Source organism: Streptomyces sp. NPDC049541 (assembly GCF_044465725.1).
Taxonomy (GTDB): Bacteria; Actinomycetota; Actinomycetes; order Streptomycetales; family Streptomycetaceae; genus Streptomyces.
Genome location: NZ_JBITLY010000011.1, coordinates 228,097 through 281,837 on the forward strand (window position 1 = coordinate 228,097; position 53,741 = coordinate 281,837).

Below are 53,741 nucleotides of genomic sequence, written 5' to 3' on the forward strand. Positions count from 1 at the left end.
ACGCCGTCGTGCCGGGGTTCCTGAAGGTCGGTCAGGGCACGGACTTCGCCGTCGTCGCCAGCGACGTGATCTACCCGGTGGGCAGCGCGGACGACTACGCCACCAAGTTCTTCCGCCCCTACCAGGACTACCAGGCGCCGATCTACGCGGTACCCGGCAACCACGACTGGTACGAGGACCTCGGCGCCTTCATGCGCGTCTTCTGCGGGGACGCCCCGCCCCTCGTCCCCGAGCCGGCACCGCGCCCCCTGAGCCGGGCCTGGATACGCTCGCTCCTGTGGCACCGGCCGCGCCCCACCGACGGTCAAAACCTGGACGAGGCCCGCCAGTTGCGCTCCGCGCAGGCCCAGCAGGCCGTTCAGCCGGGCCCGTACTGGGCCATCGATGCCGGACCCCTGCGGATCATAGGCATCGACACCGGCCTCCTCGGCACGATCGACGCCGAACAGGGCGCCTGGCTGCGCGAGGTCTCCCAGGGCCCCCGCCCCAAGATCCTCATCACCGGATCGCCCCTGTACGTCGACGGTGAGCACCATCCCTGCACCATCGAGGGCGGCAACGGCACCGTCGACGACATCGTCCGCGATCCCGAGCACCACTATGTGGCGGCGATCGGCGGCGACATCCACAACTACCAGCGCTACCCGGTCCAGGTGGACGGCCGCACCATCCAGTACGTGGTCTCGGGCGGCGGCGGGGCGTTCATGCACGCCACGCACACCATCCCCCGCATCGGCATCGCGGACGTCACCGAGAAGGACTTCCGCTGTTATCCGCTGCGCGGTGATTCCCTCGCGTTCTACAGCAGGCTCTACGGGCGGCGGCTGCACCTGCGCCGCTTCTTCACGCTCACCGAGGACGAGGCGATGGCCGTGATCGCCGAGCGGCTCGGCATCCCGCCGACCCGTACCCCGGGCGGAGCGGTGCGCGTCACCCGCCGCATCCGCATCGTGGCCAGTCTGCTCGGGGCCGGCGGCCGCCCCGACCGCACGTCACGCTTCCGCCTGCCGGTGCGCAAGATCTACACGCAGTTGTTCTCACCGAGTTCGGCGACGTACAGCCCGCCGTTCTTCAAGCAGTTCCTGCGTCTGGACGTCACCCCGGAGGCGATCCACCTGCGCTGCTACGCGGCCACCGGCAACCGCGCGCAGGAGATCGAACCGCCCGTCGAGGACGAGGTCACCATTCCGCTGACCTGAGATGACCTGATCTTGACCCGAGCAGGGGGAACAGTTCCCGCGCCCGCCTGGTTGGCACCGCCGTAATACTTGATACATCAAACAACCATGGAGGAGCCCGTGCCGCCGACCTCACGCCCCCTGCGCAAGCTGGGTTTCCTGACCATCGGCCTGTTCGACGAGGCGGATCCGCGCCGCGGCCACGAGTCCACGCTGGAGATCATCGAGCTGGGCGAGCGGCTCGGCTTCGACAGCGCCTGGCTGCGCCACCGGCACCTCCAGTACGGCATCTCGTCCCCCGTCGCCGTCATGGCGGCGGCCTCGCAGCGCACCACCCGTATCGAGCTCGGCACCGCGGTCATCCCGCTGGGCTGGGAGAACCCGCTGCGGCTGGCCGAGGACCTGGCGACGGTCGACATCCTGTCCGGGGGCCGCATCAACCCCGGTGTGAGCGTCGGCCCGCCGATGCACTACGACCAGGTCAAGGAGGCGCTGTATCCCGACACGGCGGAGGCCGAGGACTTCTCCTACGAGCGGGTGCGGCGGCTGCTGGACTTCGTGCGCGGCAAGAGCGCCACGGACTTCAGCGGGGTCGAGGGGTTCGAGGTGTTCAGCGACCGGGTGCAGCCGCACTCCCCCGGCCTGGGCAAGCGGCTGTGGTACGGCGGCGGGAGCCTGAGTTCGGCGCGCTGGGCCGGTGAGCACGGCATGAACTTCCTGACCAGCAGTGTCGTAAAGGCCGAGGGAGCGGACGGTGGGTCGGACCTCGACTTCGCGGAGATCCAGCTCTCCCACATCCGCGCCTTCCGCGCCCATCACCCCGACGGCGACGACGCCCGCGTCTCACAGGGCCTGGTCGTCATCCCCACCGACTCCGCCTCGCCCGAACAGCGCGCGAAGTACGAGGAGTTCGCGGCCAAGCGCACCCCTCGCACGGCCTCGCCGCAGGGCCCGGCCCGACTGCTGTTCGCGCCGGACATCGTCGGCAGTTCCGAGGAGATCGCCGAACGCCTCCACGCCCATGCCGCGTTCCGCGAGGTGGACGAGGTGGCGTTCGCGCTGCCGTTCACCTTCGAGCACGAGGACTATGTGCAGATCCTCACCGACATGGCCACGAAGCTCGGGCCGGCGCTCGGCTGGCAGCCCGCCGCCTGAGGTCCTGCGTCACCAGCGGCCGGGTTCGGTCCCGACGAGCGGCTGCGACGGCCGGCCGTCCACGCCGACCGGTACGTCGCCGGTGAGCATCACCCGGTGCATGATCCGGGGGAAGCCCAGGTGGGCGTTGTCGCTGGGAGCGAGGTGGATGGTGGCCCGGTTGTCCCAGAAGGCCACGCTGCCCGGCTCCCAGCGGAACCGCACCGTGTACTCGGGCCGCACCGCCTGCTCCAGCAGCATGTCCAGCAGCGCCCGGCTCTCCGGACGGGAGACGTCAGTGATGTGCTCGAGGTAGTAGCCGTTGACGAACAGCACGCGCTCCCCCGTCTCCGGGTGGACCCGCACGAGGGGGTGCACGGAGGCGACCTGATGGTCCAGCAGGTGCCGCAGGTAGGCGTCGTCGCCGGGCCTCGGCTGGTAGCCGACGCCGAGCCGGTGCTCGGCCCGCAGCCCGTCCACGAACTCCCGTACCGGGCCGGACAGTCCGGCGTACGCGGCCGCCAGGTTCGACCACGTCGTGTCGCCTCCGTACGGCGGGACGGTCTCGGCGCGCAGGATCGTGGCGGCCGGCGGGTCGATGCGGGCGCCGTGGTCGCAGTGCCAGCCGCGCAGCAGGGTGTGCCGGCGGCGCTGCAGCCACTCCTCGTGCTCCATGCCGAACTTCCCGCCCAGCTCCAGCCGGTCGGCGGTGGTCTCCACCTCGGGGAAGTCCGGCGGCGAGGCGCTGCCCCGCTTGCGCAGCACGACGGGCTCGCCGAACCTGCGTGCAAACCCCACGTGCCCGGCGTGGTCCAGCCGCTGCCCGCGGAAGAACACCACCTTCCAGCGCAGCACCGCCGCCCGGATCGCGGCGACCACGGCGTCGTCCAGGTCAGCGGCCAGATCGACGCCCACGATCTCGGCCCCGATGTGCCCGGCCACCGGTTTCACCTCGATACCCGCGGTCCGCTCGACCCCCGCCACCATGTCCCGCTCAGTCGTCATCCGCACTCCGCCGATCACCCGGACCGACTCCGCTCGGCCGGCCGCCGTATCCGATCTTCCCAGGGAACACGACGGACGTCCTGTGCCCCCGGGCGAGGCCGTCCCGAAACCCCCAACTGCCGGACGTTCGTGGCCTCTGTCGATCAAGCCCGAACGGTACGCCCGGTCTTCCAACGCGATGGTCGCCTTGTGCTCCCATCCCGCACCCCGGGGCGCACCGGGGCCACTGCCGAGACGCGGCCCGGCTCACCCGCTGAGGCCGGCCCACCCCCGACTGCCGGATGTGTGAAACCTCCTGACCATCAGCCCGAAAGGTACGCGCGATCTTCAGCGCCGTCCGGCGACGGACGGCACCGCCGGGCGCGCACCGCCCCGTCTTCCAACGCGATGGTCACCTTGTGCTCCCACCCCGCACCCCGCGGCGCACCGGGGCCACCGCAAAGACGCGGCCCGGCTCACCCGCTGAGGCCGGCTCACCCACGACCTCCGGATATGTGAAACCTCCTGACCATCAGCCCGAAAGGTACGCGCGGTCTTCAGCGCCGTCGGGTGTTGGGCAGTACCCCGTAGGGCGCCTCAACCCGGCGTCCAATGCGACGGTCATCCTGTGCCCCACACACTCCTCCACGCGCACCGCGGCCGCTGCCCACACGCCACCCCACTCGCGCGGCATTCCGCCCCCCAAGTGCGCGACGTTCGAAGCCCCTGCCGATCAAACCCGGAGGGTGCGCGCGATCTTCGGCGCCGTCCGGCGATGGACGGCACCGCCCGGCGTGTACCAGCTCGCCTTCTTACGCACCGCCGGCGAGGGGTCCTCGTCTCGGGAGCGCATCAGGGCGGCGACGGCTTGCGAGGCACTGTGGACCCATCGCCCTACGAGTTCGGTGGCCATGGCCCTGACGTGGGGGTCCGGGTCGTGGTGCAGGAGCTGGATCGCACGCGGCTGGAGCACGGCGGGGTCGGGGCGGCAGGCGTCCGTGTCCGCCTTGCAGCGGTCGCAGGACAGGGCGTGGAGCGCCGCCACCCGTACCCGCGCGTCCGCGTCGTCGAGCATGGCGGTCAGTTCGTCCAGTGCCTCGGGCACCAGCAGTTGGTCCAGAAGCCTGCAGCATTCCTCCCGCACCCGGGGATGCGGGTGCCTCAGGCCTCGGCGGATCTCGGGCACGGCTTCCGCCCCTCGCCGCAGGAGTTCACGAAAGGCGCCCGGCCTCCGTGGCTCACTGCCCAGTGCGTCGACGAGGGCGCCGGTGACGGTTTCGGCTGTCGGCATGTCGTCCTCCTTCCTCCCTCGTCGAGTCTGCGCGTCCGGCCGCGATGGCTCCAAAGCGTTTTTTCCGCCGCGCGAGGCGGTCGCCCTCACACGCTCAACTCCCGTACGACCGTGTTCCGGAACACCGCACTCCCGTCGATCGTGAACAGCGCCAGACCCGTGTCGACCAGGTACGGGAACACCTCGCTGGAGTGCACGTACCGGCCGTCGTCGACGTACATCTCCACGGACGTCCGGTCCACCAGGATGCGCAGCTTCACCGTGCCCGCCGAACGGCTGACCGGGGTGTGGCTCTCCTGCCACTTGCCGGAGGCGTCGGGGTTGACGGTGTTGCGGCGGTTGAGGAAGGCGTAGTCGTTGTAGATGCCGGCGTCGATGTGACGTCCGCCGTCGGGTGAGCGGCGCAACTGAAGCCCTGCGCCGGTGAGTTGGTTCCAGGTGATCTCGGTGGTGAGTTCGTAGGAGATGCCCTTGTAGTCGAGCACCTTGGTGCCGTCGACGGTCACGTCACCCAGGTTCACGGTGCGGGAGACATACGCGTCGAGGGCGGCGACCGGCCGGGAGGCCAGGTAGTAGGTGCCCGCGGAGTCCCGCTTCAGGGTGAGCTGGCGCACGATCGAGTCGGTGCCGTTGAAGCCGTCGCAGTCGATGGTGGGTGTGGTGTTGGCGTAGTCCCAGTTGTTCAGCCAGCCGATCGCGTAGCGTCCGCCGGGGTCCTGCGTGCCGCCTGTGTTCCGCTTCTCGAAGGTGACGGCGCCGTACCAGTCCCAGCCGTGGTCGAGCCACTGCGGGTCGGCGGCGTCGGCGGTGAAGGCGCTGCCGTCGAAGGCGCCCGTCCAGTACGCATAGGTGTTGGGCAGCCCAGAGCCCTTGCCGTTGGCGCTGACACCCAGCACCCACTTCACCGTGCCGTCCTCGGCGGTGATGCGGAACAGGTCGGGACACTCCAGTGTGCCGATCCCGTCCTCGATGAACCCGCCGGCGTACGTCCAGGACCTGAGGTCGGCGGAGTGGTAGAAGCCCACCTTGGTGCCCTCGGCGAGGGCCATCACCCAGCGGCCGCGGTCCTCGTCGCGGATCACCTTGGGATCGCGGAAGTCGGCGACGCCGGGGTTGGGCAGGACCGGGTCGGTGCCGTGGTTGGTGAAGGTGCGGCCGCCGTCGGTGGAGTAGTACAGGAACTGCTCCTGGTGGTCGGTTCCGCCGCCGGGCGACAGGGTGGCGATGACGATCACCGCGTCGGCGCCGAACCCCGCGGTGTTGTCCGTGTCCACGACCGCCGAGCCCGACCAGACGTCGCCGTTGGGCGTGGTGTCCTTCGGGACGGCGACGCCGCGGTCGGTGAAGGAGACCAGGTCGGTGCTGGTGGCCAGGCGCCAGGCCGTGCCGACGGGGCCGGTCGGGTAGTCGGCGTTGTAGAGGTAGTAGTAGTGGTACTCGCCGTCGATCCAGACCGGGCGCTGGGGGTCGTTCTTCCAGGCGTCGGGGACCGTGAAGTGGTAGGCGGCGCGGTAGCTCGCGCAACCCGCCTTGGTCGCCTTGGGTTTGGCGGTGGCCCGCGCTGCAGGAAGCAGCACGGCGGCTCCCCCGGCGGTGGTGCCGGCCAGCAGGGCTCTCCGGGACATCCCACGCATCACTCTTCGTTCCTCTCGTCGTCGAGTGGAGAACGGCGGCTCATGTGGTGCAGGACTGTGCGGCCTAACTCGTTAAAGGTCAAGGGGTGCACGACTCTTGACAGGCCCGTCGCGGGCTTCCCATCATCTGGGGCATCACCCTGATCTAACACGAGTTAGGCATGTTGGATGACCGACTCGCACGTCACCCGCCGCACCCTGCTGCGGTACGGGGCCTACGGAGCGGGGGCCACCGCGCTGGCAGGCACCGCCGCGAGCTGGGACCGGCTCACCGGAGCCGACATCCCCGGCCGCGACGACGGCTCCCTCGTCGTCGCCACCCTCGGCCCCGCCTACGGCCCGGAGGCCATCCGCACCCTCACCGAGGGCTTCCGGAAAGTGCACCCCGACATCAAATTGCGGATCAACGCCGTACAGGCCGTCGACTGGTCGGACTTCTTCGCGAAGATCCTCACCCAGATCGCCGCGGGCACCGCGCCCGACCTCGTCTACGTCGCCACGGAGGGCGTGCAGCTGTTCGCGCAGCGCCTCGGGGTCCCGCTGGACCGCTGGGTGCAGCGGGACGCGGCCGAACTCAAGGAGTACTTCGCCGACGTCCACCCCTCGCTGGTGGAGTCGATGATGTACGAGGGGCACCTCTACCAGCTGCCCGTCGAGTTCAACGCGGCCGACATGTATCTGAACCGGCAGGTGCTCCAGCGGGCGGGCGCGGACTTCCCGGCGCCCGACTGGACGCGCGACGACTTCACCGCGCTGCTGCGGGCCATGAAGAAGTCGAGCGGCTCGCAGTTCACGCCGTACTTCTGGACCAACCGGCTGTGGGGCGGCGTGGTGCCCTGGCTCTTCGCGGGCGGCACCAATCTGCTCACGGAGTCCAAGGCGCCGGGCGGCGCCTGGCTGTGGGACTCCTTCTATCCCGCCGCCCAGCGCCAGGGTCGCGGCGGCGGCTTCCGCTGGACGAGCCCGCAGGCGACCGCCGGGCGCGTGGAGGAGGCGTACGACTATCTCGCCTCCCTCATCCAGGAGGGCCTGTGCACCCGCCCCGAGGGCGGCAACGGCCAGAACCTCGTCGGCGTGTTCTCCACCGGCCGGGTCGGCGTCACCCCGGCGGGCGGCTTCTGGGCGGGCGGACTGCACCTCGCCGGGATGCAGGCGGACGGCTTCGACGTGCAGTACTTCCCGCGCTGGCGCACCCAGCGCCACCAGTTCGGCGCGGCGGGCTATGCGCTGCTGCGCACCTCCAAGAGGCAGGACGAGGCCTGGGAGTTCATCAAGTACGCCGCCCGCCGGGACACCCTGATGCGGCTGTTCGACACCAACCAGACCACCCCGGCGCGCCGCTCGATGCTGACCGCCGCCCGCTACCGGGAGACCGGCCCTAAGCACTGGCAGGTCTTCTACGACACCCTCGACAAGTTCCCCGACACCGGGCCGATCCCCGCCCCGCCGCAGGTCGCCGAGGTGACCGAGGTGCTGCTCAAGCACACCGGCACCGCCCTTGCCTCCCCGCGCTCGGTGCGCCCCGCACTGCGCCGGATGCAGGGCGACCTGGAGAAGGCCATGGAGCGTGACGTATGACGAACACCCAGGTCCCCGCCGTACGGCCGCGGGCCGCCACACCGGCCGTCGACATCTCGCGGCCCTCGCCGCTGCGCACCCGCGGCACCAGGCTGCTCGCCGCCCTCTTCCTCGCACCCACCATCGTCGGCATCGTCGTGTTCACGGTCGTGCCGATCCTCGGCTCGGTGGTGCTGAGCCTGTTCCACTGGAACGTGATCGACTCCCCGAGCTTCGCGGGGGCGGCCAACTACCGTGAGGTCTTCACCGATTCCACCGTGCGGGTCTCCTTCCTCAACACGCTCGTGTTCATGGTCTTCGCGGTCGCCGCGCAGCTGTTGATCGCCCTGGCGCTGGCGCTGACCCTGAACGGGCGGATGCCCGGGTGGCTGCGGTCGGTGTTCCGCTCGGCGTTCTTCTTTCCGCTGGTGCTGTCCGCCGCGTCGATCTCCGTGGTGATGAAGTACCTGTTCAACCAGGACTTCGGGGTGGTGAACTGGCTGATCGGGCTCGTGGGGATCTCGCCGGTGCCCTGGCTGACCTCGGAGCACGCGGCGCTCGCGACCGTGATCATCGTCTATGTGTGGCAGCAGTTCGGCTTCTCGTTCCTGCTGTTCATCGGCGGTCTGAACAACATCCCCAAGGAGGTCCACGAGGCCGCCTCCCTGGACGGTGCGACCGGTCTGCGCAAGCACCTGCATGTGACGCTGCCGCTGTTGTCGCCGACGCTGCTGGTGGCGACCGTGGTCGGTGTCATCAACGCGCTGCAGGTCTTCGAGCAGCCGTATGTGCTGACCAACGGCGGGCCCGGCGACTCCACCCGCACCGTCGTGATGGTCATCTACGAGACCGCGTTCGAGCAGCTGCGCTTCGGTGAGGCGTCCGCGGTGGGCGTGCTGCTGTTCGTGCTGATCATGGCGGTGACCGCTCTGCAGTTCCGGCTCAGCCGGCGTTTCGTCCACTACCAGTGAGCCGGGTGACCTCCATGAGCCAAGCAAGCCTGTCCCTGAGCCGCGCCCGGTACTCCCTCGGGCCGTGGGCACGGATCGTCGCCCTGGCGGTGTGTGCGCTGCTGACCCTCGGCCCGGTCATCTGGACCGTGTCCACCTCGCTGCGCACCCCGGCCCAGTCCTTCGACCTGCCCCCGAAGATCATCCCGACGCATCCGACGGCCGAGGCCTACCGCGGGGTGTTCGACCAGATCGACGTGTGGCTGCTCGCCCTGAACTCGACGCTCGTGACCGCGCTGATCGCGGTCGGCCAGATGATCACGGCGGGCCTTGCCGGGTACGCGTTCGCACGCCTCGAATTCCGTTTCAAGAAGCCCCTGTTCGGGCTGGTCCTTGCGACGATGATGGTGCCGCTGCAGGTCACCATCGTGCCGGTGTTCCTGGTGCTGAAGTCGATGAGCCTGACCGACACCCTGCTCGGTCTGATCATTCCGGCCTTCCCGACCGCGTTCGGCACCTTCCTGATGCGCCAGTACTTCCTGGGCATGCCCAAGGACCTGGGCGAGGCGGCCATGCTGGACGGTGCCGGGCCCTGGCGGATCTTCCGCTCGGTGTACGCGCCGCTGGCCGCGCCCGGCCTCGCCATCGTCGGTGTGCTGGCCTTCAACTACCACTGGAACGAGTTCTTCCGGCCGCTGATCCTGGAGACCTCCGGGCAGAACTACACGCTGCCGCTGGGCCTGGTCTCCCTCCAGGGCAACCTGGGCACCGGCTCCATCTCGGTGGTCCTCGCCGGTGTCGTCCTCTCCATGATCCCCGCCGTCGCCGTGTTCGTCGTCGGCCAGCGCCCTCTGCGCGAGGGCATCACGTCCGCAGGAGTCAATCGTTGAGCAACGACGCCCCGCGCTTCAGGGTCCGCCCGCCCGCCGGCTGGATCAACGACCCCAACGGGCCGTTCCGCTGGCGGGACCGCTACCACCTCTTCTACCAGCACAACCCTGACGCGCCCGTGCACACGAACGTCCACTGGGGTCACGCCTCCAGTGCCGACCTCGCGCAGTGGGAGCACCATCCGGTCGCGCTCGCCCCGACGCCCGGCGGCCCGGACGAGGCGGGCTGCTGGTCCGGGTGCGTGGTCGACGACGAGGGAGTGCCGACGGCCGTGTACACCGGCGTCGACCGCCACCACGCCGGCCTGGGCACCATCTGTCTGGCGCGGGCGGTGGTGCCGGACGACGAGACGCTGACCGACTGGAAGCCGCTGCCGACACCCGTGGTGACGGGCCCGCCCGCCGGTCTGGACGTGGTGATGTTCCGCGACCCGTTCGTGTTCCGTCACGGCGGGCGGCGGTGGGCGCTGGTCGGGGCGGGGCATGCGGACGGGACCCCCTCAGTTCTGCTGTACGACTGCGACGACCTGCTCGACTGGCGCTTCGCCGGGGTGCTCCTCGACGGCAACGACCCCGTCGCCGCGGAGGTCTTCGGAGACACGGCGGTCGGCTGGGAGTGCCCGCAGCTGTACGCGACGGCGAGCGGGGAGTGGGTGCTCGTGCTGTCACTGTGGGACGGCGATCCGTGCACCACGGGTTATCTGACGGGCCGTCTGCGGCCATACGAAGAAAACGAGTTGCGCTTCGAGGCGCGAACCGGCGGACGGCTCGACCACGGGCGGGACTTCTACGCGCCTGCCGTGCTCCAGGAGCCGGACCGGGCCCTGATGTGGGGCTGGTCCTGGGAGGCCCGCGCGCAGGCCGAGGTCGAGCACGCGGGCTGGGCCGGGGTACTCACCGCGCCGCGCGTCGTGGATGTCCATCCGGACGGCGCGCTGCGGGTCGTACCGGCGCCGGAGCTCCAACTCCTGCGTGCACCCGAGCCGTTCGTCACCGCCCCCGCCCGGGTGGAGCTCCCTCCGTCGTACGACCTGACCGTCACCGCACGTGGCCGCACCACCGTGGGCCTGCTGCGGTCGGCTTCGGGCGCGCGGCTCACGGTCCGGCTGGACCCGGACGAGGGCATCGTGACGCTGGATCGCGGCGGCTGGCCCCGGGCCCGGCCCGACGGGTCGGCACCGATCGTGGTGCGGGCACCCGCCCGGCAACTGCGGGTGCTCGTCGACGGTTCGCTGTTCGAGCTGTTCGTCGACGATCGGGTCACCATCACCGAGCGGGTCTATCTGCGCCCCGACGACGTACGCGAACTGGTCGTGGCGGGCAGCGCGGAAGCCGTTGCGGGATGGGAGCTGGTTCCACCGAGGCCCGAGTGATCACCGGGCGGGTGCACCTGCGCCCTGGCAATGGGCGGACCCGGTCGTAGCGGGCATCGCGGAAGCCGTCACCGCACGGGCCCCGGTCCGACGCCCGAGTGATCACCCGGCAGGTCCACCTGCGCCCCTGTGACGGGCGGACCTGGCCGTGGCGGGGAACGCGGACGCCGTCACAGGAGAGCTGGTTCCACCAACGCCCGAGCAATCACCGGGCGTGCCCACCTGCGCCCCCGCGACGGCCGGGGACCCGGTCCTGACGGGGAACGCGGAAGCCGTCACCGCACGGGCCCCGGTCCAACGCCCGAGTGATCACCCGGCAGGTCCACCTGCGCCCCCGCGACGGGCGGACCTGGCCGTGGCGGGGAACGCGGACGCCGTCACAGGAGAGCTGGTTCCACCAACGCCCGAGCAATCACCGGGCGTGCCCACCCGCGCCCCCGCGACGGCCGGGGACCCGGTCCTGACGGGGAACGCAGAAGCCGTCACCGCACGGGCCCCGGTCCAACGCCCGAGTGATCACCCGGCAGGTCCACCTGCGCCCCCGCGACGGCCGGGGACCCGGTCCTGACGGGGAACGCAGAAGCCGTCACCGGATGGGATACGGTCCGACACCCGAGTGATAACTGAACGGGTCCACCTGCACCCCGCGACGACCGGCCCCGGTCGTAGCGCGCAACGTGGAAGCCGGGCGCACCGACGCCCGAGTAATCGCCGAACTGGCCCAGCCGGGCCTCCGCCACCGGCGCGACCTGGCCACAGCAGGGAACGCCGTCACCGGGTGGAATCCGGGCTACCCCACGCCAGAGCCATCGCCGGACGGACCCACCCGCGCCCCCGACCGGCGCGACCTCGCCCCAGCAGGGACCACTGAAGGTTTCACGGGCAGAAGCGGGAACGATGCCCGAAGGAACCGAACGGGTCCACCCGCGCCCCCCGCGACCTGGCCGCAGCGGGGAACCGTCGTCACCGCGTGGGCACCGGTCCCACCGACGCTCGAGTGATCACCGGGCAGGCCAGGCGTCGTACGGTGGCGGGTGGGGTTCGGCCGGTGTCGATGGCGTCCAGCAGCAGGCGGGCGGCCGCCTCGCCCATGGCCCGGTGCGGCAGGGCGACCGTGGTCAGGGGCGGAGAGAGGAACGCGGCCATGTGCTCCTGGTCGTCGTAGCCGACCACCGAGAGGTCGCCGGGGACGGCGATGCCGAGGCGGGTCGCGGCGTGCAGGACGCCCCCCGCGACCCGGTCGTTGTAGCAGAAGACGCCGGTCGGGCGCCGGTCGGCCGATGCGCCGTCGAGGATGCGCAGCGCGCCCTCGTACCCGCCGGAGATCTCGCCGCCGCTGCGCACGACCCACTCCTTGGGCACGGTGATCCCCTCCGCGCGCAGGGCGTCCCGGAAGCCGCGCAGCCGCTCCACCGACGCGATGTCGTCCTGGCCGCCGATCATGGCGACCCTGCGGTGGCCTTCCTCCAGCAGCAGCCGGGCCGCCGTACGGCCTCCGGCGCGCTCGGCGGGGATGACGGCGGGCAGGGAGTCGTCCTCGGGCAGGCAGTTGGCGAGGACGGAGTGGGTGCGGTGCAGGCCTTCCGGGACGCGGACCCGGCGCAGCGACATGGCGGCGTAGATGATGCCGTCGACGCGGCGGTCGAGGAGTTCGGCGACGGCCGCGTCCTCCTTGGCGCGGTCGCCGCCGGAGTCGACGGTCAGGACGAGGTGCTCGCTGCCCCAGGCGGTCTCCATGGCGCCGCGCAGCAGTCGGCCCGCGAAAGGCGAGGAGGCGATCTCGTCGGTGACCAGGCCGATCACGGCGGTACGGCGGCGGCGCAGGCCGCGGGCGACGGGGTCGGGGCGGTAGCCGAGCTGGGCGGCGGCCTGCCGGATGCGCTCCTGGGTGGCGGGCGAGAGGTTGCCCTCGGCGCGGCCGTTGAAGACGAAGGAGACGGCGGTGTGCGACACACCGGCGAGCCGGGCGACGTCGCGTGACGTGGGCCGTCCGGATCCCCCCGGCCCCTTGTCCTCGGTGCTGCCCATCCCGTGTGCTGCCCTCATCCCCCACCCGTCCGGTTGATCACAGCTCACCCTATCCGTGACGCTGGGGGTACGGCACAGTCGAGGAAAGGTCCCACGGTGATCAGTGTCCCCACGCACGCGCTCAACGACGGCACGGCTCTCCCCGCTCTCGGCCTGGGCACCTGGCCGATGTCCGACGCGGAGGCGGAACGGGCCGTGTCCGAGGCCCTCGGGCTGGGCTACCGCCTGGTCGACTCCGCCACCAACTACCGCAACGAGACCGGAGTCGGGCGGGGTGTCGCCCGCAGCGGCGTCCCCCGGGAGGAGGTCGTCGTGACGACGAAGCTCCCCGGCCGGCACCACGGCTACGAGGAGACCCTGGCCTCCTTCGAGGAGTCCCGCAGCCGGCTGGGCGTGGAGTACGTCGACCTGTATCTGATCCACTGGCCGCTCCCCCGGGTCGGCAAGTACGTCGACTCGTGGCGGGCCATGATCAAGCTGCGGGAGGAGGGCCTGGTCCGCTCCATCGGCGTCTCCAACTTCACCGTCGAGCACATCGAGCGGCTGGAGGAGGAGACCGGGGTGCTGCCGTCCGTCAACCAGATCGAACTCCATCCGTTCTTCCCGCAGGAGGAGCTGCGCGCCTTCCACACCGCCAAGGGCATCCGCACCGAGAGCTGGACGCCCCTCGGCCGCGGCACGGGCCTGCTCGACGACCCCGTCGTCACCGGCATCGCCGAAGCCCTCGGCGTGACGCCCGGCCAGGTGGTCCTGCGCTGGCACACCCAGCTGGGCGCGGTGCCCATCCCGAAGTCCTCGAACCCCGAGCGGCAGCGGGCGAACCTCGACGTGTTCGGCTTCGAACTGGACCCCGCCCAGCTGGACGCGATCGCCGACCGGGCCCACCGGCGTCTCGGCGGGGACCCCGAGGTGCACGAGGAGTTCTGAGCCGCCCGCGGGGTACCCGGGGGCCCATGAGGCAGGGCGCACGGAAGGAGCCGGAGGTGGGTGAGCAGGACCGGCTGCGGGAGTACCGCGGCAAGCGCGACTTCGGGCGGACCAAGGAGCCGCAGGGGCAGTCGGCCGCCTCGGGTGCGGAGCCCCGGTTCGTCGTGCAGATCCATGACGCGAGCACCATGCACTTCGACTTCCGGCTGCAGGTCGGCGACGTACTGAAGTCGTGGTCGATCCCGAAGGGCCCCTCCGGCGATCCGCAGGACAAGCGGCTCGCCGTGCCCACCGAGGACCATCCGCTGGAGTACGAGGAGTTCGAGGGCGTGATTCCGCAGGGCGAGTACGGCGGCGGGACCGTGATCGTGTGGGACCACGGCAGCTACGAGCCCCTCAGCCACGACCGCCAGGGCCGGCCCGTCGACTTCGGGGAGTCCCTCGAGCGCGGACATGCCCGCTTCCGCCTCAAGGGGTCGAAGCTGCACGGCGAGTACGCCCTCACCCGCTTCCGCGGCGGGAAGGACGGGGACACCGAGGAGGCGTGGCTGCTGGTGAAGACGGGCGGAGGGGCCCACGGGCCCGGGACACCGGATCCGCGGAGGGCCCGATCGGTCAGCAGTGGCCGTACGCTCGCCCAGGTCGCGGCGGCTGCCGGGGAGCAGTGAGCGGCGGTGTCCGGTCTGCTGGACTCGCTCCCGGACCGGGAGCAGGGGCTGCTGCGCACGGGGCGCCCGGGCGTGGAGCTGGCCGCCCGGCCGATGCTCGCGACGCTCAGTGACCGGCGGGACTTCGACAGCGGGTGGATCTTCGAACGGAAGCTGGACGGCGTACGGATGCTGGCGGTGCGGGACGGCGGGCGGGTCACGCTGCTGTCGCGGACGGGGCGTCGCCTCAACGACACGTATCCGGAGATCGTGGCGGCGCTGGCCGCCCAGTCCCGCACGGACTTCACCGTGGACGGGGAGGTCGTCGCCTTCACCCGGGGCCGCACCGACTTCGCCCGGCTCCAGCAGCGCATGGGCCTGACACGCCGAGCGGACATCGAGGCGAGCGGTGTCGCGGTGACGTACTACGTGTTCGACCTGCTGGGGCTGGAGGGAGCGGATCTCACCCGGCTGCCGCTCAGGACCCGTAAGTCCCTGTTGCGCCGCGCCCTGACCTACCGCGCTCCGCTGCGGCTGACCTCGCACCGCAACGAGGGCGGCGCCGACCTGCTGGCCGTCTCCTGCGCCCACGGCTGGGAAGGACTGATCGCCAAGCGGGCCGACGGTGACTACCAGCCGCGCCGGTCGACGGACTGGCTGAAGCTCAAGTGCTCCCAGGGGCAGGAGTTCGTCGTCGGCGGGTTCACCGAACCCGCCGGCAGCCGGGTCGGCCTGGGGGCGCTGCTCCTCGGCTACCAGGAGCACGGGAAGCTGCGGTACGCGGGCAAGGTCGGCACCGGCTTCGACCGCGCCACGCTGCTCTCGCTGCGGGAGCGGCTCGACGCACTGCGCACCGCCGACCCGCCGTTCGAGGGCCGGGTGCGTGAGGCGGGCGCCCGGTGGGTGCGGCCGGCGCTGGTCGCGCAGATCGACTTCACCGAGTGGACACGGGACGGGATGCTGCGGCATCCGAGGTTCCTTGGTCTGCGGGACGACAAGAAACCCGAGGACGTCGTGCGGGAGCGGCCGGCCACCTGAGAGGGCGGGCATGGCCAACTCGAGGAAGTTCGGGGCGGATTGACTCGTTCCGGCCCCAACAGGCCGCCTGCGCCTCTATGTTCACGGCGGTACTCGATCTTCGTCCCTCGTCCCGGGAGGCCTTTCCGCATGCGCAACGCGCTCCGTACCGCCGTCGTCGGCGCGGTCGTCGCCGGCACCGTCCTGACCTGCGGCTCCGTCGGCGCCACTCCTCCTGGACCAGGAGTGACCGGCAAGCTGATCAGCACCACCACCGTCGGGAACACCGACTACGTCATACGGGAGATCACCATTCCGCCCGGGCAGGCCACCGGCTGGCACTACCACGACGGCCCGGTCTACGGCTTCGTCCGGCAGGGCACGCTCAGCCACTACCACTCGGACTGTGCCGAGGACGGCGTGTACAAGACCGGCACCACCATCCGCGAGCCGGGCGGGCCGGGCGACGTCCACCTCGGGCGCAACGAGGGCGACACCCCGCTCATTCTCGATGTGCTGTACATCCTTCCGCACGGAGCGCCGTACTCGGAGGACGTGCCGAACCCGGGCTGCCCCTTCCAGTGATCACACCGGGGGCAGGGTCTGTTCGGCCCAGATGGTCTTGCCCCGGCCCGTCTGGCGGCTGCCCCAGCGCTGGGTGAGCTGGGCGACCAGCAGCAGTCCGCGGCCACCCTCGTCGAAGGCGTGGGCCCGGCGCAGATGCGGTGAGGTGGAACTGCCGTCGGAGACCTCGCAGATGAGGCTGCGGTCACGGATCAGCCGCAACTGGACGGGGGCCGCCCCGTACCGGATCGCGTTGGTGACCAGTTCGCTGACGACCAGTTCGGTGACGAAGGCGGCCTCGTCCAGGCCCCAGGCGGTCAGCTGCTCGGTGGCCGCCTGGCGGGCCGCGGCCACGTGTTCCGGATCGGGGGTGATGTCCCAGGTGGCGACCCGGTCCTCACCCAGCGCCCGGGTGCGGGCCAGCAGCAGCGCCACGTCGTCACTGGGCTCCTCCGGCAGCACCGCCTTGAGGACCGTGTCGCACAGCATGTCCAGGGTGTCGGCGCGGGCGGTCAGCGCGCGGCACAGCTCGGCCTGCGCATGGTCGACGTCGCGGTCACGGTCCTCGATCAGACCGTCCGTGTAGAGGGCGACGACGGAGCCCTCGGGCAGCTCCAGCTCCGTCGACTCGAAGGGCAGGCCGCCGACGCCGAGCGGGGGCCCTGCCGTCATCGGCACGAGGCTCACGGTGCCGTCGGGCAGCAGCAGGGCGGGCGGTGGGTGCCCGGCCGCGGCGAGGTCCAGGCGGCGCGAGACGGGGTCGTAGACGGCGTAGAGGCAGGTGGCGCCGAGCTCCGCGACCTCGCCGCCGCCGTCGTCCGACGCCAGATGGGTGACCAGGTCGTCCAGATGGGTGAGGAGCTCGTCGGGCGGCAGGTCCACGTCCGCGAGCGTGCGTACGGCGGTGCACAGGCGGCCCATGGTCGCCGAGGAGGCGATGCCGTGTCCCACCACGTCGCCGACGACCAGGGCGACCCGGCTGCCGGAGAGCGGGATCACGTCGAACCAGTCGCCGCCGATGCCGACCAGGGAGTCGGAGGGCAGATAGCGGTGGGCCACCTCGACCGCCGCCTGTCCGGGCAGTCCTTTGGGCAGCAGGCTGTTCTGCAGGGCCAGTGCGGTGGTGCGTTCGCGGCAGAAGCGGCGGGCGTTGTCGATGCAGACGGCGGCGCGGCTGGCGAGTTCCTCGGCGAGGACGGCGTCGTCGCCGCCGTAGTCGTCCGGATTGGCGATGCGGACGGCGACCGCGACGCCCAGGGTGGTGCCGCGGGCGCGCAGCGGTACCGCGAGCATCGAGTGCACGCCTCTGCGGTGGGGGCTGCCCCCGGGGGCTCGCGCGTTGCGCTCGGCGACCCAGCGAATGAAATCCGGCTCGCCCGCGTGGCTGAGGACGGCCCGCCCTGCTCTCAGGGCCTTCGCGGGCGGTGAGAACGACGGGTAGAAGTCGGTGTCACCGATACGCACGGCCGCCTCGGGTGTGCCCTCGGTGACCGAGCCGTGGGCGACGCGGCGCAGTACGACGTCCATCTCGCGCGGTGCGGGGTGCTCCTCCGCGCCGAGGACCCAGTCGAGCAGGTCGACGCTGGCGAAGTCGGCGTAGCGGGGCACCAGCAGTTCGATGAGCTCCTCGGCGGTGCGCACCACGTCCAGAGTCGTGCCGATGGAGGCCGCCGCCTCGTTCAGCAGCGCCAGCCGCTCCCGGGACCAGTACTGCTCGCTGCTGTCGAACGCGGCCAGGGCGACCGCACTCACCTCACCGGAGGCGTCCCGCACGGGCCACATCTCCGTGATCCAGGCATGATCCCGGTTGAGGGCGGGGGCACCCGTGTAGCTCTCGTACCGGGCCGGCCGGCCGGTCTCGGCCACCTGGCGCAGATGGGCCAGGAAGCCGCGGCTGTGCACGCCGTCCTCCACGGTCTCCGAGAAGAAGCGCCCCAGGAGGGCGTCCTCCGACACGCCCATCACCTGGCAGGCCACGCCGTTGAGGCGCAGATAGCGCTGGCGGGTGTCGAAGACGGACATCGACACGGAGGCCTGTTCGAAGGCATGGCCGGCCAGGGTCGACTCGCCGGGCGGCGCGGCTGTGATCACGTAGGCGTCCGGTCCGCCGTCCTGGCCGAGCACAGCGGTCGCCGTGAGCGAGAGGGGGACGGGTGAACCGTCCTGGTGGCGCAGTACGACCGTGCCGGTCAGCGCCGCCACGGCCGCGGACGGCGGCTCCTCGGCGAGCAGGTCCTGGACTGCACGGCCCACGGCCTCCTCGGCCGGGTATCCCGTCAGCCGCCGGGCACCTTCGCTCCACCCGGTCACGATGCCTCTGGCATCGACGATCGCCGCAGCGGGGGCGTGCTCCATATAGTTCAGGATGGTTCTTTTGCCGCACTGCTTCAACCGAAACGGAGGGCCGGAGGGGCCCTCCGTTCCGGTTGCTGTCACTTCTGCCGGTCGCGCAGGGCGGCGAGGGCCCGGTCGGCGTGGGTGTTCATCCGCAGCTCGCTGCGGACGATCTCCAGGACGGTGCGGTCCTCCGCTATGACGAAGGTGACCCGCTTGGTGGGGGCTAGGCTGAAGCCGCGCTTGACGCCGAACCGCTCGCGGATGGCGCCTTTCGCGTCGGACAGCAGCGGCATGCCGAGGCTGTGGCGGCCGGTGAACTCCTGCTGCTTCTCGACGGAGTCACCGCTGATGCCCACCGGCCGGGCGCCGACGGCCGCGAACTCGGCGGCCAGGTCACGGAAGTGGCAGGCCTCCGCCGTGCAGCCCGGGGTGAGGGCGGCGGGATAGAAGAACAGCACGATCGGGCCGTCGGCGAGCAGCTCGGACAGGGTGCGGGTGGTGCCGGTCTCGTCCGGCAGCTCGAAGTCCTCGATCTTGTCGCCGACGTTCACGGACTCGCTCACCTAGCGGCCCTCCCCGTTCTTCGCGACGCTGCGCGCCCACAGCACGAGGGGAAGCTGCAGCGGCAGCCGTCCGATGGCAGCGGCCTTCTGCGGGGTGGGGCGGTGCCGCCAGTCGACGGCCATCTTCACGTTGGCGGGGAACACCCCGACGAAGAACGCGGCGGCGGCGAGGGCCGCGGGCTTGCGGGTGCGGGGCCGTGCGATGCCCGCCGCAAGGGCCAGCTCGACGGCGCCGCTGGCGTACGTCCATGTCCTGGGTCTGCCCGGCAGGGCCTCGGGGATGGTCTCGTCGAACTTGCGCGGCGAGGCGAAGTGGGCGACGCCCGCGGCGGCCAGCAGGCCGGCGAGCAGCAGGGGCGAGCGTTCGGACCGTGGCACGGTTCCTCCTCTGATGACCTGCTGCCGGATGTTACCCGAGGGTAGAGGGGGTGGTTCCGGCGACCTGGTCCGGCCCGGAAGCCGGGCCCTGTGCGCGGCGCCGACATGCGCAGCGCGTGGCAGAGCCGGGACTGGGCTGCCTGCCCCGGGCCGGCTTCTGCTGTGCGGTCTGCGGGAGCCCGCTACGGCGGCACCCTCGCGCGGTCTCGGCGTGAGGGCGGCGTGGGATCAGGCGGTGCCCACCGGCGCGGTCGTCTGCTCCTGGGCCTCCATCTGAACGGCGGCGGCGAGGAAGTCGTCGACCATGCGGTGGAAGAGGGTGGCAAGCTGCCGCAGTTCCTCCGGCTCCCAGTGGGACAGGGCCACCTGCATGCCCCGCGAACCGGCCTCACGGATGCGGTCGATGGCCTGCTGTCCGGCCTCGGTCAGCTCGATGCGCTGGGCGCGTCGGTCGTCGGGGTCCGGGACGCGGGTGGCGTAGCCGGACTTCTGCAGCTGCTGCACGGTGCGGGTGACGTGGGACGCCTCCACTCCCAGCCGGGCTGCCAGCTCCCCGGGGCGCAGCGGCTCCGAATCGGCGACCTGCCGCAGCAGTGCCACGGCCGCACGGTCCAGTGGCACACCGGCCAGGGCCATCAGCCGGTCGTGCTGCCTGGCGCGCGTGCTCAGGTAGGTGATGCGGGTGAGCGCCCGCTCGATCTCGATCACTTCGTCCGAGGCGGGGGTGTCGGGGATCTCGGGGAGCGGCGGAGTGGACATGCGCTCCAGTTTACCATCTTGTTGCGTAACTCAAGTAATCGGCTGCGGGCGTTCCCCAGTGTCCTGCGGCTGCTCAACGTGGCACTACGCCCCCGGCCCGCCGGGGCACTGAGTTCCCGTTCCCCGGACGTCGAGTCCGCCCGGGCCGGTGACGGTCACCGGCTGCGGGTCGGCCCCCGGGGTGATGACCCGTTGTGCCGCGACGGTCGTGCAGATGAGCTGGGCCGCGGCGAGGTCGCCCGAGTCCGCCGGAACAGCGGACAGCCGGATGGTCACGCGACCTTCGCGGGACGTCACCGTCACCCGGGACATCATGGACGCCTCGGGCGGCAGCACCGTGTAGAGGCCCTCGGCCTGTTCCGCCCGGCTCGGCCCCTTCAACAGCACTCGTACGGCCGACTCGACATCGACCGGCCCGGCAAGGCTGCGGTCCACGCCCCGCAGGGTGCCGCCGGCCACGAGGTAGACCTGCAACGTCGGCGCGACCCCGCTCGCGGGTCCGCCCGCCTCCACCACGCCGGTCGTGGGAATGCCGCAGGAGCTGAGCGCGCCCAGCATCACAAGCCACGTCAGGAACGCGGATCTGCGTGCGGCTCTCATGCCCTGATCCCTCGTGCCGATGCGTCGCCGTCCGCCTGCCACTGCCCCGACTGCTCGTTGTGCAGCGGGAGTTCGACGGTGAAGACGGCGCCGCCTTCCGGCCGGTTCGCGGCGCGCACGCTGCCGCCGTGCACACGGACGTTCTCGGCGGTGATCGCCAGGCCGAGGCCGCTGCCCTCGGTGCGGGTGCGGGCGGCGTCGGACTTGTAAAAGCGCTCGAAGACATGGGGCAGCACGGCGTCAGGAATGCCTGGCCCGCTGTCCAGTACCTCGATGACCGCCCGTCGCTCCACCGCGGGCCGTCCCGCCTCGGTCAGCCGCAACCGGACGGGGCGGGCGCCGTGCCGCAGGGCGTTGCCGACCAGGTTCGCCACGACGACGTCGAGGCGGCGGGGGTCGACGCGCCCGCGCAGTGCGTCGGGCGGCGGCAACTCGGTGTCCACCAGGTCTGTCCAGCCGCGGGCGGCGAGGGTGCGCCGCAGCGATTCGGCGAGGTCGATCTCGTCCAGGTGCAGCACCGCCGCGCCCGCGTCGAAGCGGGAGATCTCCATCAGATCGTCCACCAGACGGGCCAACTTCACGGTCTCCTCACTGATCAGCCGGACCGCGGTGGCGGTGTCCGGGTCGAGGCGGGCGGCGTCCTCGTCGAGGACGTCGGTGACCGCGGACATGGCGGCCAGCGGGGTGCGCAGTTCGTGCGAGACGTCCGCGGCGAACCGGCGGGCCCGGGCCTCCATGCCGCGCAGTTCGGCCACCGACGCCTCCAGGGCGGCGGCCGTCTCGTTGAACGTGTGCGACAGATCGGCGAGTTCGTCGGAGCCGTCGACGGCGAGCCGGGTGTCCAGCCGGCCCTCGGCGATGCTGCGGGTGGCGCCGCGCAGCGCCCGCACCGGCCTGAGCACTCCGCGGGCGGCGAGCAGGGCCAGCAGCACGGCCAGTGCCAGGGCGGGCACGGTGGCCCGTTCGATGGCGGTGACCAGGGCGTCGACGTACGCCTGTTCCTTGGTCTGCGCCACGATCAGGAAGACCTGCAGGCCCGAGTCGCCCACGCCTCCGGCGAAGGTGACCGACATACCGACGACGAGTGCGGTGTGGTCACCGCTGTTCACTCTCTGGAAGACGGTGGCCAGCCGGGTGTCCACCGCCTTGCGCAGAGCCGGTGTGAGTTCCTCGAACCGGTCGCCTGCGACGGATGTCGCGCTGAGATTGCGGTAGGTGGCCATGACGCGCCAGGTCCCGGAGGGATCGGTTGCGGCCATGGCGGCCGCGAACCGCCGCAGTTCGGCCTGGTCCGGCGGCGCGACGACCTCGGGGGCGAGCCGGTTCGCCTGGGCGCGCAGCTGCGCGATCACCGTGTCCTGGCTCTGCTGGAGCAGCCCTGTGCGCGCCTCGCGGAAGCTCAGGGCGCCGGTGGTGGCCGCGGTGAGCGCGGCCACGAGCGCGAACGCCACGACCAAACGGGTGCGCAGACCCCGCAGTTGGGGCACCCTGAAGCGCTTCACGAACGCGCGTCGGCCCTTCGTCGTGCGCGTCACAGGGAGGCGAACCGGTAGCCGAAGCCGCGCACCGTCTCGATGTAGCGGGGTTCGCCCATCTTGGCGCGCAGCCGTTTGACGCAGGCGTCCACCAGGCGCGCGTCGGCGTGGTAGCTGTGTTCCCAGACCGCTTCCAGGAGTTGCTGCCGGCTGAACACCTGGCCGGGTGAGGCGGACAGGGTCATCAGGAGCCGCAGTTCGGAGGCGGCGAGCGCCACCGGCGCGCCCCTCAGGGTGACCGAGAACCCGGCCCGGTCGACGGTCAGATCCCCGTAGCTGTCGAGCCTGGGTATGCCGCCGCCGGATGCACCGCCCACCCGGCGCAGCACGGCCCGGATGCGCGCCTCCAGCACCCGGGCCTGCACGGGCTTGACCACGTAGTCGTCGGCTCCGGCCTCCAGCCCCACGACGATGTCCTCGTCGTCTCCCCGCGCGGTGGCCATGATGATCGGCAGCGTCTGGTCCAGAGCGCGCAGCGCACGGCACACGTCCAGGCCCGGCATGCCCGGCAGCATCAGGTCCAGCACCACGACATCGGGCCGGAAGGAACGCACCAGCTCGAGCCCCTCCTCCCCCGTCACGGCGGTGGCGACCTCGTGCCCCTGACGGCGCAGGGCAAGGGCGACGCCCTCCCGCACGGCACGGTCGTCTTCGATCAGCAGAACTCGCGGCATGGGCTCAGTATCGGCATCTCCCCCGGCCCGCCGGGCCTCTGTTACGGGATGATCATATGCGTCCGCAGCCGACAGGGCGTTATCTCTTCGTTATCGTTCGGGCCAGATCCGATCACATATCGATCACAACCTGAACGACCATGACCGCGCACAAAGCAACTCGTTCACCCCGTCGCCGCCGTCGGGGCGGTGTCTCGCACGCCGCAGCTCGTCGGTCGAGGACGAAGGTGTGGGGAGGTCTGGCCGCGCTGACCGTCCTGAGCGTCACCGGTTTCGCGGCCGTGGGCTGGACGTCCGCCGACGCGCACCGCGACCGGCCCCGGCCCACCGCACACGCGAAGCCGGGCTCCGAGCCCTCGCGCTCACCCAGCCCCGTCATGACGTCGCCCAGCCCCTCCCGCAGCGCCTCCGAGCCGCCCGCCCCGAAGATCCCGGCCACGGGGCCGGGCACGTTCACCACCGCGGCCGGCGGCAGCGCCGAAGTCGGGACCGGCACGGTGCTGCGCTACCGGGTCGAGGTCGAGAAGAACATCGACCTGTCCGCCGCCGCCGTCGCCAAGGACGTGGAGCGCATACTCGCCGACCCGCGCGGCTGGACGGCCGACGGCCACTCGGCGTTCCAGCGGGTCTCCGCCGGCACCACCGACTTCGTCGTACGGGTCGCGACCCCCGGCACGGTGGACACGACCTGCGTCGCGGAGGGAGGTCTGGACACCGAAGGCAGATACAACTGCAGCGTCAACCACAAGGTGATGGTCAACCTCGAACGCTGGCTGCTCGCCACCCCCGTCTACGCCAAGGACGTCACCGCATACCACGCACTGATCATCAACCACGAGGTGGGCCACTTCCTCGGACACGGCCACGTCACCTGCCCCGGCCCGGGGCAGCCGGCCCCGGCGATGATGCAGCAGATCAAGGGCATGCACGGCTGTGCGCCCAATGTCTGGCCGTACGACGAGCGGGGACGGTACCTCACGGGTCCGGCAGCCCCCTGAAGGTCAGACCCCCGGCATGGTCGCGCCGGTGCGCACGGCCCCGCCCCAGAGGGCTCCGGCAGCGATCGCCTGCCGCCACGGCCGGAGGGCCCTGGCGGGCATGCCCACCGCAAGCGCGCGGCTCACCGCTCGCCGGTGCGGTAGGCGGCCACGAACCTGCTGTCGGCCAAGTCCCCGTCATTGACGGCGACTTCGGCGTGGCCGCGAGGTGCCGAACAAGGGGTTGTGCCAGTGGACGACGCCACCGGCCGCGTACACATTCGGGGCGGCCTCGCAGTACTCGTCGCAGACCACACCGTCACCGACGGCCAGGCCGCTGCCCCTCCAGCCACTCGGTGTTGGGCTGCGAGCCGATCGCGACCAACGCCTCGTCGCCCTCGACGAGTTCGCCGTGACATGGACGCGGGTGAGCATCGCGCCCGTTCATCCGCGACGACCAGGACATGCTGTCCGCCCCGCGAGCGAGCGACGCCCTCTCGTTCCCGTCCCGGCCGACGGCGCGGCACCAGCCCGTACCCCAGGCGGTCACCCGCAAGGGCCTGCACGAGCCACCCGCGGCCGAGGCCGTCGTACAGGAGTCCGTCTGCGTCTGACCTCGTGTCCTTCCCCCGAGAGGGTCGTCCGTGGGGCAGGACACGGGCGGGCCGCGCCCGTCGTTCCCGGCGGGCATCGCCCACCATGGCTTTCAGGACCCGACCGGAGAGACGCGATGAGCATCCCTTGGCAGCGATACGCGGGCGAGCATGCGCGCACCGTCGACACCATGACGGCTGCGTTCCTGGTCGCCGCCCTCCTCCCGGGCAGCGAGATCCGCTTGCCCGGTACGCGCCGTTCGGACGCCGCGGCCCCCCGGCTGGGGCACGGCTTCGGGCTGATCGGCATGTGAGAGCGTGCCCAGTCCGTCGGTGGCACCCTCCGCGCCGGTACCCCACCGCTCCCTGACGCCCAGAACCCCTGACCCACGGAACGGGGACCATGAGACGACAAGAACGGACACCATGACCATCCGCGTGCTGCTCGCCGACGACCAGGCCCTCCTGCGGGCCACGTTCCGGATCCTGATCGACTCCTGTGACGACATGGAGGTGGTCGCCGAGGCCACCGGCGGCGCCGAGGCCGTCGCCCTCGCGCGCGTGCACCACCCCGACCTCGTCCTGATGGACATCCGCATGCCCGGCACCGACGGCCTGACCGCCACCTCCGCGATCTGCGCCGACCCCGACCTGTCGGGCACGCGCGTGCTCATCCTCACCCCCTTCGAGATCGACGAGTACGTCGCCCAGGCGCTGCAGGCCGGCGCGAGCGGGTTCCTCGGCAAGGACGTGACCGCGGACGCGCTGCTCGACGGCATCCGGACCGTGGCCGCGGGCGACTCGCTGCTCTCCCCGCTCGCCACGCGCGCGCTGATCACACGCTTCCTGTCCGCCCCCGCCCAGGGTGCCCCGCCGACGGCGCCCGAGGACCTCGCTGCGCTCACCGCCCGCGAGCGCGAGGTGACGGCCTGGGTGGCGGAGGGCCACTCCAACGAGGAGATCGGCGAGAAGCTCTTCGTCAGCCCGCTGACGGTACGCACCCATGTGCAGCGCGCGATGACGAAGCTGGGCGCCCGCGACCGCGCCCAGCTCGTGGTCATCGCCTGCCGGTCGGGGCTCCTACGGGCATCGCTGCCCGCTGAGCGCTGAGCACCGCAGGCTGCGGGCTCAGCCCGCGGAGAGCTTGTCCAGCCACTGTTCCAGCAGGGCCGACTCCGCCGGCGTGAAGACCGGGGACTGTGCGGCCCGCAGGCGGGCCGCGAGGGTCGCGGCGGCGACCGGGACGGCACTGTCCTGCTCTCCAGGCTCGCCCGCGCCGGACGTGCGGGTCAGCGAGTCGAGCACGCTGTCGCGCAGCCGCTCGGAGAACTGCGGGTCCGGGTACTGCTCGGGCCTGGTCAGCATCGACAAGGCCGCCCCCACATTGGCAGACATGATCATCTGGGTGGCGAGCGCGGGCGGGACGGCGAGCCGGCCTGCGGCGGCGCAGCGTTCGAGGATGCCGTGCAGCAGGGCGTGCGCCTCCCGGGCCGCCGCGGGCGGGGCCGTCAGCTCGGGCGAGTACATCAGGCGGTAGTGGTTGGGGTGCTCCAGCGCGAAACGCATGTGGTTGTCCCAGCCGCTCCTGAGGTCGGCGACCGGGTCGTCGCTGGGCCGCGCCGCCCGCTTGGAGGCGAGGTATTCCTCGAACCCCCGGTCGACCACGGCGGCCAGCAGCCCGGCCTTGTCGCCGAACAGCCGGTAGAGCATCGGCGCCCCCACTCCGGCCGCCTCGCACACCGCACGCGTCGAGACGTCGGCGACCGGCGCCTTGGCCAGCAGGTCCGTGGCCGCTTCCAGGATCTTTTCCCTCGCATCCATGGGTCCACGGTACGCCACCCGTAGCACTGATACGAAATTCGACAGACCGTCGCTACGAAGCTGTGTTATCGTCGATACGCGTAAACCGTAGCAGCGATAACAAGCGAAGGGTGCAACCATGTCCACTCAGTCCCCCACGGCCCGGCGCGTGGCGATCGTGACCGGCGGATCGCGCGGCATCGGCCGGCAGGTCGCCGAGCGGCTCGCCGCCGACGGGTTCGCGGTCGTCGTCGGATACGCGGGCAACAAGGACGCGGCCGACGACGTCGTGCAGACCATCGAGGCCGCAGGCGGCTCGGCGTACGCCGCCCGCGCGGACGTCGGCGACGAGACGGCGGTCGCCGCCCTGTTCGACCTGGCGGAGGCCACCTACGGTGGCATCGACGCGGTCGTGCACGCGGCCGGACGGATGCTGCTCTCCCCTGTGGCCGAACTCGACCTCGGCGAGCTCGACGCCCTGTACCACACCAACATCCGCGGCACATTCGTCGTCGGCCAGCAGGCCGCCCGCCGGCTGCGCCCGGGCGGAGCGCTCGTCAACTTCTCCACGTCGGTGGTGGGTCTCGCCTTCCCCGGCTACGGCGCCTACGCCGCGAGCAAGGGGGCGGTCGAGGCACTGACGCTGATCCTCGCCCGGGAGCTGCGCGGCCGTGACGTGACCGTGAACGCGGTGGCGCCCGGCCCCACCGCCACCGAGCTCTTCCTCGACGGCAAGGACGAGGAGACGATCGCCCGTCTGGCCGCGCAACCGCCACTGGAACGCCTGGGGACCCCGCAGGACATAGCGGGCGTCGTGTCCTTCCTGACAGGCCCCGAGGGCCACTGGATCAACGGACAGGTGGTACGGGCCAACGGCGGCATCATCTGACGGCCCGCGCCGTCCTTCGACAAGCCCGGAGTTCGAGAGTTGGAAAGGAACAGTCGTGAGTGACAGCAAGGTCATTCTCGTCACCGGCGCCTCCAGCGGTTTCGGCGCCCTCACCGTCCGCGCGCTCGCCGAGCGCGGGCACACGGTGTACGCGGGCATGCGCGCCCTCGGCAGCCGCAACGCTCAAGCCGCCGCCGACCTGGCCGACCATGCGGCCGAGCACGGAGTCGACCTGCACGCCGTGGAACTGGATGTGACCCGGCAGGACAGCGCGGACGCCGCCGTCGCCCGCGCCGTCGACGAACAGGGCCGCCTCGACGTCCTGGTCCACAACGCCGGGCACATGGTGCTCGGCCCGGCCGAGGCCTTCACCCCCGAGCAGCTGGCGGATGTCTACGACACCAACGTGCTGGGCACCCAGCGCGTCAACCGGGCGGCCCTGCCCCGGCTGCGCGCGCAGGGGCAGGGGCACCTCGTGTGGATCGGCTCCTCCAGCACGCGCGGCGGCTGCCCGCCCTTCCTCGCCCCGTACTTCGCGGCGAAGGCCGCCATGGACGCCCTCGCGGTGAGCTATGCCGCCGAGCTCATTCGGTTCGGGATCGACACCTCGATCGTGGTGCCGGGCGCCTTCACCTCGGGAACGAACCACTTCGCCCACGCCGGCTCACCGGCCGACGCCGACCGGGCCGCCGCCTACGACACCCGCTACAAGGCGCTCATGGACGACGTGTACGTGCGACTGGCCGGGCTGATACCGTCGGACTCCGACGTCACCGAGGTGGCCGAAGCCGTTGCGAAAACCGTCGAACTACCGCCCGGCAGGCGGCCGTTGCGAATTCACGTGGATCCGAGCCGCGACGGCAGCGAGGTCGTCTCCGCCGTGGCCGACCGCGTCCGCGCGGAGTTCTTCCGCAGGGTGGGTCTGGACGACCTGCTGACGCCGACCAGCAGCCTGTAGGCAGCGCCGTTCGCAGCCGGCCCGCAGGCAGCGCCGTTCAGGGGAACCCGGCCGTCGGGGCGAATGGCGGCGGACCACACCGTCGACACCTCACCCCGTGACACTCCCCCTGATCCCGCCGATGCTCGCCACGCCCGGTTCCCTGCCGCCCGCCGGGCAGGACTCCCGCTGGGCCTACGAGACCAAGCAGGACGGCCAGCGCGTGGTGGCCTACCTCGAAGGGGACGGCAGCATCCTGCTGCGGGCACGGTCCGGGGAGGACATCACCGCCGCATATCCCGAGCTGCGAGCGCTGGGCGAGGCGCTCGGCGCGACTCCTGCCGTGCTCGACGGGGAGGTGCTGGCACTGGACGAACAGGGCCGAGCCGACTTCCAGTTGCTGCAACCCCGGATGGGGCTGGCGCACGCACCCGCCAGAGCGGCGCGGCAGGCAGCGAAGGCGCCCGTGCACCTCATCGTGTTCGACGTGATGCACCTGGGCAGCCAGAGCCTCACGGCGCTCCCCTACGCGCGGCGGCGTGCGCAGTTGGAGCGGCTGGGGCTCCACGGCCCGTTCTGGTCCACCCCGGCCGCCCTGGTCGGGCACGGTGAACAGGCCTTGCAAGCCACCCGTGAGCACGGTCTGGAGGGCCTGGTGTGCAAGCGGCTGGACTCGGTGTACGAGCCCGGGGTGCGCTCCCGGGCCTGGATCAAGATCCGCAACATGCGCAGCGAGGACGTCGTGGTGGGCGGCTGGCTGCCCGGCAAGGGGCGGCTGTCGGGGCTGCCCGGCGCCGTCCTGGTGGGGCAGCGGGCCGCGGGACGCCTGCGGTACGTCGGGAGTGTGGGCACCGGCTGGAGCGAGGCCGAGCGGTCGCAGCTCGCCGCGCTGCTGCGGGCCGCCGCGACCGAGGTGTGCCCCTTCGATCCCGTGCCGTCGGTCGTGGGGGCCCGCTGGGTGGTGCCCCGGCTGGTGGGCGAGGTCCGCTACAGCACCCGTACCCGGGCGGGACTGCTGCGTCAGCCGTCCTGGCTGCGGCTGCGGCCCGACCTCGCGCCCGAGGATGCAGCGGCCGACATCCCGGACGACCGGGTCTGAACCCTGCCACCCGACACACCGTCACGGGATGCTGACCCCAGGGTGGGACCGCCGTCAGACGGGGTGGCCGGGGCTGATGTCGCGGGCGTCGTCGAGCCGGAGCAGGGGGCCCTCCGCGCGGCTGCCCCAGTCCTCGGGGGCGAGGACGAAGCCGACATGGTCGCCGCCGTCGACACGCTGTTCGACGCTGCCCACGAACCAGGCGGCGGCCTCCTCCAGGAGGACCGAGCCGCCGTGTCCGCGCGTCCAGGGCACCTGCGCGAACTTGTCGGTCCGATCACCCGTCTCCCCACCGAACAGGGCTGCCAGCCCGTGCTGTTCACGGGTGAGCAGATGGACGGCCAGGCGGTCCGCGGCACGGGCCACCGCGTAGGTGTGGTTGGCCCTGGAGATCCACACCACGAACCGCACCGGCCGCATGGAGCACTGGGAGGAGAACGAGACCAGACAGCCCGACCGCTGCGCGCCCGCCGCGGCCGTGACGACACACATCTCGGGACTCAGCCGGCTCATGAACGCGTCCAGATCTGTCATGGCCCCTCGCTCCTCACCCTCGTCAACGCACCGCGAGCCCTCGCGGGATTCCCCAGCCGGCCGTCACAGCGGTGTGCCGGGGTCCTCGGGCCGGATGCGGCCACGCCAGCCGCCGGTGGCGCCGCCCTCGCTCTCCACATAGTCCTTGAAGCGGCGCAGGTCCCCCTTCACCCGCCGGTCGATCAGGCCCAGCGCGTCCGCGCTCTGCTCGGCGACCCCGCTGGGTTCGACCTCCATCACGAGCTCCACGCGGGTGTGCGTGTCGTCCAGGCGCTCGAACCGGACCGACCCCCTCTGTTGCGTGTCGCCGCCGACGGACCGCCAGGTGATCCGGTCCTCCGGCAGCTGGTCGACGATCTCGGTGTCGAACTCGCGCCGCACCCCGCCGATGCTGGTGGTCCAGTGGTTGTGCCGGTCGTCGAGCTGCCTGACCTCGTCGACGCCCTCCATGAAGTTCGGGAACTCCTCGAACTGAGTCCACTGGTTGTACGCCGTGCGCAGCGGAACCTCCACGTCCACTGCTTCCTTGACCGTGCCCATCGATGCCTCCTTGCCCGCTCCTTGCCGGGGCCGGCCGCGCCGGGCGACCGGCCTCCTGCGCGTGTGCGTGGCACCGAGTACCCAGCAAAGGCGTCAGTCAGCCCGTGCGGGGAACTCGATGGGTCATGGCTGAGCACCCGGACCCCGATGATGTCGTGCTGTCGTCGCACGAACGGCTCGCCCTGCGGAGTATCGAAGCGGAGCTGAGCTGCGACCGGCGCCTCGCCCGGCGCATGCGCGGGGAGCCGGGCTCACGGCTCTGGCTCCCGCTGTCGGTGGCCCTGCTGGCGTGCGCCTCGCTGTTCCTCGTCGCCATGGGGATCCACACCTCGGACCCGGTGGTCATCTGGTGCTTCGCCGCCGTCTGGCCCTTCACGCTGTTGCAGGCCTTCCGGCTGCTGTGCCGTGCGCGCACGGGCACAGATCGCCTCACCTCGTGGCTGTGACACCCGCATGTGTGTCCGGGGCACCGGGGCGGGAACTCGGCGGTCATGACCGCCGAGACGGAAATCCCCGGATCGTACTGGCTCGAGACGGCGCCGCCGGGTGAACCCGCTCCCCCGCCGTCCGGCGACATCGCCGTCGACGTCGCCGTGGTCGGCGGCGGCATCGCAGGCCTGAGCACGGCGTGGGAACTGGTCCAGCAGGGGCGCAGGGTGGCCGTACTGGAGGCGGGCCGCCTCGCCGCCGGGGTCACCGGCCACACGACCGCCAAGCTGACCGCTCTGCACACGCTGACATACGACCATCTGCGCCGCACCCGCGGCCCGACGGGGGCACGTCTGTACGCGGAGTCGCAGAGTGCCGCCATCCGGCACGCCGCCGACATCGTCGACGAACTGGGCGTCGACTGTGACTGGGAAGAGACCGCGGCCTACACCTACGGCGAGCAGCCCCGGTTGCTGGGAAAGCTGCGGGCGGAGGCGGAAGCGGCGCGGGAGGCGGGCCTGGCGGCCGAGTTCGTGACCGAGACCGAGCTGCCCTTCCGGGTCGCCGGTGCGGTCCGGGTGACGGAACAGGTCCAGTTCCATCCCCGCAAATACCTGCTGGCCCTCGCCGAGGACCTGCGTCGCCGGGGCGGCGCCGTCCACGAGCACACACGCGTCGTGGGCCTCACGGAGAGCGAGCCCTGCGTCCTGACGACGGAGGCGGGGGTGTCGGTGCGGGCGGACGAGGTCGTGATCGCCACCCACTACCCCGTCTTCGACCGTGCCCTGCTCTTCACCCGGCTCTCCCCGCGCCGCGAGCTGGTCGTCGCGGGGACCATCGACGAGGACCGGGCGCCGCGCTGCATGTACATCACTCCGGAGCAGAACACCCGGTCCGTGCGCAGCGCGCCCTACCGTGACGGCAAACGCCTGCTGATCGTCACCGGCGAACACTTCACACCCGGCACCGCCGATGTCGAGGAGCGGTTCGCGCGGCTCTCCGCCTGGGCCGCGGACCGTTTCCCCGGGTTCGCGCTGAGCCACCGGTGGGCCACGCAGGACAACGACTCCACCGACTCCGTGCCGCTTGTCGGACCTCTCTGGCTGGGCAGCCGTCACACCTACGTGGCCACCGGGTTCGGCGGCTGGGGGCTGAGCGGCGGCATCATGGCGGGCCGTCTGCTCAGCGACCTCGTCAATGGCCGCGAGGTCCCGTGGGCCGGCCTCTACGATCCCCGCCGTCTGCTCTCCGTGGTCCGCGAGGGAGCCTCCTTCCTCAAACATCAGGCGCAGGTGGCGCGGCACTTCGTCGGCGACCGGCTGCCCGCGGTGACGGGGCCTTCGACGGCGGACATCCCGCCGGGCGGCGGTGCCGTGGTGCGAGTGGGAGGCCGGCAGTGCGCAGTGCACCGGGACGAGAACGGTCAGCTGCGGGCGGTGTCGGCCCGCTGCACCCACCTGGGCTGCCTCGTGGCGTTCAACCGCGCGGAACAGGCCTGGGAATGCCCCTGCCACGGCTCCCGCTTCGCCCCGGACGGGCGGATCCTGCAGGGCCCGGCCGTACGGCCGTTGGAGCAGCGCGACATCTGAGACGTCCGCACCGCCGCACTGCGCGAGACGAACCCGATGCTCGGACTGCGCGGGGTGCGGCTGGCGCTGCTGCACGAGCGGCTCTGCCCGGCGCAGGCCGAGGCGCTCTTCACCGCGTGGGTTCGATGTCGCCGCCACCGGGGTCCGGCCGCAGCAGGAGGTGATGATCCCGCTGGTCAGCCCGCCGGAGTGCGGTATGCCAAGCGGCTCAGGCGTGCTCCGCCGACCGGTTCGCTTCCCGCGCCGGGAGGTTGTACACGTGGAACGCCCGCCCGATGACCGGCTGTGCCACGTTCCGCACCTGCACTCCGCCGCTGGTCATCCCGTGTTCGGTGCCGGAATGGGCGTGTCCGTGGACGGCGAGGTCGGCGCCCTCGTCGTCGATCGCCTCGGCCAGCAGATAGCTGCCGAGGAACGGATAGATCTCCAGCGGCTCGCCCGCGAGCGTGTCAGGCACGGGTGAGAAGTGGGTCAGTGCGATCCGCACGTCGCACTCCGCCCGGGCCAGTTCCCGCAGCCCGGCCCGCAGGCCGTCCGCGCACCGGCGGGAGTACCTGACGAACTCCTTCATGACGGGCTCGCCGAACTCCCCCGCGCACCTGCCCGCGAACCCGCCCCCGAACCCTTTGGTCCCGGCGATGCCGACACGGGTGTCGCCGCTGGTCACCACGGTGGACCGCCCTTCCAGGACCCGTACGCCGGAGTCCTCGAGGACGGCGGTCACCTCGTCCGGGCATCCGCCGTGGTGGTCGTGGTTGCCGAGGACCGCGACGACCGGCACCGCGAGGTCCTCGACCTCCTTGGCGACGACCAGAGCCTCCTCCGGTGTGCCGTGGCGGGTGAGGTCGCCGGCCAGCAGCAGGAGATCCGCGCATTCGGGCAGCGTCTCGAACGCGGGGCGGAGCACACCGTGGCTCTCCGCCCCCAGGTGGATGTCCCCTACGGCTGCCACCCTGGTCATGCGAGGTCCTCCGCGTCGTCGGGCGGGGTCGTGCGCGCCGTGACGATGTCGCAGTGCAGCGGCACGTCCGGGAAGGCCTCGCGGGCGATGCGCATGATGTCCTCACGGCACCGGGCCGAGGGGACCGTGCCGGTGAGCAGAACGGCCTCGCCGCGCAGTTCGGCCCGTACACCCAGTTCGCCGGGCAGACCGGTCGCGAACCGTTCGGTCAGGTGGGCGACCCGGTAGTCGAGGCCCGCCGGTGCGCCCGAGGAGGGCCGGACCGTGTGCTCGCTCATGGCTGTTCCTTGGGGGATTCGGCTCGCTGTCCCGACTCGGCGTCGATCACGTCCAGGCGCTCCAGGAGGAACAGGAAGGCTGCGGGCATGGGCCGGTCGCCGCAGGTTCGCCGTACTTCCTGCCAGTCGACCTTCTCCCGCAGCGAGCGGGCGATCGGCAGTACGGCCCCGAAGTCGCAGTGATGTTCCGAGAAGGCCTTGAGGAGACTCACCAGCAGGTCCGTCGGCGACAGCACCGGCATGCGGACCGAGTCGACGGGCAACTCCCAGGCGCGTGCGAGCAGTTCCGCGGTGACGGGGCGGTCTGCCAGTTCGAAGATGATGTCGACGCTCTGGCCGAGGCAGCGCGCCTTGAGCAGCCAGTCCTCCGGGGCATGGTGGACGGTGAGACCGCCCTCGCGCAACGTGGCCGCCACGGCATCGGCGTCCTCGCGAAGGACGCAGAAGTCGACGTCGTGCTGCAGCCTTCCACTGACACCATGGCCGTAGGCCGCCACGCTTCCGGCCAGGGCGAATCTGTGCTCCTTCTGCTTGAGAAGGGCGGCAACCTGTTTGGTCGCCTCCAGGATCGCCTGGGTACGGTCACGGGGCAGGTCCTCGTCCGGCCCCGGCGTGGGTGAGGACTGCCCCGGGGCGAGGCGCAGGCCGGTGGGGCCCGAGTCTTCGGCGCGGGCCGCGCCGTGCGCGTCGTGCACCATGGGCGCTCCCTTCGCGATGGTGGTACGTCCGGGTACCCACGGGCCGCCGGGGCGACACGGTTTCAGTCGTCTCCGGCCTGGTCGGGCGTGGCCCCGTCGAGGTGGAGGATGAGCAGCGCCACGTCGTCGGCGGGGTCGGAGGCGTGACGCACGAGCGTGTCGGCCATGGCGTCGGGGTCTTCGGGATCGGTGCGTGCGATGAGTCCGGCGAGCGTGCTGACGGCGTCGTCCAGGTCGACGCCGGGCCGTTCGATGAGTCCGTCCGTGTACAGGACGAGGACGCAGCCGGGGTGCAGGGGGAACTCGGCGGCCAGGTAGTCGGCCTGGTCGTCGATGCCGAGGAGCAGTCCGGGTGGCGGACTGAGGACCTCGGTGTGGCCGTCGGCATGGCGCAGCACGGCGGGCGGGTGGCCGGCACTGGCCAGGCACAGGCCGTGGCGGCCCAGATCCAGGTGGGCGTAGAGGCAGCTGGCGAACCGGCCGGGGTCCAGGCCGACGAGCAGCCGGTTGGTCCGCCCGAGTACGTCCCCCGGGGAGGCCCCGGCCGCCGCCTGGCTGTGCACGGCGGTGCGGACCTGTCCCATCAGGGCCGCCGCGTCGATGTCGTGTCCCTGGACGTCACCGATCGCGGCGGCGACGGTGGTGTCGTTCAGTCGGATCAGGTCGTAGAAGTCACCGCCCACCGCTACGCCGTGGCCGGCCGGCCGGTAGCGGGCGGCGACATGCAGCCCGGGCAGGGAGGGCAGGTGCCGGGGCAGCAGCGCGGCCTGGAGCTGGTGGGCCACGGCGAACTGGGTGTCGTAGAGGCGGCCCCGTTCGAGAGCCTGGCCGACCAGGCCGGCCAGCGCGGTGATCACCGCCCGCTCGGTGGGCGGGAAGTGCCGGGGGCGGTCGTAGGCGAGGACGAGCGAGCCGACGGCCCGGCCGGAGGCGATCAGGGGGAGAAACGCCCAGGACGTCTTGTCGTCGAAGTGGACGGCTTCGGGATACGACCGTCTCAGTTCGTCGAAGCCCCGGAAGAAGTGCGGGCTGCCGGTCTCCATCACGCGCACGGCGGGCGTGTCGGCGTTGAGGGGCAGGTGGTCGAAACGTTCCATGAGCTCGGCCTCGTAGCCGCGGTGGCCGAGGATTCTCAGCCTGCCACCCCGTGGCGCCATGACGGCCATGGCCGTGGCGCCGAGGGCGGGCATCAGCTGGTCGGCGGCCTGGTCGACGACGTCCTGGACGCCGAGGGCCTCGGTGAGCGTGGCGGCCATGTGCATCAGGTGGTACAGGGAGCCGGCCCGGCTCGGTCCGCGCGCGTCGGGTTCGGCGGTGCCGTCGGTGTGGGCGGGGGCACTGTGGGAGCCCGCCGCGCTGGACGCCAGTTCGTCGCGGGAGTCACTGCGGGTGATCCGCACGCTGATGCCGGACGGGTCCGGGTAGAGCGCGAAGGCGAGCCGGGTGTCCGGGGGGCGCACTGCGCTGAAGGTGGTGGGCCGTTCACTCACCATCGTCGACCGGTAGCAGTCCTCGATCTCGGGGACATCCATCCACGGCAGCGCTTCCCAGGGCAGGGCGCCCAGCAGGGTGTCGGCGTCGGCGCCGAGCAGGCGTGCCGCCTCGGGGGTGACGAAGGTGAACCGTCCGGTGTCGTCCAGGGCGCAGGCACCGCCCGGCAGCCGGGCGATGAACGCCGCCTGTTCGCTGCCCTCGGCTCGTAGGGCAAGGGCGCGGGAAGGGTGGGGCAGGATCCGCGGTTCACCCGGCGCGGGCAGGGCGTTGCAGTCCGCCGCGTCGTGCAGCAGACGGCCCAGTCGCCGGCAGCCGGCATCGATGACCGCGCGCTCGGCGCCGCTGAGCCGCGGCGGATGAGCGGCCGGCCACAGCAGCACCAGCCCGCCGACGACCGAGCCCCGGGCGGCGAGGGGCGCGGCCGCCAGCGCGAAGGCGTACGGCAGAACGAGTGAGGTGCGCGGGTAGCGGCGGGCCATGTCCTCCATGTCGCCGATCCACACCAGACGGCCGGACCGCACGGCGTCCGCCACCGGAAGGGAGTCCGCCACGCCCACCCGGGTCCATGGCACGGCCATTTCACGGGGAGCGCCCGTCAACGCCACCAGCCACAGGGCATCACCGTTGCGAGGCAGGACGTAGAGCAGGCCCCGGGACGCCCCGCAGTCCCGGACCAGGTCCAGCAGCGCCAGGTCCACCGACTCGGGTGCGACATCCGCCGTAGCGTCGCTCTGGGTCACGGCACCTCCTGTCGAACATCCGACGGGTTCCCAGGCAGATCCACCCAAAGCAGGGGGCGGCCGGCGGGTGCGGGACGGAGAGCCAGATCGTCCCGTTTTGGTGATATCCCGATCAGCTCAGGGGACTCGGACGCCATGACTTTCACAAACCCTGATCCCGAGCCCGAACGTACGACGGGGCTGGAACCCGGGGGCGGTGTGCCACCGGGCGAAACGCCTCCTGCGGAGAGCAGCCTGCCCGAGGCCGGTCCGCGCGAAGTCCACAACCCCACCAAGGGCTGGGCCAAGGGGCCACTGGCGGTGATCCTCGTGGTGACCGTCCTCGTGGCGGCGTTCTTCCTCGCCTTCGCCCTGGCCCTCATCCTTTGATCGTTCTCACGTTGTCCAGGAAGATGCACGGCGCAGCACGGGCCGTACAACGCGCATGGAAACAACCGGGCAGAGAACGGGACCTCGCCGCGCAGGCACTGAAGGCCGCCTTCGCCGCCTGGGCGTCCTGGGCGGTGGTGGGCTGGTGGCTGCAGGCACCCATGGCCTTCGTGGCGCCGTGGGTGGCGATCCTGCTCGTCGAGTCGACGGTCTACCAGTCCGTCGCCCATGCCCTGCAGCAACTGGCGGCGATCGCCTCGGGGACCGTCATGGCCACGCTGCTGGTGCTGCTGATGCACAACAGGATCGGCGCCATGGGTCTCGTCCTCCCCGTGGTGGTGCTCCTCAGTTCGTGGTCGCGGCTCGGACGGCAGGGGATATACACCGCCACCGGCGCACTCTTCGTGCTCACCGATACGCAGGTCAGTCTGATGGGGTGCGCCGCCCGGATCGGCGAGGCCGTGTTCGGAGCGGCGGTCGGCATCACCGTCAACGCACTGATCCGGCCACCCGTCTACCTGCGCAACGCGCACGCCGCGATCCATGAAGCCGCACAGGAGACGGGCAGGCTCCTCGAAACGGCAGGCGGCCGTCTCGTCGACGGGCAGTGGGACGTCGACGAGACGCGAGCGTGGCATCGGCAGGCCCTGCACCTTCAGCACCTCGTGACGCAGTGCCGGTCGGCCGTCGGCTGGAGCCGGGAGAGCCTGTGGGGCAACGTACGCCGCCGCACCCTCGCCTCGGCACGGCCGAACAAGGACTACGAGAACGCGACGGCCGTGCTGGACCACGCCGCTGTGCACACGACGGAACTCACCCGCACACTGCACGAGGCGGCCGCCCAGGACCGGCAGGCGCACTGGTCCCGGCTGCCCCTGATCCGCGGCTACGCCGACTTCCTGGCCCAGGCGGCCCGGATCGTGCGGCTCTCCGCGGACGGCCGAGCCGGCCAGGGCCGGGAAGAAACTCTGCGGCAGGCCGTCCGGGAGATGCGCGCCACGATGGACGGCCTGCGCCGGCAGCTGCCGGACCTCGTCCGGGGCGAGCCCGAGGAGGCCTCGGCCTACGGCGCCCTCCTCCTGCAGGCCCAGCGGCTGGCCGGAAACCTCGAGGCGTCGGCACGGCAGGAGGCTCCCGGGGGCCACGTCTGAAACGGCATGCAGTTTTGTGCAGGGGGGCACGGGAACTCGTTCGGCACGACATCGAGACCGGGCACTGTACGGCGAGGGTGTGCCTCAGCCCTGCGGGCCGAGCACGTGTGAGACCGCCCCGGTGACACCCGGCAGTGTCGGTTCTCCCGGTGCCATCCGTTGGAGTACTGGTGGATCATGTCTGTTGACGGAGCCGGCGGTGACAGGGAGCCGTCCGCGACCGAGGAACGCGCGCGGGTCACCGAGATGCTGGCGGCCGCGGCCAAGGGCCTCAGTCCCGACGACGTCCCCCAGGCGCTGTGCCGCGCCTGTGTGGAACTTCTGCCCGTCACCGGCGCATCCGTGTCCATCGCGAGCGGTCCGACGGTGCGTGCCACCTGGTGTGCCAGCGACTCCACGGCGGCCCGACTGGCGGAGGCGCAGTACACGCTCGGGGACGGCCCCTGCCAGTCCGCGATCGAACGCGCCGCGGCCGTGCTCGCGGACGACCTGACCAAGGCGCCGGACGCCGGTCGCTGGCCGGTCTTCGCCCACGAGGCCGTCGAGCTGGGCGTGCGGGCGGTGTTCTCGCTGCCGCTCGGTCTGGGCGGGGCCACGATCGGCACGCTCGACCTGTATCGCCACACGCCCGGGGCGCTGTCCTCGCGCGACCTGCGGATCGCGCTGTGGGCTCGGGACGCCGTCACGTTCGCCCTGATGAACCTTCATGCGGGGTACGACGCGGACGAACGGGCGAGCGAAGAAGGAGTAGCGTCGTGGATGGAGGCTTCCGAGGCCGACCACAGTGAGGTCTACCAAGCGGTCGGCATGGTGATGGTGCAGCTGAATCTCGGCCCCGAACAGGCTCTGGACCGGATGCGCGCGCGGGCTTTCGCCCAGGGCCGGACGGTGACCGAGGTGGCGCATGACATCCTCGTGCGCACGCTTCGGCTCGGGTCCGAGACCGAAGGCGGCGGCGAGGATGCCGGCCGGCGGGACGCCGGTGACGACGGACGAGAGGGCGGTCGGTGATGAACCGGGAACAGCAGCTCGCCGAGGCGCTGGTGGGGCTGGCCGACTCCCTCGCAGACGACGTCGACCCCGTCGTGCTCCTCGATCGGCTGGCTCTGAACTGCCTGGACCTCGTGGGGGCCGACGCGGTCGGGGTCATGATCGCCGGACGGCGCGGCGAGCTGCGCCTGATGGCCGCCACCGACCAGAGCGCCGCTCTCACGGAGTTCTTCCAGCTCCAGATCGACGAAGGTCCCTGTGTGGACTGCTATCGCAAGAGCGAGCGCATCGACGCTCCGGACCTCGACGACAGCGCCCACCGCTGGCCGCATGTGGCCCCGTACGCCCGAGAGCACGGATTCCGGGCCGCGCATGCGCTGCCCATGCGCGTGCATCACCAGACGGTGGGGGCCCTGAACCTTCTTCTGACCACCCCGGGCAGTCTGTCCCCGCTCGATCTGCACCTGGCTCAGGCTCTGGCCGACGTGACCACGGTCGCCCTCGTCAACTGGAGCCCGCGAACCGCTAACTGGAGCCCGCAACCGCTGCGTCCCACCGATGTCAGCAGCAGCGTCCAACGGGCAGTGGCCGCCAAGGCGACCGTCGACATCGCCACCGGCATGATCGCCGAGTACGGCGATCTCTCCCTGCCCGACGCCCGCTCGGCCCTGGGCGGCTGGGCCACCCGCAGCGGCCGCCGGCTCACCGAGGTCGCCCACGGTCTCGTCCAGCGCACGGTGCCCTTGACGGACGTGCTCAGCGCCCCTCGCTGACAGGGCGTCTCAGCGGGACACGGCCGTCGCCCACAGCGCGGCCACGACCACGACGGCGGCTGCCACCGTCATGACGCTGCGCACCACGGGCGACCACCGCTCCACCACCGATGCGTCCGGTCCCCTGCCGTCATGGGCTCGGACAGCGGACATGCGCTGCGGCCGATGCGCTTCCTGATGCATGCTTCCCACTCCCTCGTACCGGACGGCCGGGCGGGTTCCCGTTTCGGCGCCTGCCATGCCCCGCATACGGGGCCTCTAGGGCAGTGGGGTGCCTCCGGTGGCGTTGAGGATCTCCGCTGTGACGAAGCCGGCCTCCTGGGAGGCCAGGTAGACGTAGGCAGGGGCCAGTTCGGCGGGCTGGGCCGGGCGCCCCAACGGGCTTTGTTTGCCGAACTCCACCGTGTCGGGCAGGGTCGCGGGAATCAGAGGCGTCCACACCGGGCCCGGCGCGACGGCGTTGACGCGGATGCCGCGCTCGGCGAGCATCTGGGCCAGCCCCTGCGTGAAGGTCACGATCGCGCCCTTGGTCGTCGCGTAGTCCAGCAGATGCGGACTGGGCTTGTAGGCCTGCACCGAGGTGGAGTTGATGACACTGCCGCCCTTCGGGATGTGCGGCAGGGCGAACTTGGTCAGCCAGAACATGCCGTAGACGTTGGTGCGCATGACCCGGTCGAACTGCTCGGTCGTGATCGCCTCGATGCCGTCGGGCTGCGACATCTGGTAGGCCGCGTTGTTCACCAGGACGTCGATGCGCCCGAACTCCGTGACGGCCCGCTCGATCAGCGCACGGCAGTTGTCCTCCTCCCGGATGTCGCAGGCGACGGCCACCGCCTTGCGCCCGGCGTCCTCGACGAGCCGGGACGTCTCGCGCGCGTCGTCCGCCTCGTCCTCCAGGTAGGTGAAGAGCACATCGGCGCCCTCCCGTGCGAAGGCCAGCGCGACCGCTCGCCCGATGCCGGAGTCGCCGCCGGTGATGACGGTCCTGCGGTCCTTGAGGCGGCCGGCGCCGCGATAGGTCTTCTCCCCGTGGTCGGGCGGCGGGTCCATGGGCCCGGTCCACCCCGGGTGGGGCTGGTCCTGTGCCGGGAACTCGGGGCGCGGGTGCTGCGTCGTCGGATCCTGCTGCGTGTGCTGCGAATCGGCCACGTCTGCCTCCTGACCTCGGGGCGGTTCCGGACGGCCACCGGGTTCCCGTCGCACGGCGGCCGAAAAGCCCGAGGTGGGCGGGATCGCCCGGGCGCCGTCGCCGGACCCGGGCAGGATCGCCCTACGCTCCTGCCGCGAGACGGTCCCCCAGAGCCGTCCGCTCGTACAGCACGTAGTAGCCCTGGCGCCGGGCACCGAGCAGTCCCGCCGTGTGCAGGGCCGCCAGGTGGGACGACACGGTGGAGGGAGCCAGGCCGTGCCGCGCGGCGAGTTCCGTGGTGGAGGCGGGAACCCTCAGATCGGCCAGCAGCGCGGCGCGCCGCTGACCGAGGAGGCGGGCGAGGGCCGCGGGCGGCTGCGGGGCCGAGGTGGCGTGCAGGCGGCCCATCCCGCGGGCCGGGTAGATGACCGTCGGCTGCCAGGGCCGGGCGAAGCCGCTCACCACGTCCGGCCAGACGAAGACGCTGGGCATCAGCAGGATGCCTCGTCCGTCGGGGCGTTGGGCGTCCGCGTGGTCGGTGTACATGTGCAGGGTGAGCCGGTGGCCGGCCCAGCCGATGCCGGGGTGCAGGCCGGCGAGCAGCGCGTCGAGGCCGCCGTCCGCCGCCTGCCGTGAGCGATGGGCGATGTCGGCCGCCAGGACGGCACGGTGACGCGGCCAGTCCGGGGCGATCAGGGCGTGCCAGGCGAGTTCCGTGAGGTCGGCAAGGCGGCGCACGGCCTGGGCGGGGTCGTCAAGTGCGGCGCGGCCCTGCGGCGACTCGGCGAGACCCGGGGTGCCGGCGAGCGAGCGGACCATCTCCGCGCGGGCGAGCGCCGGGTCGGTGGCCCGCATCCGGGCCAGTTCGTCGTCGATGGAGGGATACGGCTCGTCGGGAGGCGCGCCCAGGAAGTCCGGGGTGTAACCGCCGGCGCGGGGCACGAACAGCCACAGGGGCGACAGGTCGAGCCCGGCGAGTGTACGGCGAAGTCGGCGCAGCCAGACCTGGTGGTAGCCGTGCCGGGCAGGTCGGCGCAGCATGCGCAGGGCCTCGTGCGTCTGGCACATCGGCGAGATCGCGAACCGGCAGCGGGTCAGATCGTCGGCGCCCAGGTGCAGGGTCAGCGGCAAGACGGCCTCCGTGAGCGGTTCCCGGCGGATCCGATTCGGTCCGGATCGAAACAGTAGAAGCTCCACGCCGCGCCCGGCACGCTTGCCCGACTGTTTCCCGACACCCCGGAGGTCACCTGGATGGGCGGCGTACGTCCCGCGGCGCGGCGCAGGGCCGCCGTCGTCACGGCGCTGATGCTGGCGGCGTTCACCTTCAACACCGCCGAGAACCTTCCCGTGGGGCTGCTGTCGCTCATGGCGGCCGATCTGCGGGTGCCGCTCGGTGCGGTGGGCACACTGGTCACCGGATACGGCCTGACGGTGGCCGTGGTGTCGCTGCCGGCCGCACGCCTCACCCGCTCCGTGCCGCGCCGGTACCTGCTGACCGGGCTGCTGGGGCTGCTGGCGGCGGCCAGCTGGGTGTCGGCGCTGGGGAGTGTCTCCTACGGGCTGCTGCTGGCGGCGCGGGTGGTCACCGCGTTGGCACAGGCATCGTTCTGGGTGGTGATGGGGCCGGTCGCGGTCGGCCTGTTCCCGCCCGAACGGCGTGGTCGCGTGATGGGGCTGCTGTCGGTCGGCGGTTCGCTGGCCACGGTGCTCGGCGTGCCGGCCGGGACCTGGCTGGGCGGACACAGTGGCTGGCGGGCGCCGTTCGTCGTGCTCGGTGCGCTCGCGCTCGTGTCACTCGTCGTCATTGCCGCCCTGCTGCCGGCCTCCCGCCCCCAGGACAGTCATGCGGCGTACGGCGCCGATCCGGACCGGCGCCGGTTTCTCGTCGTCGTCGCGACCACCGCCCTGTCGGTGACCGGGGTGTTCGCGGGCTTCACCTATGTCGTCGCCTTCCTCGACGAGGTCAGTGGCTTCGGCAAGGACACGGTGGGGGGCGTGCTGTTCGTGTTCGGGGCGGCCGCCCTGGCCGGTGTCGCGCTCACCGGGCCGCTCCTCGACCGTTTCCCGCGCGCCACGCTCACCGTGCCGGTGGGGACTCAGGCGGCGGCCATGCTCGGCCTGTGTGCGGCCGGGAGCAGTCAAGTAGCGGCGGTTGCGCTGTTCATGCTGCTCGGCGGATCCGTCGCGCCCGTTTTCATGGCGACGCAGAGCCAGGTGCTGCGGGTGGCGCCGGGCCGTACCGAGTCGGCGCTGGCGGTCAACTCGGCCGCGTTCAACGTGGGCGTGGCCGCCGGGTCGCTGCTGGGGGGCGTTCTCCTGCCCGTCGTCGGAGTGCGCGGGGCCTTTGCGGTCGGTGGGCTGCTCACCGCGGGGGCGCTCGCGTTGCTGGTCCGGCCGCAGCCCCGGGACTCGTCGACCGGTGTGCGCATACCCGTCGTCCCTGCCGAGTGATTCGGATCCCCAATGGGGCGGTAGCGGTCAACGACCCTCTGCCGACGGTCTATCGTGGCCGCATGTCCGTCCCCGAAATGATCCGCATCGTCTCCCGCGACTCGCCCATGGCGCTGGCCCAAGTGGAGCGTGTGCGCGCCGAGTTGGCGGTCCTGCATCCCGGCGTACGCACCGAGGTCGTGCCGGTGAAGACGACCGGTGACAAGTGGATGGGCGTCCTGTCCCAGGTGGAGGGCAAGGGGGCGTTCACCAAGGAGGTGGATGCCGCGCTGCTGGCGGGCGAGGCCGATCTCGCCGTGCACTGCCTCAAGGACGTGCCCGCCGACCGGCCGCTGCCGGCCGGTACGACGTTCGCCGCGTTCCTGAAGCGGGACGACATCCGTGACGCCCTGGTGCACCCGGACGGCCTCACCCTGGACGAGCTGCCGGCCGGCACCCGCATCGGCACCTCCGCGGTACGCCGGGTGGCCCAGCTGTCCGCCACCCACCCCCACCTGAAGTGTGTGCCGTTCCGCGGCAACGCCAACCGCAGGCTGGCGAAGCTGGCGGCCGGCGAGGCGGACGCGCTGCTGCTGGCGGCGGCCGGTCTCGAACGCATCGGACGCCAGGACGTGATCAGCGAGGTGCTGTCGCCGGACACGGTGATGCCGTCCATCGGTGCGGGCATCCTCGCCCTGCAGTGCCGTGAGGGCGACCGCGACCTCATCGACGCGGTCAGCGCACTCGGCGACCCGCACACGCACCAGGAGGCCACCGCGGAGCGGATGTTCCTGCACGTTCTGCAGGGCCACTGCAACAGCCCGATCGCCGGGTACGCGCGCGTGGAGGCCAGTGGGGAACTGTCGTTGCGGGCGTGTGTGTTCACCCCGGACGGCAAGACCCGCCTGAACGCCCACGAATGGGCCGGACGGCTCGACCCGGCCACCCTGGGAACATCGGTGGCCGTGGCGCTGCTGCGTCAGGGTGCCCGCGAGATCATCGACGGCATCCCGCACTGACCGGGCTGCCGCGCGGAGCCGGGGTCAGGCGGTGCCCTCTTCGGCCTGGTCCCGGAGGAAGTTGCTGACCTGGTGCGCTAGGCCGCCGTCCCGGCTTCCGCAGGTGTGGGCGCCGACGGGCTCCTCGTGCAGGCCGATGCCGCCCGTCCACAGCCGGCGGTCGGTCCACTCCTCCTCGACGCGCAGCTGGATCTGCACGTCGACCTGGCTCAGGCAGGTGTCCGGGCCGGCCGCGTACAGCACGGCGGTGGCCCGGCGCAGCGGGTAGACGTCGAAGCCCTCGATGAACTGCGAATTGCGCCAGTCGATGAACGCGGCCTCCCCGTCGGGGCCCAGGCGCACGTCGATCTGGCCGTCCTCGAGGTGGATGCCGAAGGAGCGGCTGCCGCGGTTCTCGACGGTGACCCGGAGGCTGAAGTACGTCAGCCCGGCCGCCGCGTCGTCGCGTCCGCGTGGGGGCTCGGCGGCTTCCAGTCGGTGGACGCGGACACGCAGGCCGGCATGCTCGTCGTACTCCTGCCAGTCCCCGACCACGTTCGGCTCGTACACAGTCCACCTCATCGACTTCAGAGAGCTGCTTCCTATCTGTGTGCTCAGGGCACTGTCAAATGAGCAGAATGCGCTGTGGCCAGCGCATTCACCCCCTTTGATCACTGATCAAGCCGTGCGCAGGAACAACGGTCGGAACACGCCCCACGGACGTGCACATGTGCGTGGGGCACATCACGTTCCCAAGGGGGTGATCAGCGGGCCAGCCGGCCCAGGAGCGAGGAGGCCGCGGTGATGCCGAGTGCGCCGGCCACGAGCAGCACCGCGAAGTCGAGGGCCACGTGCGCGTGGGTGCCGAGGAGGAGGCCGCGCAGGGCGTCCACCTGGTAGCTCAGCGGGTTGACCTTGCTGACGGCCTGGAGCCAGCCGGGCATGATCGAAACCGGGTACAGGGCGTTGGATCCGAAGAACAGCGGCATCGTGATGGCCTGCCCGAAGCCCATGAGGCGGTCACGGTTGAGGACGATGCCGGCGATGCTCATCGACAGGCAGGAGAAGAACGCGGATCCGAGCACCACGATCGCGCCGACGCCGAGCAGCTTCAGCGGGTTCCAGGTCAGCGCCACTCCGAGCACCGCGGCGATGAGGATGACGACGACGGCCTGGATCAATGACTTCACTCCGGCCGCGAACGCCTTGCCGGTGATCAGGGCCGAGCGCGGCGTCGGCGTGACCAGCAGCTTGTTCAGGATGCCGGCGTCGCGCTCCCAGATGATCTGGATGCCGTAGAAGATGGCGATGAACATCGCGGACTGGGCGATGATGCCGGGCGCCAGATAGTCCACGTAGGGGATGCCGCCGGTGGGGATCGCCTTGATGCGGGTGAAGGTCTGGCCGAAGATCAGCAGCCACAGGGCGGGCTGCACGGCGCGGGTGTACAGCTCGGTGCGGTCGTGGCGCAGCTTCTGCAGTTCGACGGCGCACATCGCGAACACGCGGGCGGGCAGCAGCCGCCAGCCCGCGCGGGGCCGGGGCGGCTTCAGCAACAGGTCGATGGCGGCTGCGGGGGTGGGTTCAGCCGACGCGGTGCGCGGTGCGGCGGGTGCTTCGGACATCGCGGAAACCTCCTGCCTGGTCGTCGAGTCCGCTGCCCGCGACATCCCGGAAGACGTCCTCCAGGGTGGGCAGCGCGTCGGTGGGCGCCGCGCCCTCGGCGCGCCTTCGCTCGCCGAGCCCTTCCCTGAGTTCCTCCGGGGTGCCGAGGGCCCGGATGCGGCCGCGGTGCATCAGGGCGACCCGGTCGCAGTACTGGTCGGCCTCGTCCATGTAGTGGGTGGTCACCAGCACGGTCATGCCGGTGGCGGCGCGCACGGCGTTGATGTGATCCCAGACCCCGGTGCGGGCTATCGGGTCGAGGCCGATGGTCGGCTCGTCGAGGATCAGCAGCCGGGGGGCGCTGACCAGCGCCTGCGCGAGTTCGAGGCGGCGGACCATGCCGCCGGAGTAGGTGCCGGCCAGCCGGTCGGCGGCGTCGGCGAGGCCGACTGCCGCCAGGGCCTGGCCTACGCGTTCGGCGCGTTCGGCGCGGGACACGTCGAAGACGCGGGCGAACAGGGCGACGTTCTCGCGGCCGGTGAGTCCGGCGTCGGCGGACAGCTGCTGCGGGACGTAGCCCAGCAGGCGCCGTACGGCTATCCGGTCCTTGGCCGCGTCGTGGCCGAAGACGCGGACCATTCCGGCGGGGACCGGCAGCAGGGTGGTGATGCAGCGGATGGCGGTCGTCTTGCCGGCGCCGTTGGGTCCGAGCAGGCCGAAGACCTCTCCCTCGGCCACCGACAGTTCGAGTCCGTCGACCGCGTTCGTCTCGCCGAAGGCGTAGGCGAGTCCGGTGCAGGTGACGGCCTCGGCCTGCCCGGTGTCGGCGTTCCGCGTCATGTCTTTTCGGCCTCCTCGTGCAGGGTGTCGGCCAGTCTGCGCAGGGCGGGGATCGCCGTGCGCAGTGCCTCCCGGTCCGTGTCGTCGAGACGGGACAGCCCGCCGCGTACGAGTTCGGCGCGCCGCTTGCGCCATTCGGCGAGCCGGGCCTCGGCCGCGGGCGTCGGCATCAGCCGGGCGGCGCGCCGGTCGGCGGGGTCGGTCTGGCGGACCAGATAGCCCTGCCGGGAGAGCTGGTTGACCAGCGTCGAGACCGAATTGCCCGCCAGGTGCAGCTCCTTGGCGGCATCGGATATGCCGATGCCGGGCCGGGTGACGACCAGGCGCAGCAGCTCCACCTCGGCGCCGCGCAGCTGCGGGGCGATCTGCGGGCGCAGACGGCGCCTGACGAGCCGCTGGACGCCGATGAGGGCGTCGATCAGCTCGTCCGGGAAGGTTTCGGATTCCACATCGGCAGATTATCTCTGTAGCAGAGGTAATGAACCCAAGGAACGGTCAAGCACACAGCAGCCGCCCCTAATGTCCGCATTTGTTTGTGATGCACAGATTCCGGGCATCAGTACCTGGTGCTTCGGACAGGAGGCACGTCCGTGGGAGCCGGTCGGGCCCCGGATGTCTCCGCAGGTCCGAGCCGCATCTACCATGGCGCCCGTCCCCCCATGCACCGCCTCAGGGAGGTGCGCATCATGCGTGTCGCCAGCGCCAGCACAAAACCCCATCCGCACGACGATGCCCCCGACACCGCCGAGGCTTTCGCCCGGCTCGCGCGGCTGTCCGAAGGGCCGCAACGCAGGCAGCTTCGGGACCAACTGGTCCAGGCCTGGCTGCCGATGGCCGAGCGGATCGCCGTCCGGTTCAAGGGGCGCGGAGAATCCCTGGAGGACCTGTACCAGGTCGCGGCCCTCGGACTGGTCAAGGCCGTCGACCACTACGACCCCGCCCGCGGCCACGCCTTCGAGGCGTACGCGGTGCCGACCATCACCGGTGAGATCAAGCGGCACTTCCGCGACCACATGTGGACGCTGCATGTGCCGCGCCGGGTCCAGGACCTGCGCAACAGGGTGCGGCAGGCCGTGAAGGAACTGTCCCAGGCGACCCCGGGGCGCAGACCGACCGTCGCCGAGATCGCCCGGCACGCGCATCTGAGCGAGGGCGAGGTGCGCACCGGGATGGAAGCCCTGGAGTGCTTCACCGCGCTGTCACTGGACGCCGAGATGCCCGGCACCGACGGGTACGCCCTGACGGACGCGATCGGCGGCCCCGACCCGGCCTACGACGTCGTCGTCGACCGCGTGGCGGTCAGGCCCTGTCTGCAGGCGCTCCCGGAGCGCGAGCGCACCATCCTGTATCTCCGCTTCTTCGGAGGCATGACGCAAAGCCGCATCGCCCAGCAGCTCGGTATCTCACAGATGCATGTCTCCCGGCTGCTCAGCGGCTGCTTCGACCAGCTGCGCGCGGAACTCCTGGCGGAGACCGGCTGAGCGCCCTGCCGCCCGGCCGTACGCGGGTCCCGTCGCCTCACCGCTCCGGTGGGGCCTCGGGGATCTGCGTGGGGCCGTGGCGGTCCAGGGCGTCCTCGAGTTCGGCCTTGATCTCCGGGGGCAGCTCCCCGTTGCGCCCCCAGATGAGAATGAGCTCGGCGACATTGCGGAGCTTGATGTTCGTGTGCTGGGAGACGTCCTTCAGCACCGCCCATCCCTGGTCCGGCGCCACCCTGCCCAGCGCGACCATCATCCCGATCGCCTGGTCCACGACGGCGTGCGAGACGATGGCTTCCTTCAGCTGATCGACTTCTTCCTGCAGCGCGAAGATGCGATCCGTCTCGTCGGCAGGTTCATGCGGTACCTGTGCCACTCGTCCATAGTGGCACTCACCCGGCCCGCCGCCACCGGCGGCAACCGCCACGGCACCCGTTTCGGCCCCCCTCAGGGGGTACTCGGCAGGCGCATCGTGCGGTCCCGGTTGGACACTGGTACCGGACCGGTGGCCGCCGATCGACGAGACCAGGACGCAACTGCCATGAACCACGACTCCTCACGCCCACGCGGCGTGACACGCATCGTCACCTCGGCCTCCGTGTTCGGGGCGCCGTGCTGGGTGAGCCTGACCAGTCGCGACGTCGACGCCACCGAGGACTTCTACGGGGCGGTGCTGGGCTGGGAGTGGCGCTCCGCCAAGCTCGGGGACCGCTTCCGGATGGCCATGGTGGACGGCACGCCCGTGGCCGGGATCGCCGCCGTCGCCGACATGTGGCAGATGGCGGTGGCGTGGACGCCGTACTTCGCCGTGCCCAGTGCGGACGAGGCCGTGGCGCGGGCCCAGGAACGGGGCGGGACGGCCGCGGTCGGCCCGATCTCGTTCCCGCCGGGGCGGGCGGCCCTGCTCGCCGACCGGGACGGGGCGACCTTCGGGATCTGGGAGGGGGCGCTGATCGCCGACTGGGAGAAGTGGCGGCACGCGGCCCCGGCCTTCATCAGACTCCACACCCGCGACGCCTTCGACGCCGCGATCTTCTACGGCGAGGTGCTGGACTGGGCCTCGGAGCGGCCCGGCTGCTGCGAGGTCCAGTACGAGGGCGGTGAGGTGGTGCTGCGCAGCCAGGGCGACATCGTGGCCCGCATCGAGTCCGGGGCCCTGGGGGCGGCGCCCGACCCCACCATCCGGCCCCACTGGCAGATCCACTTCGCGGTCGAGGACGTGACGGCCTGTGTACGGGCCGCCGAGGTGCACGGCGGCAGCGTCCTGTCGAAGGGCAGCGACGAGGCCGTGCTGCGCGACGCCGACGGCGCGCAGTTCACGGTGACCTCGCGCCGCGAGCGCTGAGGGGACGCTCCGCCGGGTCAGCCGGCCGACTACGGAAGTGCCACGTGGTGTCGTGGGTCGCCTTCTAGCGCCGTCGTGACTTGTCGCGCCCCGCGGCGGAGCCGCACGCCGATACAGCCCCGCTCCCCTTTGGGGCACGGCGGGGTCTCGACAGGAGCACCAGGCTGCGGCGCTCGACCAGGAGCCCGGTGTTCGCCTTGTACTCCGACTCGTCCGGCGGCCCGTGCGGCTCGGCGGTGTCGATCACGGTCGTCCAGCGTTCGCCGTACGCGACGTCCGGCAGCCGGAACTCCACCGGCTCCCAGTAGCTGTTCAGCAGGAGCAGGAACGAGTCGTCCACGACGGGTCGTCCGCACGGGTCGGGTTCGGCGATGGCGTCACCGTTCAGGAACACGGCCACGGAGTGGGCGTCGGAGCGCTGCCAGTCCTCCTCCGTCATCTCCTGCGCGTCCGGCGCCAGCCACACCAGGTCCGGCAGCGGCCGGCGCGGACCGGTCGCGGTCTCGCCGCGGAAGAACCGGCGGCGGCGCAGCACCGGGTGGGCGGCCCGCAGAGCGATGACGTACCGGGTGAACTCGGCGAGTTCCCGCTGCTCCTCGGTCAGCTCCCAGTCGACCCAGGAGATTTCGTTGTCCTGGCAGTAGGCGTTGTTGTTGCCGCGCTGGGTGCGGCCGAGTTCGTCACCGTGGCCGATCATCGGGATGCCCTGCGAGAGCAGCAGGGTGGCCAGGAAGTTGCGTTGCTGGCGGGCGCGCAGCTCCAGCACGCCCGGGTCGTCGGTGTCGCCCTCGACGCCGCAGTTCCAGGACCGGTTGACGCTCTCGCCGTCCCGGTTGCCCTCCCCGTTGGCCTCGTTGTGCTTGTCGTTGTACGAGACCAGGTCGCGCAGGGTGAAGCCGTCGTGCGCGGTGACGAAGTTGACGCTGGCCCGGGGGCGGCGCCGGCTGTGCGCGTACAGGTCCGCGGAGCCGGTCAGCCGGGAGGCGAACTCGCCGAGCGTGTGCTCGCCGCCGCGCCAGAAGTCCCGTACGGCGTCGCGGTACTTGCCGTTCCACTCCGACCACAGCGGCGGGAAGTTCCCCACCTGGTAGCCGCCCTCCCCCACGTCCCACGGCTCCGCGATCAGCTTGACGCGGCTGATGACCGGGTCCTGCTGGATCAGGTCGAAGAACGCCGACAGCCGGTCCACCTCGTGGAACTGCCGGGCCAGTGTGGCCGCGAGGTCGAAGCGGAAGCCGTCGACGTGCATGTCGGTGACCCAGTACCGCAGCGAGTCCATGATCAGCTGCAGTACGTAGGGGTGACGCATCAGCAGGCTGTTGCCGGTGCCGGTGGTGTCGTAGTAGTGGCTCCAGTCGCCGTCCACCAGACGGTAGTACGAGGCGTTGTCGATCCCGCGGAAGGAGAGCGTGGGGCCCTTCTCGTTGCCCTCGGCGGTGTGGTTGTAGACGACGTCGAGGATGACTTCGAGACCGGCCGCGTGCAGCGCCTTCACCATCGACTTGAACTCGGTGACCTGTCCGCCGCGGGTGCCGTGGGCGGCGTAGGCGTTGTGCGGGGCGAAGAAGCCGATCGTGTTGTAGCCCCAGTAGTTGGACAGGCCGCGGCCCTGCAGCACTCCGTCCTGGACGTACTGGTGCACCGGCATCAGTTCCACCGCGGTCACGCCCAGCTTCGTCAGGTGCTCGAGCACCGCGGGGTGAGCGAGTCCGGCGTAGGTGCCGCGGAGTTCGGGCGGGACATCGGGGTGGGTGCGGGTCAGACCACGAACATGGGCCTCATAGATCACGCTGTCGGCGTACGGCTGCCGCGGCGGCCGGTCGTCGCCCCAGTCGAAGGCCGGGTCGGTGACCACGCCGAGCATGGTGTGCCCGGCGCTGTCCGACCGGGACCGGCCGTGCGGGGCCCGCTCGAAGAGGGAGGCGTGGTTGTCCACCTGCCCGTCGACCGCCCTGGTGTACGGGTCGAGGAGGAGTTTCGCCGGGTTGCAGCGGTGGCCCAGCTGCGGATGCCACGGGCCGTGCACCCGGTAGCCGTAGCGCTGTCCCGGCCCGATGTCCGGCAGGTAGCAGTGCCAGACGAAGCCGTCGACCTCGGTGACCGGGACGCGGCGCTCACCGCCGTCGTCGACGAGGACGAGTTCGACGCGTTGGGCCACCTCGCTGAAGAGCGCGAAGTTGGTGCCGTTCCCGTCGTAGGAGGCACCCAATGGGTAGGGGTGCCCGCTCCAGACGGGCACCCCTGGCTTGCGGCGGCGCTTCGCCGTCACCGGGCATCCTCCAGGATGCCGTCCGGCTCGCGCACCTGCCCGGCGAGAGCCAGGGCCGGCATCTCGCGGGGCACCTGGAGCACCTCGCGCAGGCTCGGCGCGGGCGCCAGGGGCACCAGGGGCACCCGTTCGCCGGCCCTGGCCCGCTGCGAGAACCAGATGACCTTGCTGCCGGTGTCCGTGGCGCAGCAGCCCCAGCCGTCGCTCATCGCGGCGATCCGCTGCAGACAGGCCCGCAGGTCCTGGTCGGGACGCAGGTCGCAGTCGTTCTCCCCCACGGCGGTGATCAGATGCTGTCCGTTCCACCACATCTCGACCGACGTGTTCTTGTCCGTGGCGTGCTCGTCGATGGCCTTCAGCAGCAGCTCGGCGCCGCTGGTGACGGGCTCGACCAGTGTCTCGAGGTCCCAGAGCCGGAGATGCGCGGCCAGGATGCGCCGTACCTGTCCGACCCGTTCGGGGCTGACTTCCACATCGAGGTGGTAGTAGCAGGGCACTGCGGTCTTCATCTTCGTTGGCTCCTCACCCGCGAAGCTCCCGCTCCTTCTCGCCCCTGTGGGACGAGCCCCGAACGCGAAGCGTGAGCGTGGATCGCTTCTGAGTCACCTCAAGGTTGGGTGAGCTAGACCATTCGTGCAACACGAGCACATCCGGCGTGCGGGATGCCCGTCAGACATGGTTGAAGATCCAACAAGACGCTGAGTCGCCACCCGTGCACCATATGTGAAGACCTCGATACCCGTAACGGATCCGTGCGTGCCCACGCGCGGCCGCCCGACGGTCGGGAGACGTGCGATCGAGCCCCGGAGAAAGAGAAGGCGTCATGCTGCTACCGGCCAAAGCCGAAGTGGCCCGGCAACTGCGGCGGTACCGGGCCTGGGAACGCGTCATGCTCGCGTCCCCCGCCGACCGCGCGGTGCGCGCCACCTTCGAGGACTCGGGCTACACCCTGTGCGTGCTGATGGGCAAGCGCTGCGCCCGCGAGGCCGCGGACGCCGCCGAGCGCTATCTGGGGTCCACCCTGGGCGCCTATCTCCGGGAGCAGAACGAGCGGCCCCGAACGGGTGCGGCCGAGCGGCGCGGGCCCCCGCAGGCACAACAGCATTTCGCCGCAGGGAGGTAGGCCTCCCTGCGGCTCAACGCATATGTCGCAGTTTGTATCCCTCGACCGGGCCGAAGACCCGGTCTCCAGCACGGTGGAGGTGAGACCCATGAGTTCGATTCCGGCCATCGGCCGCATCCCGGTGCGGGACGTCCACCCGGCGGTGGAGTGCGGAAAGCACCCGGCCAAGGCGGTCGTCGGGGAGACGTTCGAGGTCACCGCCACCGTGTTCCGGGAAGGCCATGACGCGGTCGCCGCCAATGTCGTCCTGACCGATCCGGAGGGCCAGCACGGCCCGTGGACGCCGATGCGGGAACTGGCTCCCGGCTCCGACCGCTGGGGCGCCGAGGTCACACCCACCTCCGAAGGTCACTGGACGTATCGGGTGGAGGCCTGGAGCGACCCGGTGACCACGTGGCGGCGCACCGCCCGCATCAAGATCCCGGCCGGCATCGACACCGGACTGGTGCTGGAGGAGGGCGGCGACCTGCACGAGAAGCTGGCCGCCGGTGTGCCCGAGGGCCCGGGGCGTGCCGCGGTGCTGGCGGCGGCGGCGACCTTGCGCGACGACTCGCTGCCGGTCGCCACCCGTCTGGCGGCGGCGTTGACGCCGGAGGTGGACGCGGTGCTGGCCCGCCATCCGCTGCGGGAGTTCGTCACCGCCTCGCAGACCCTGCCGCTGCT

The 53,741-nt window shown here is 71.5% G+C and carries 58 protein-coding genes (1 of these 58 running past the window's edge); 30 read left to right on the forward strand and 28 right to left on the reverse strand.

The window, feature by feature from the left end; all coding sequences use genetic code 11:
• Both ACIBW9_RS34475 and ACIBW9_RS34480 read left to right on the forward strand, forming a co-directional pair.
• Positions 1-1,199: the 3' portion of a metallophosphoesterase family protein gene (locus tag ACIBW9_RS34475; protein ID WP_398960946.1), read on the forward strand. Its footprint begins 307 nt before the window's first position; the window shows 1,199 of its 1,506 coding nt (coding positions 308-1,506); its start codon lies beyond the left edge, outside the window; the stop codon is at positions 1,197-1,199.
• A 99-nt stretch (positions 1,200-1,298) separates the two neighbouring features.
• Positions 1,299-2,333 carry an LLM class flavin-dependent oxidoreductase gene (locus tag ACIBW9_RS34480; RefSeq protein ID WP_398961012.1) on the forward strand — a complete coding sequence of 345 codons (1,035 nt, stop codon included), beginning with the start codon at positions 1,299-1,301 and terminating at the stop codon, positions 2,331-2,333.
• A gap of 9 nt (positions 2,334-2,342) precedes the next feature.
• On the opposite strand, the gene ACIBW9_RS34485 is transcribed toward ACIBW9_RS34480, so the two are convergent.
• The 3 genes from ACIBW9_RS34485 to ACIBW9_RS34495 form a co-directional block, all read right to left on the reverse strand.
• Complete coding sequence (locus ACIBW9_RS34485; RefSeq protein ID WP_398960947.1) at positions 2,343-3,317, reverse strand: TauD/TfdA dioxygenase family protein; 975 nt, start codon at positions 3,315-3,317, stop codon at positions 2,343-2,345.
• 712 nt (positions 3,318-4,029) lie between these two features.
• Positions 4,030-4,587, reverse strand: a complete 558-nt coding sequence (locus tag ACIBW9_RS34490; RefSeq protein WP_398960948.1) for a HEAT repeat domain-containing protein — start codon at positions 4,585-4,587, stop codon at positions 4,030-4,032.
• Positions 4,588-4,673: 86 nt separating this feature from the next.
• On the reverse strand, positions 4,674-6,221 hold the full coding sequence (locus ACIBW9_RS34495) for a glycoside hydrolase family 32 protein (RefSeq protein ID WP_398960949.1): 1,548 nt from the start codon (positions 6,219-6,221) through the stop codon (positions 4,674-4,676).
• A 168-nt stretch (positions 6,222-6,389) separates the two neighbouring features.
• Between ACIBW9_RS34495 and ACIBW9_RS34500 the strand changes: the two genes are divergently transcribed.
• Genes ACIBW9_RS34500 through ACIBW9_RS34515 form a run of 4 tightly spaced genes read left to right on the forward strand, consistent with a single transcriptional unit; the run spans position 6,390 to position 10,991 of the window.
• On the forward strand, positions 6,390-7,799 hold the full coding sequence (locus ACIBW9_RS34500; RefSeq protein ID WP_398960950.1) for an extracellular solute-binding protein: 1,410 nt from the start codon (positions 6,390-6,392) through the stop codon (positions 7,797-7,799).
• Positions 7,796-8,749: a carbohydrate ABC transporter permease gene (locus tag ACIBW9_RS34505; protein WP_398960951.1), complete on the forward strand. Its 954-nt coding sequence runs from the start codon at positions 7,796-7,798 to the stop codon at positions 8,747-8,749. The genes ACIBW9_RS34500 and ACIBW9_RS34505 overlap by 4 nt, the downstream gene beginning before the upstream one ends.
• Positions 8,750-8,763: 14 nt before the next feature.
• Complete coding sequence (locus ACIBW9_RS34510; RefSeq protein WP_398960952.1) at positions 8,764-9,618, forward strand: carbohydrate ABC transporter permease; 855 nt, start codon at positions 8,764-8,766, stop codon at positions 9,616-9,618.
• On the forward strand, positions 9,615-10,991 hold the full coding sequence (locus ACIBW9_RS34515; RefSeq protein ID WP_398960953.1) for a glycoside hydrolase family 32 protein: 1,377 nt from the start codon (positions 9,615-9,617) through the stop codon (positions 10,989-10,991). Before ACIBW9_RS34510 ends, ACIBW9_RS34515 begins: the two co-directional genes overlap by 4 nt.
• 963 nt (positions 10,992-11,954) lie before the next feature.
• Here ACIBW9_RS34515 and ACIBW9_RS34520 read toward each other — a convergent pair.
• Positions 11,955-13,019, reverse strand: coding sequence for a LacI family DNA-binding transcriptional regulator (locus tag ACIBW9_RS34520; protein ID WP_398960954.1), 1,065 nt, complete (start codon positions 13,017-13,019; stop codon positions 11,955-11,957).
• 96 nt (positions 13,020-13,115) lie between these two features.
• Between ACIBW9_RS34520 and ACIBW9_RS34525 the strand changes: the two genes are divergently transcribed.
• The 4 genes from ACIBW9_RS34525 to ACIBW9_RS34540 all read left to right on the forward strand — a co-directional run bounded on the left by ACIBW9_RS34525 (position 13,116) and on the right by ACIBW9_RS34540 (position 16,195).
• The gene (locus ACIBW9_RS34525) at positions 13,116-13,946 is read left to right on the forward strand and encodes an aldo/keto reductase (RefSeq protein ID WP_398960955.1); all 831 of its coding nucleotides are present in this window, start codon (positions 13,116-13,118) and stop codon (positions 13,944-13,946) included.
• 56 nt (positions 13,947-14,002) lie between these two features.
• The gene (locus tag ACIBW9_RS34530) at positions 14,003-14,614 is read left to right on the forward strand and encodes a DNA polymerase ligase N-terminal domain-containing protein (protein WP_398960956.1); all 612 of its coding nucleotides are present in this window, start codon (positions 14,003-14,005) and stop codon (positions 14,612-14,614) included.
• A 6-nt stretch (positions 14,615-14,620) separates the two neighbouring features.
• Positions 14,621-15,631: a non-homologous end-joining DNA ligase gene (ligD, locus tag ACIBW9_RS34535; protein ID WP_398960957.1), complete on the forward strand. Its 1,011-nt coding sequence runs from the start codon at positions 14,621-14,623 to the stop codon at positions 15,629-15,631.
• Positions 15,632-15,760: 129 nt separating this feature from the next.
• Positions 15,761-16,195, forward strand: coding sequence for a cupin domain-containing protein (locus tag ACIBW9_RS34540; protein ID WP_398960958.1), 435 nt, complete (start codon positions 15,761-15,763; stop codon positions 16,193-16,195).
• On the opposite strand, the gene ACIBW9_RS34545 is transcribed toward ACIBW9_RS34540, so the two are convergent.
• The 7 genes from ACIBW9_RS34545 to ACIBW9_RS34575 all read right to left on the reverse strand — a co-directional run bounded on the left by ACIBW9_RS34545 (position 16,196) and on the right by ACIBW9_RS34575 (position 23,020).
• Positions 16,196-18,529 carry a SpoIIE family protein phosphatase gene (locus ACIBW9_RS34545; protein ID WP_398960959.1) on the reverse strand — a complete coding sequence of 778 codons (2,334 nt, stop codon included), beginning with the start codon at positions 18,527-18,529 and terminating at the stop codon, positions 16,196-16,198.
• A 77-nt stretch (positions 18,530-18,606) separates the two neighbouring features.
• Positions 18,607-19,074: a peroxiredoxin gene (locus ACIBW9_RS34550; protein WP_398960960.1), complete on the reverse strand. Its 468-nt coding sequence runs from the start codon at positions 19,072-19,074 to the stop codon at positions 18,607-18,609.
• On the reverse strand, positions 19,075-19,452 hold the full coding sequence (locus tag ACIBW9_RS34555; protein ID WP_398960961.1) for a DoxX family protein: 378 nt from the start codon (positions 19,450-19,452) through the stop codon (positions 19,075-19,077). It lies immediately after the preceding gene.
• Between the two features lie 228 nt (positions 19,453-19,680).
• Positions 19,681-20,211 carry a MarR family winged helix-turn-helix transcriptional regulator gene (locus tag ACIBW9_RS34560; protein ID WP_398960962.1) on the reverse strand — a complete coding sequence of 177 codons (531 nt, stop codon included), beginning with the start codon at positions 20,209-20,211 and terminating at the stop codon, positions 19,681-19,683.
• Positions 20,212-20,295: 84 nt separating this feature from the next.
• Entirely contained in the window at positions 20,296-20,811 is a 516-nt protein-coding gene (locus ACIBW9_RS34565; protein ID WP_398960963.1) for a hypothetical protein, read from the reverse strand.
• Complete coding sequence (locus ACIBW9_RS34570) at positions 20,808-22,313, reverse strand: sensor histidine kinase (protein ID WP_398960964.1); 1,506 nt, start codon at positions 22,311-22,313, stop codon at positions 20,808-20,810. The genes ACIBW9_RS34565 and ACIBW9_RS34570 overlap by 4 nt, the downstream gene beginning before the upstream one ends.
• 29 nt (positions 22,314-22,342) lie before the next feature.
• Positions 22,343-23,020, reverse strand: a complete 678-nt coding sequence (locus ACIBW9_RS34575; RefSeq protein ID WP_398960965.1) for a response regulator transcription factor — start codon at positions 23,018-23,020, stop codon at positions 22,343-22,345.
• 140 nt (positions 23,021-23,160) lie between these two features.
• On the opposite strand from ACIBW9_RS34575, the gene ACIBW9_RS34580 reads away from it, so the two are divergent.
• From ACIBW9_RS34580 to ACIBW9_RS34595, 4 genes are all read left to right on the forward strand, one after another.
• On the forward strand, positions 23,161-24,018 hold the full coding sequence (locus ACIBW9_RS34580) for a DUF3152 domain-containing protein (protein ID WP_398960966.1): 858 nt from the start codon (positions 23,161-23,163) through the stop codon (positions 24,016-24,018).
• Positions 24,019-24,461: 443 nt separating this feature from the next.
• Positions 24,462-24,611: a hypothetical protein gene (locus ACIBW9_RS34585; RefSeq protein WP_398960967.1), complete on the forward strand. Its 150-nt coding sequence runs from the start codon at positions 24,462-24,464 to the stop codon at positions 24,609-24,611.
• Between the two features lie 116 nt (positions 24,612-24,727).
• Positions 24,728-24,904 carry a hypothetical protein gene (locus ACIBW9_RS34590; protein ID WP_398960968.1) on the forward strand — a complete coding sequence of 59 codons (177 nt, stop codon included), beginning with the start codon at positions 24,728-24,730 and terminating at the stop codon, positions 24,902-24,904.
• Between the two features lie 112 nt (positions 24,905-25,016).
• Complete coding sequence (locus ACIBW9_RS34595) at positions 25,017-25,700, forward strand: response regulator (RefSeq protein ID WP_398960969.1); 684 nt, start codon at positions 25,017-25,019, stop codon at positions 25,698-25,700.
• An 18-nt stretch (positions 25,701-25,718) separates the two neighbouring features.
• Here ACIBW9_RS34595 and ACIBW9_RS34600 read toward each other — a convergent pair whose 3' ends face one another.
• Entirely contained in the window at positions 25,719-26,411 is a 693-nt protein-coding gene (locus tag ACIBW9_RS34600; protein ID WP_398960970.1) for a TetR/AcrR family transcriptional regulator, read from the reverse strand.
• Positions 26,412-26,529: 118 nt separating this feature from the next.
• Between ACIBW9_RS34600 and ACIBW9_RS34605 the strand changes: the two genes are divergently transcribed.
• From ACIBW9_RS34605 to ligD (ACIBW9_RS34615), 3 genes are all read left to right on the forward strand, one after another.
• Positions 26,530-27,279 carry an SDR family oxidoreductase gene (locus ACIBW9_RS34605; protein ID WP_398960971.1) on the forward strand — a complete coding sequence of 250 codons (750 nt, stop codon included), beginning with the start codon at positions 26,530-26,532 and terminating at the stop codon, positions 27,277-27,279.
• A gap of 55 nt (positions 27,280-27,334) precedes the next feature.
• On the forward strand, positions 27,335-28,237 hold the full coding sequence (locus ACIBW9_RS34610; RefSeq protein ID WP_398960972.1) for an SDR family NAD(P)-dependent oxidoreductase: 903 nt from the start codon (positions 27,335-27,337) through the stop codon (positions 28,235-28,237).
• 97 nt (positions 28,238-28,334) lie between these two features.
• Complete coding sequence (gene ligD / locus ACIBW9_RS34615; protein ID WP_398960973.1) at positions 28,335-29,315, forward strand: non-homologous end-joining DNA ligase; 981 nt, start codon at positions 28,335-28,337, stop codon at positions 29,313-29,315.
• Positions 29,316-29,369: 54 nt separating this feature from the next.
• On the opposite strand, the gene ACIBW9_RS34620 is transcribed toward ligD (ACIBW9_RS34615), so the two are convergent.
• On the reverse strand, positions 29,370-29,849 hold the full coding sequence (locus tag ACIBW9_RS34620) for a flavin reductase family protein (protein WP_398960974.1): 480 nt from the start codon (positions 29,847-29,849) through the stop codon (positions 29,370-29,372).
• Between the two features lie 63 nt (positions 29,850-29,912).
• Entirely contained in the window at positions 29,913-30,389 is a 477-nt protein-coding gene (locus tag ACIBW9_RS34625) for an SRPBCC family protein (RefSeq protein WP_398960975.1), read from the reverse strand.
• A gap of 125 nt (positions 30,390-30,514) precedes the next feature.
• Here ACIBW9_RS34625 and ACIBW9_RS34630 point away from each other — a divergent pair, with 125 nt between their 5' ends.
• The 3 genes from ACIBW9_RS34630 to ACIBW9_RS34640 are packed head-to-tail and all read left to right on the forward strand — an operon-like array spanning position 30,515 to position 32,686.
• Positions 30,515-30,835 carry a DUF3040 domain-containing protein gene (locus tag ACIBW9_RS34630; RefSeq protein ID WP_398960976.1) on the forward strand — a complete coding sequence of 107 codons (321 nt, stop codon included), beginning with the start codon at positions 30,515-30,517 and terminating at the stop codon, positions 30,833-30,835.
• Positions 30,836-30,880: 45 nt separating this feature from the next.
• Positions 30,881-32,407: an FAD-dependent oxidoreductase gene (locus ACIBW9_RS34635; RefSeq protein ID WP_398960977.1), complete on the forward strand. Its 1,527-nt coding sequence runs from the start codon at positions 30,881-30,883 to the stop codon at positions 32,405-32,407.
• 36 nt (positions 32,408-32,443) lie between these two features.
• Entirely contained in the window at positions 32,444-32,686 is a 243-nt protein-coding gene (locus tag ACIBW9_RS34640; RefSeq protein ID WP_398960978.1) for a hypothetical protein, read from the forward strand.
• Here the strand turns inward: ACIBW9_RS34640 and ACIBW9_RS34645 are convergent.
• The 4 genes from ACIBW9_RS34645 to ACIBW9_RS34660 all read right to left on the reverse strand — a co-directional run bounded on the left by ACIBW9_RS34645 (position 32,616) and on the right by ACIBW9_RS34660 (position 36,578).
• Positions 32,616-33,368 carry a metallophosphoesterase gene (locus ACIBW9_RS34645; RefSeq protein ID WP_398960979.1) on the reverse strand — a complete coding sequence of 251 codons (753 nt, stop codon included), beginning with the start codon at positions 33,366-33,368 and terminating at the stop codon, positions 32,616-32,618. The two genes, ACIBW9_RS34640 and ACIBW9_RS34645, sit on opposite strands and share 71 nt — an antisense overlap.
• Complete coding sequence (locus ACIBW9_RS34650; protein ID WP_398960980.1) at positions 33,365-33,646, reverse strand: BON domain-containing protein; 282 nt, start codon at positions 33,644-33,646, stop codon at positions 33,365-33,367. The genes ACIBW9_RS34645 and ACIBW9_RS34650 overlap by 4 nt, the downstream gene beginning before the upstream one ends.
• On the reverse strand, positions 33,643-34,344 hold the full coding sequence (locus ACIBW9_RS34655) for a nucleotidyltransferase family protein (protein ID WP_398960981.1): 702 nt from the start codon (positions 34,342-34,344) through the stop codon (positions 33,643-33,645). The genes ACIBW9_RS34650 and ACIBW9_RS34655 overlap by 4 nt, the downstream gene beginning before the upstream one ends.
• Positions 34,345-34,406: 62 nt before the next feature.
• On the reverse strand, positions 34,407-36,578 hold the full coding sequence (locus ACIBW9_RS34660; protein WP_398960982.1) for a SpoIIE family protein phosphatase: 2,172 nt from the start codon (positions 36,576-36,578) through the stop codon (positions 34,407-34,409).
• Positions 36,579-36,713: 135 nt separating this feature from the next.
• Between ACIBW9_RS34660 and ACIBW9_RS34665 the strand changes: the two genes are divergently transcribed.
• The 4 genes from ACIBW9_RS34665 to ACIBW9_RS34680 all read left to right on the forward strand — a co-directional run bounded on the left by ACIBW9_RS34665 (position 36,714) and on the right by ACIBW9_RS34680 (position 39,861).
• A complete protein-coding gene (locus tag ACIBW9_RS34665) occupies positions 36,714-36,947 on the forward strand; it encodes a DUF6480 family protein (protein ID WP_398960983.1) in 234 nt (77 codons plus the stop codon).
• 11 nt (positions 36,948-36,958) lie between these two features.
• Entirely contained in the window at positions 36,959-38,098 is a 1,140-nt protein-coding gene (locus ACIBW9_RS34670; RefSeq protein WP_398960984.1) for an aromatic acid exporter family protein, read from the forward strand.
• 177 nt (positions 38,099-38,275) lie between these two features.
• Positions 38,276-39,109 (forward strand): GAF and ANTAR domain-containing protein, encoded by an 834-nt coding sequence (locus tag ACIBW9_RS34675; RefSeq protein ID WP_398960985.1) that lies wholly within the window; start codon positions 38,276-38,278, stop codon positions 39,107-39,109.
• Positions 39,109-39,861: a GAF domain-containing protein gene (locus ACIBW9_RS34680; RefSeq protein WP_398960986.1), complete on the forward strand. Its 753-nt coding sequence runs from the start codon at positions 39,109-39,111 to the stop codon at positions 39,859-39,861. The genes ACIBW9_RS34675 and ACIBW9_RS34680 overlap by 1 nt, the downstream gene beginning before the upstream one ends.
• Positions 39,862-39,870: 9 nt before the next feature.
• On the opposite strand, the gene ACIBW9_RS34685 is transcribed toward ACIBW9_RS34680, so the two are convergent.
• The 3 genes from ACIBW9_RS34685 to ACIBW9_RS34695 form a co-directional block, all read right to left on the reverse strand.
• On the reverse strand, positions 39,871-40,044 hold the full coding sequence (locus tag ACIBW9_RS34685) for a hypothetical protein (RefSeq protein ID WP_398960987.1): 174 nt from the start codon (positions 40,042-40,044) through the stop codon (positions 39,871-39,873).
• A 75-nt stretch (positions 40,045-40,119) separates the two neighbouring features.
• Positions 40,120-41,010: an SDR family oxidoreductase gene (locus tag ACIBW9_RS34690; protein WP_398960988.1), complete on the reverse strand. Its 891-nt coding sequence runs from the start codon at positions 41,008-41,010 to the stop codon at positions 40,120-40,122.
• A 121-nt stretch (positions 41,011-41,131) separates the two neighbouring features.
• Positions 41,132-42,121: a DUF5937 family protein gene (locus ACIBW9_RS34695; protein ID WP_398960989.1), complete on the reverse strand. Its 990-nt coding sequence runs from the start codon at positions 42,119-42,121 to the stop codon at positions 41,132-41,134.
• A 120-nt stretch (positions 42,122-42,241) separates the two neighbouring features.
• Here ACIBW9_RS34695 and ACIBW9_RS34700 point away from each other — a divergent pair, with 120 nt between their 5' ends.
• Together ACIBW9_RS34700 and hemC are read left to right on the forward strand one after the other, a co-directional pair.
• On the forward strand, positions 42,242-43,441 hold the full coding sequence (locus tag ACIBW9_RS34700; protein WP_398960990.1) for an MFS transporter: 1,200 nt from the start codon (positions 42,242-42,244) through the stop codon (positions 43,439-43,441).
• A 62-nt stretch (positions 43,442-43,503) separates the two neighbouring features.
• On the forward strand, positions 43,504-44,439 hold the full coding sequence (gene hemC / locus ACIBW9_RS34705; RefSeq protein ID WP_398960991.1) for a hydroxymethylbilane synthase: 936 nt from the start codon (positions 43,504-43,506) through the stop codon (positions 44,437-44,439).
• A 24-nt stretch (positions 44,440-44,463) separates the two neighbouring features.
• Here the strand turns inward: hemC and ACIBW9_RS34710 are convergent, their stop codons facing one another.
• The 4 genes from ACIBW9_RS34710 to ACIBW9_RS34725 form a co-directional block, all read right to left on the reverse strand.
• Complete coding sequence (locus tag ACIBW9_RS34710; protein WP_115912477.1) at positions 44,464-44,988, reverse strand: hypothetical protein; 525 nt, start codon at positions 44,986-44,988, stop codon at positions 44,464-44,466.
• Between the two features lie 194 nt (positions 44,989-45,182).
• Positions 45,183-46,043: an ABC transporter permease gene (locus ACIBW9_RS34715; protein ID WP_398960992.1), complete on the reverse strand. Its 861-nt coding sequence runs from the start codon at positions 46,041-46,043 to the stop codon at positions 45,183-45,185.
• Positions 46,003-46,863, reverse strand: coding sequence for an ATP-binding cassette domain-containing protein (locus ACIBW9_RS34720; RefSeq protein ID WP_398960993.1), 861 nt, complete (start codon positions 46,861-46,863; stop codon positions 46,003-46,005). Before ACIBW9_RS34720 ends, ACIBW9_RS34715 begins: the two co-directional genes overlap by 41 nt.
• Entirely contained in the window at positions 46,860-47,312 is a 453-nt protein-coding gene (locus ACIBW9_RS34725) for a MarR family winged helix-turn-helix transcriptional regulator (RefSeq protein WP_398960994.1), read from the reverse strand. Before ACIBW9_RS34725 ends, ACIBW9_RS34720 begins: the two co-directional genes overlap by 4 nt.
• Before the next feature lie 237 nt (positions 47,313-47,549).
• Here ACIBW9_RS34725 and ACIBW9_RS34730 point away from each other — a divergent pair, with 237 nt between their 5' ends.
• Positions 47,550-48,344, forward strand: a complete 795-nt coding sequence (locus ACIBW9_RS34730) for a SigB/SigF/SigG family RNA polymerase sigma factor (protein ID WP_398960995.1) — start codon at positions 47,550-47,552, stop codon at positions 48,342-48,344.
• A gap of 37 nt (positions 48,345-48,381) precedes the next feature.
• Here ACIBW9_RS34730 and ACIBW9_RS34735 read toward each other — a convergent pair whose 3' ends face one another.
• A complete protein-coding gene (locus tag ACIBW9_RS34735) occupies positions 48,382-48,717 on the reverse strand; it encodes an ANTAR domain-containing protein (RefSeq protein WP_398960996.1) in 336 nt (111 codons plus the stop codon).
• Positions 48,718-48,882: 165 nt separating this feature from the next.
• On the opposite strand from ACIBW9_RS34735, the gene ACIBW9_RS34740 reads away from it, so the two are divergent.
• Positions 48,883-49,686 (forward strand): VOC family protein, encoded by an 804-nt coding sequence (locus ACIBW9_RS34740; protein WP_398960997.1) that lies wholly within the window; start codon positions 48,883-48,885, stop codon positions 49,684-49,686.
• Between the two features lie 64 nt (positions 49,687-49,750).
• On the opposite strand, the gene glgX is transcribed toward ACIBW9_RS34740, so the two are convergent.
• Complete coding sequence (gene glgX, locus ACIBW9_RS34745) at positions 49,751-51,955, reverse strand: glycogen debranching protein GlgX (protein WP_398960998.1); 2,205 nt, start codon at positions 51,953-51,955, stop codon at positions 49,751-49,753.
• Entirely contained in the window at positions 51,952-52,464 is a 513-nt protein-coding gene (locus ACIBW9_RS34750) for a pep a2 (RefSeq protein WP_390697782.1), read from the reverse strand. The genes glgX and ACIBW9_RS34750 overlap by 4 nt, the downstream gene beginning before the upstream one ends.
• Before the next feature lie 314 nt (positions 52,465-52,778).
• Here ACIBW9_RS34750 and ACIBW9_RS34755 point away from each other — a divergent pair, with 314 nt between their 5' ends.
• Together ACIBW9_RS34755 and ACIBW9_RS34760 are read left to right on the forward strand one after the other, a co-directional pair.
• Complete coding sequence (locus ACIBW9_RS34755) at positions 52,779-53,078, forward strand: DUF5133 domain-containing protein (protein WP_389083363.1); 300 nt, start codon at positions 52,779-52,781, stop codon at positions 53,076-53,078.
• 88 nt (positions 53,079-53,166) lie between these two features.
• Positions 53,167-53,741, forward strand: a 575-nt coding sequence (locus ACIBW9_RS34760) for a maltotransferase domain-containing protein (protein ID WP_398960999.1), incomplete at its 3' end; no start/stop codon positions are given.

What these genes read in the sequence shown, in the direction of transcription:
- ACIBW9_RS34485 (WP_398960947.1), bottom strand. Translation starts at nt 3,317, where the DNA reads ATGACGACTGAGCGGGACATGGTGGCGGGGGTCGAGCGGACCGCGGGT.
- ACIBW9_RS34490 (WP_398960948.1), bottom strand. Translation starts at nt 4,587, where the DNA reads ATGCCGACAGCCGAAACCGTCACCGGCGCCCTCGTCGACGCACTGGGC.
- ACIBW9_RS34495 (WP_398960949.1), bottom strand. Translation starts at nt 6,221, where the DNA reads ATGCGTGGGATGTCCCGGAGAGCCCTGCTGGCCGGCACCACCGCCGGG.
- ACIBW9_RS34500 (WP_398960950.1), top strand. Translation starts at nt 6,390, where the DNA reads ATGACCGACTCGCACGTCACCCGCCGCACCCTGCTGCGGTACGGGGCC.
- ACIBW9_RS34505 (WP_398960951.1), top strand. Translation starts at nt 7,796, where the DNA reads ATGACGAACACCCAGGTCCCCGCCGTACGGCCGCGGGCCGCCACACCG.
- ACIBW9_RS34510 (WP_398960952.1), top strand. Translation starts at nt 8,764, where the DNA reads ATGAGCCAAGCAAGCCTGTCCCTGAGCCGCGCCCGGTACTCCCTCGGG.
- ACIBW9_RS34520 (WP_398960954.1), bottom strand. Translation starts at nt 13,019, where the DNA reads ATGGGCAGCACCGAGGACAAGGGGCCGGGGGGATCCGGACGGCCCACG.
- ACIBW9_RS34540 (WP_398960958.1), top strand. Translation starts at nt 15,761, where the DNA reads ATGCGCAACGCGCTCCGTACCGCCGTCGTCGGCGCGGTCGTCGCCGGC.
- ACIBW9_RS34545 (WP_398960959.1), bottom strand. Translation starts at nt 18,529, where the DNA reads ATGGAGCACGCCCCCGCTGCGGCGATCGTCGATGCCAGAGGCATCGTG.
- ACIBW9_RS34560 (WP_398960962.1), bottom strand. Translation starts at nt 20,211, where the DNA reads ATGTCCACTCCGCCGCTCCCCGAGATCCCCGACACCCCCGCCTCGGAC.
- ACIBW9_RS34565 (WP_398960963.1), bottom strand. Translation starts at nt 20,811, where the DNA reads ATGAGAGCCGCACGCAGATCCGCGTTCCTGACGTGGCTTGTGATGCTG.
- ACIBW9_RS34575 (WP_398960965.1), bottom strand. Translation starts at nt 23,020, where the DNA reads ATGCCGCGAGTTCTGCTGATCGAAGACGACCGTGCCGTGCGGGAGGGC.
- ACIBW9_RS34580 (WP_398960966.1), top strand. Translation starts at nt 23,161, where the DNA reads ATGACCGCGCACAAAGCAACTCGTTCACCCCGTCGCCGCCGTCGGGGC.
- ACIBW9_RS34585 (WP_398960967.1), top strand. Translation starts at nt 24,462, where the DNA reads ATGCTGTCCGCCCCGCGAGCGAGCGACGCCCTCTCGTTCCCGTCCCGG.
- ACIBW9_RS34590 (WP_398960968.1), top strand. Translation starts at nt 24,728, where the DNA reads ATGAGCATCCCTTGGCAGCGATACGCGGGCGAGCATGCGCGCACCGTC.
- ACIBW9_RS34595 (WP_398960969.1), top strand. Translation starts at nt 25,017, where the DNA reads ATGACCATCCGCGTGCTGCTCGCCGACGACCAGGCCCTCCTGCGGGCC.
- ACIBW9_RS34600 (WP_398960970.1), bottom strand. Translation starts at nt 26,411, where the DNA reads ATGGATGCGAGGGAAAAGATCCTGGAAGCGGCCACGGACCTGCTGGCC.
- ACIBW9_RS34605 (WP_398960971.1), top strand. Translation starts at nt 26,530, where the DNA reads ATGTCCACTCAGTCCCCCACGGCCCGGCGCGTGGCGATCGTGACCGGC.
- ACIBW9_RS34620 (WP_398960974.1), bottom strand. Translation starts at nt 29,849, where the DNA reads ATGACAGATCTGGACGCGTTCATGAGCCGGCTGAGTCCCGAGATGTGT.
- ACIBW9_RS34625 (WP_398960975.1), bottom strand. Translation starts at nt 30,389, where the DNA reads ATGGGCACGGTCAAGGAAGCAGTGGACGTGGAGGTTCCGCTGCGCACG.
- ACIBW9_RS34630 (WP_398960976.1), top strand. Translation starts at nt 30,515, where the DNA reads ATGGCTGAGCACCCGGACCCCGATGATGTCGTGCTGTCGTCGCACGAA.
- ACIBW9_RS34635 (WP_398960977.1), top strand. Translation starts at nt 30,881, where the DNA reads ATGACCGCCGAGACGGAAATCCCCGGATCGTACTGGCTCGAGACGGCG.
- ACIBW9_RS34640 (WP_398960978.1), top strand. Translation starts at nt 32,444, where the DNA reads ATGCTCGGACTGCGCGGGGTGCGGCTGGCGCTGCTGCACGAGCGGCTC.
- ACIBW9_RS34645 (WP_398960979.1), bottom strand. Translation starts at nt 33,368, where the DNA reads ATGACCAGGGTGGCAGCCGTAGGGGACATCCACCTGGGGGCGGAGAGC.
- ACIBW9_RS34650 (WP_398960980.1), bottom strand. Translation starts at nt 33,646, where the DNA reads ATGAGCGAGCACACGGTCCGGCCCTCCTCGGGCGCACCGGCGGGCCTC.
- ACIBW9_RS34655 (WP_398960981.1), bottom strand. Translation starts at nt 34,344, where the DNA reads ATGGTGCACGACGCGCACGGCGCGGCCCGCGCCGAAGACTCGGGCCCC.
- ACIBW9_RS34665 (WP_398960983.1), top strand. Translation starts at nt 36,714, where the DNA reads ATGACTTTCACAAACCCTGATCCCGAGCCCGAACGTACGACGGGGCTG.
- ACIBW9_RS34675 (WP_398960985.1), top strand. Translation starts at nt 38,276, where the DNA reads ATGTCTGTTGACGGAGCCGGCGGTGACAGGGAGCCGTCCGCGACCGAG.
- ACIBW9_RS34680 (WP_398960986.1), top strand. Translation starts at nt 39,109, where the DNA reads ATGAACCGGGAACAGCAGCTCGCCGAGGCGCTGGTGGGGCTGGCCGAC.
- ACIBW9_RS34685 (WP_398960987.1), bottom strand. Translation starts at nt 40,044, where the DNA reads ATGCATCAGGAAGCGCATCGGCCGCAGCGCATGTCCGCTGTCCGAGCC.
- ACIBW9_RS34700 (WP_398960990.1), top strand. Translation starts at nt 42,242, where the DNA reads ATGGGCGGCGTACGTCCCGCGGCGCGGCGCAGGGCCGCCGTCGTCACG.
- hemC (WP_398960991.1), top strand. Translation starts at nt 43,504, where the DNA reads ATGTCCGTCCCCGAAATGATCCGCATCGTCTCCCGCGACTCGCCCATG.
- ACIBW9_RS34715 (WP_398960992.1), bottom strand. Translation starts at nt 46,043, where the DNA reads ATGTCCGAAGCACCCGCCGCACCGCGCACCGCGTCGGCTGAACCCACC.
- ACIBW9_RS34720 (WP_398960993.1), bottom strand. Translation starts at nt 46,863, where the DNA reads ATGACGCGGAACGCCGACACCGGGCAGGCCGAGGCCGTCACCTGCACC.
- ACIBW9_RS34730 (WP_398960995.1), top strand. Translation starts at nt 47,550, where the DNA reads ATGCGTGTCGCCAGCGCCAGCACAAAACCCCATCCGCACGACGATGCC.
- ACIBW9_RS34740 (WP_398960997.1), top strand. Translation starts at nt 48,883, where the DNA reads ATGAACCACGACTCCTCACGCCCACGCGGCGTGACACGCATCGTCACC.
- ACIBW9_RS34750 (WP_390697782.1), bottom strand. Translation starts at nt 52,464, where the DNA reads ATGAAGACCGCAGTGCCCTGCTACTACCACCTCGATGTGGAAGTCAGC.
- ACIBW9_RS34755 (WP_389083363.1), top strand. Translation starts at nt 52,779, where the DNA reads ATGCTGCTACCGGCCAAAGCCGAAGTGGCCCGGCAACTGCGGCGGTAC.